Raw genomic sequence first — 56,207 nt, 5'->3', positions numbered from 1 at the left:
ACCCGGGAACGTCACCCGGTCAGATGAACGTCACCCGGTCAGATGGGTGAGTACGGCGAGCACCCCGCCGCTGGCTGTGCAACCGGCTCGCGGCGTACGTCGCCTACATCGCGATCTTCGCCTACTCGTTCACCTTCCAGACGCTCTACCTGATGCGGGCCTGGGTCGGCGGCGACCACACCGCGTTCAATGCCGATCCGGAGAAGCTTCCGCTCGACTACCTCGCCGTCACCGGCTCCACCTACATCGTCGGCTTCCTGCTCATCACCTTGGGCCACCGCCTCGGCGCGAAACGCCGCAGCCGCACCAACGCTGTCAACCTCGACGCGGCCCGTTGATCAGGCGAGCTCCAAGGACGGACGAGCCGGGACCTCGCCGTACGTCGTGGTGCGCTGGCGGGCCGGGCGGCCGGCGGCGGTGGCCATCGCGGTCAGCTCCTCGATGGACTTGCGCGAGCCGTGCTTGGACCCGGCCATCCGGCTGATCGTCTCCTCCATCAGGGTGCCGCCGATGTCGTTGACGCCGCCGTTCAGGACCGCGACGCAGCCGTCGACGCCGAGCTTGACCCACGAGCACTGGATGTTGTCGATCCGCCCGTGCAGCATGATCCGCGCCATCGCGTGCACCGCGCGGTTCTCGTCGTACGTCGGTCCCGGGCGGGCGACGCCGGCCAGGTAGATCGGCGAGTTCTGGTGGATGAACGGCAGCAGGACGAACTCGGTGAACCCGCCCGTCCGATCCTGGACGGCGGCGATCGTACGCAGATGCTGCACCCAGTGGTGCGGTGCGTCCACGTGGCCGTACATCATCGTCGAACTGGATGGCAGGCCGACCTTGTGCGCGGTGCTGATCACCTCGATCCAGCTTGCCGTGGGCAACTTTCCCTTGGTGAGGATCCAGCGCACGTCGTCGTCGAGGATCTCCGCCGCGGTGCCGGGGATGCTGTCCAGGCCGGCCTCCTTCACCGAGATCAGGAAGTCCTCGATCGACAGCCCGGTGCGGACCGAGCCGTTGACGATCTCCATCGGCGAGTACGCGTGCACGTGCATGTCCGGGACTCGGTCCTTGACCGCGCGGACGAGATCGGCGTACGCCGTACCCGGCAGGTCGGGGTGGATACCGCCTTGCATGCACACCTCGGTCGCGCCGATCACCCAGGCTTCCTCGGCGCGCTGGCCTACCTCGTCCATCGACAGCGAGTAGGCGTCGGCGTCGGTCCGCCGCTGCGCGAACGCGCAGAACCGGCAGCCGGTGTAGCAGACGTTGGTGAAGTTGATGTTGCGGTTGACCACGTACGTGACGTCGTCCCCAACCGTTGCCTTGCGCAACCCATCCGCAAGCGCAGCCAATGCGTCCAGCGCCGGACCCGTTGCCGTCATCAACGTCAGGGCCTGCGCATCCGACAGCCCGGCGGGATCCCGTTCAGCAGCTGCCAGCGCCGCCTTCACATCACCTTCGACACGCTCTGGTGCGGACCGATGAGCGACGTCTTCGCGGAGGACGTCCCAGTCGCCGTACGCCGCGTCGAAGTCCGAGCGGGTCTCGGTACGCCGTCCCTCGGTGTCGATCGCGGTGTGCAGGTCGGTGCGGCCGACGCTGTCCCACCCACCATCCGGCTCCTGCCACGGCAAACCAACCGGCAGCGCGGACTCATTAGCCAGCCCACTCACGGGGTCGACCAGCGCCTCGACGTGCGAGATCAGCCGCGGGTCGAGCCACGGCTCCCGCAGGTACTCCGGATGCGCGGTCAGCCGCTCCCGCAGCACAAAGCCCGCGTCCGCCGTGATCTTCGCCAGGTCGTCGATCTGCGGCCATGGGCGTTCCGGGTTCACGTGGTCGGGCGTCAATGGCGACACCCCGCCGAAGTCGTCCACGCCCGCGTCGAGCAGAGCCCGGCACTCGGCCAGGTCGACCAGGTTCGGCGGCGCCTGCACCCGGACGCGCGGCCCGAGCACGACGCGGGTGACGGCGATCGCGGCCAGCCATTCGTCCAGCGGTACGTCGGCGTCGTTACGCATCGCCGTGTCCGGCTTCACCCGGAACCCCTGGATGATCACTTCCTGGATCCCGTTGTACTGCCGGGCGATCTTGCGCAACGCGAAGATCGAGTCCGCCCGCTCCTCCAACGACTCACCGATCCCGATCAGCAGACCGGTCGTGAACGGTACGTTCGACCGCCCGGCGTCCTCGAGCACCCGCAGCCGGATCGCCGGGTCCTTGTCGGGCGAGCCGAAGTGCGGCTGGCCCTTCTCCTCGAACAGCCGCCGGGGCGTGGTCTCCAGCATCATCCCCATGCTCGGCGCGACCGGCTTCAAGCGCTGCAGATCCTGCCACGACATCACCCCGGGGTTGAGGTGCGGCAGCAGCCCGGTCTCCTCCAGGACCCGGATCGCCATCGCCCGCACGTAGTCGAGCGTGCTGTCGTACCCGGCCTCCTCCAGCCACTGCCGCGCCGCCTCCCAGCGGTCCTCGGGAGCGTCGCCGAGGGTGAACAGCGCCTCCTTGCAGCCGAGTGCGGCGCCCTGCCGCGCGATCTCCAGCACCTCGTCCGGCGAGAGGTACGGCGAGTGCACCCGCCCCGGCGTGGTCGCGAACGTGCAGTAGTGACAGCGGTCCCGGCACAACCGGGTCAGTGGGATGAAGACCTTCTTCGAGTACGTCACGATGCCGGGGCGGCCGGCGTCGGCCAGGCCCTGGTCGCGGACGCGGGCCGCGGTCGCCATCAAGGTGGTCAGCGCGTCGCCGCTCGCGCCGAGCAGCACCTCCACCTCCGCCGGGTCGAGGGTCTTGCCGTCGTCCGCACGCTTCAGGGCGCGGCGCATCGCCGTACTGATGTCGTTGGTTGTCACGTCATCCGAGCCTAGGCGCCGGAAACCGTCCGTTCCCGCGATTCCCGGGACCAAAAACAATCCGTACAGACGTCCTGATAGTTTGCTGTTCGTGCAGGTCAGGAGGGCTGTGGACGGTCGCCGGATGCGCGGTGAGCAGCGGCGGAGCGAACTGCTGCGGGCGACGCTGACCGTGATCGAGCGCGACGGGGTCGCAGGTGTGAGCCATCGCGCGGTGGCCGCGACGGCGGATGTGTCGGTCGCGTCGATCACGTATCACTTCGCGACGCTCGACGAGCTGCTGGTCGCGGCGCTGGGGTGGGCGGCCGAGGATCTCGCCGCCGAGCTGCACGGCTGGGGGAGTGAGCTGGGGGCGCGGCCGGCGGACGAGCTGGCGCGGTTGATCGAGCACAGCGTCGTACGGCGGCGCGGCCGGACGCTCGCGTTGTACGAGCTCTATCTGTACGCCGCTCGCCGTCCGGAGCTCCGCGACGTCGCCCAGGCCTGGTTGGAGCCGTTGACGGAGATCGCCCGGGCCTTCACCGCCGATCCGCAGAAGGCGCGGCTCCTGGTTGCGGCGCTGGACGGTCTGCTGATGCAGGCACTGATCGGTAGCCGACAGGTGGACCGTGCGGACCTCGCCGCTTTATTGGAGGTGCTGAGGTAGGCGGTGCCGGGTAGGGTCGCGAAGGAACTCGCCATCGGGAGGTCCGGGTGTCTGACCCCGCAGTTCAGCCACTGTTCGCGTCCGCTGTCCGCGCCGTACGAAAACTGCAAGATCTCGGCGATCCACTGCCCGCCGATGTGGTCACCCAACTGTCCAAGCTGGAAAGCAGCTCGCTGAGCGAGGCGGAGCGGCGCAGCCAGCTCGAGACCCTGCTGCGGCCGTACGTCTTGGTGGACGTGTCGATCGACGAGCAGGGGATCGCTGTGTGCGCACCGGGCGCCGCGCCGCCGCGACTGGTCCAGCACGGCTGGCGCAGTTTCCTCGTGCGGGTGGCGAACCCGCACCGGATCGCCGCCACCTTGAGCGCGTCGCCTGGCGGTGTGTACGGCGTGATCGACTACCAGAGCCACTCCGCGCGGATCGCGTTGCACGACACGCTGACCGTCGTTCCACGGATCAAGGACGCCTGGCTGGACGCGGCCATCGCCGCACCGAAAGAGCTGTCCGGCCTCGAGGTCGAGTACAAGGTCATCAGTCTGTACAGCCGCGAAGGCGGCGTCCAGTCGGGTGGCGTGTCGCTCTTCGCCGCGGACGAGCACAACCACCACAGCCTGAGCCGGTCGCCACTGGGGTTCGCCGGCTTCCGGACGAACTTCGAGTTGCGCGAGTACGCCGCGTCGTTCGATTTCGACTGTGCACCGGCGCGCGACATCCAGCTGGACATCCGTGAGCCCGACGGCCGGAGCTGCATGGCCGCGATCACGGTTCGCGACGCGCAGGGACGCTCGTACCCGTCCAAGGCGATGCGGCTGGCGCCGGACATGTTCTTCCACGAGCACGTCTACCGCGCGACCGGCGAAATGATCAGGCTGCCCGAGGGGCGGTACGAGGTCTCGGCGATCCGCGGGCCCGAGTATCGACAGGTATTGCTCGAGGCCGACGTCGACGCGGGAACCGAGACGGTCCCGATCACCCTCGACCGCTGGGTCGATCCGGCCGGCCACGGCTACTACTCGGGCGACCCGCACATTCACGCCGGCGGCTGCTCGCACTACAACGTCCCGAGCGAGGGCGTCACGCCCGAAACGATGATCCGGCATGTCCGCGGGGAAGGCCTGTGGCTCGGAAGCGTGCTCACCTGGGCGCCGTGCTACTACCACCAGAAACAGTTCTTCAGCGGTGAGTCGATCAGTCCGCCGGCTGAGCTGGAATATCCGGCGATGCAAGCCGCACAGGGCATGACGTGGACTCCACAGCCGACGGACCGCGATGCCGAGAGCGCGTTGCGGTACGACGTCGAGGTGTCCGGGTTCCCGTCCAGCCATTCCGGTCACTTGATCCTGCTCGGGCTCACCGACCAGGACTACCCGGGGACCAGTCTGATCGAGGACTGGCCGTCGTGGAACCTGCCGGTCCTGCGCTGGGCCAAGGAGCAGAACGCACTGGTCGGGTACGCGCATTGTGGAGTCGGTCTGTCGGTTGGCACCGAGGAACTGCCCAACTACATCGTGCCGTCGTTCCAGGGCATCGGATCCAACGAGATCATCGTCGACGTACCCCTCGGGGCCGCCGACTTCCAGTGCGGCGGCCAGTTCGCGCCCGCGGCGGAGCTGAACATCTGGTATCACCTCCTCAGCGTCGGCTACCGCACCCTCATGCTGGGCGAGACCGACTATCCATGCATGTACGACGAGGGCCCGGGAGTCGGGCGTACATACGTCCGACTGGCCGAACCGCCGGCCGGTCCGCAGGCGATCGAGGCATGGATCACCGGTCTGCGTGAGAGTGCGTCGTACTTCGGTGACGGTCGCAGCCATGTGTTCGACCTGGCCGTCGACGGTGACGTCAGCCGCGAGCAGTCGCTCGACGCGCCCGGCCCGGCGCGGGTCAGCGCGACGGTCGCCGCCTGGCTGCCCGAGCAGCCGCCTCCACCGCCGGCGGGGCGTCCCGTCTACAGCGCTCCAGTCGGCTGGCATCTCGAGCGGTCCCGGATCGGCGAGTCCCGAACTGTTGTCCTCGAGGTCGTGCTGAACGGTGTCGTGGTCGGGTCGCAGGAACTGGTTGCCGATGGCACCGAGCAGGAGGTCGCGTTCGACGTGACCGTGGAGCGTTCGTCCTGGCTGGCGCTGCGGATCCTGCGCAGCGTCCACACCCAGCCGATCTTCCTCGAGGTCGACGGCCGGCCGATCCGGGCCTCACGCCGCAGCGCTCAGTGGCTGCACGACTCCGTCGACCAACTGTGGAAGGTGAAGTCGGGGTTCATCCGGGAGAGCGAGCGGGATGCGGCGCGTCAGGCGTACGACGAGGCGCAGGCCAGCTACCTGTCGAGGCGAGAAGAATGCGAGGCCGACTGATGCACCACGCACCTGCAATCGGCTGTTGCGGGCCGGTCGAGACCGACGCGCCGCTGGCGGTGACCATCAACCCGGAGGCGCGGGTCAACGTCGCCCGCAGCGGCGCGCCGATCGGCACCTTGACGCCAGGTGAATGGCACACGCTCGCCGTGACGGTCGTCAACGACGGCTTCGTCACCGGCCCGTTGGCCATCGAAGCGGAGCCGGTCAGCGGGCTCCACCTCGAGCTGCCGGCTCACGAACTGACCGGTGAGCATCGCCAGGAGACGGCCTTCCGGGTCCGGCTCGACGCGCCCACCGTTGTGGACGTGACCCTGACCTTCCGTGCTCTCGGCGCGCTTGGTGGTCTCGCCAACCACAGCACCGTCAATCTGCTGCTGTCGGCCCGCGCATGAGGTAGCGCGGAAGCTACCCGCGCTGGGGTGCCTGAGCCAGGGCGACTAGGAGCTTCTACCTGTTGGGTAGGAGGATGCTGAGGTTGTCTGTGGGAGCGATGCGGACGAGATGGCACCTGTTCGCGGGCGCGGTGGTTGCGGTCGCGCTCGGAGTGGGTCTGGTGCAGTCGGGCCTGCAGATGCTGGCGGCCACCGATCGACCAGCGCTGCCTGCCGGACTGTCGGCGTACGACCGCGCCCGGGTGCGTGAAGGGTACGTCGGAGCCGCGACGCTGCTGGGGATGTCGGTGATGCTCGCGGTGTTCCTGACAGTCTTCATCGTCAGTACGACATTCGGCTTCACGGTCGTGCAGCGGCGGCGGGAGCTTGGGTTGTTGCGGCTGGTCGGGGCACAGCGTGGCTACCTGTGTCTGATGCTGGTGACGGAGGCCGGACTGCTAGGCCTGATCGGGACGGTGGTCGGTGTACCGCTCGGACTGCTGGGGACCTGGGCGCAGTCGTCGCTGTTGATCAAGCTTGGGATGCTGCCGTCCTGGTTCGATGCGCCGTGGGATCAGGGGGCGGTGTGGGCGGCGATGATCGTCGGCGTGAGCACGGCGCTGGCCGGCGTACTCGCGGCAGCCTGGCGGGCGTCTCGGATCAGCGCGCTCGAAGCGCTCACCGAGAGCCGTGCCGCGCAGCGGGTGATGACCGGCTGGCGATGGTTCTGGGGGCTGTCGGCCGCGTTCTGCACGGTGGTGCTGGTGATCGCCGCGCAGGCCGCGCGAGATCTGGTCGCCGGGCTGATGATCGGTCTGGTCGTGATGATCACTGGATCGGTCGCCCTCAGTCAGCTCAGCCCGATCGTCGTACCGCTGGCCGGCCGCCTGCCCGCGGCCGTCCTGCGCGGCAACCTGATCGCCGACCTCGCCCGGGCCGGAGTGCTTCATGCGGTACGCCGAAGCGCGGCAACGGCGGCGCCGTTGATCGTGCTGGTCGGACTCGTGGTCGGGTTGTGGGGGACGTTCGGATCGTTGGCGAAGGCGGTCGGGGTGGAGCAGGAGCGACTGATCACCGCGGACCTGGTCGTCGATCACGCGATACAACGCGGGCCGGACATCGCGGTCGCGTCGCAACAGACCGCCGTACCCATCACCGTCAGCCGCGGCGGGACGACGGTGTACTCGGAGGGGATCGGGATCGATCCGGCGGCGTACCTGCAAACTCACAAGCTGCGACCGCGTACGGGCTCGCTGGATCGGCTGACCGGCCGGACGATTGCCATCGGCCCCGGAATGGCTGCCGAGGGCTACAAACTCGGATCGACGCTCAAGATTGCCTTAGGCAATAGAACTGTCCTCGCCAAAGTTGTCGCCATCATGCCGGAGACGCTCGACGTCAGCGAGAACTTCTTCATCCCGAGGGCCCTGCTGCCCGCAGGCGGCCGGACCGAGACGTTGGTGAAGGTTGCACCGGGCATCGAACCGAGCCGGGTGGCGGCCGGGCTCGGCGGCAAGGTGCAGACGGTCGGAGAGTGGGCCGAAGATCGTGGCGCGGCGCAGCAGCGGAGCAACTCCGGTCTGTTCGCCGCGCTGATGGGGCTGGCCGGGATCTTCGCGGCTGTTGCCGTGGTCAACGCGGTGGTGATGTCGACGGCCGACCGGCGACGGGAGTTCGCGCTGGCCCGGATGGCCGGGCTGACTCGCGCACAGGTCGTCACGGTTGCTCTCATCGAGTCTGCAACCGTCGTGATCGTCGGCGTACTCCTCGGATCTCTGGTCGCCGCAGCCGCGCTGGCCGGCATCGCCGCCGGTCCGTACGGCCTTGCAGCGTTGGCGATTCCTTGGCGCTTGCTCGGCCTGATCTTCAGCGCGGCGCTCATCGTCGTCGGTGCGGCCGCGGCGTTCACCGCGCAGCAGGCGACGAGGCCGCAGCCGGTGTCGTTGCTAGCGGCCCGCGAATGACGTCTCGCCGGCCCGGCACATGCTGAGCAGGACCAGGTGGTGGAACGGGCGGATCAGGTTGTAGTAGAAGCGCCCGACCGGTCGCAGGTACTTGACCAGCGTGACGACCCTGAACTCCGCTGGCTGCCCGTTGTCTGTGATGATCGCCAGCCAGGCGACCAGATGGTTGTCGGAGACCTTGAGCAACAAGTAGTGATCCTCCTCGCCGCGCACGACGGTGAAGAACGAGGCGGGATCACCCGGGGTGAAGCTCACCGTCTCCGGCCGCAGCCGAAACGAGTCGGGGACGGCGGTCTCCAGCCGGAGCGCCCAGGCCAGCAGTATCCGGACACCGAACAATGCCTTGATCCACAGCGGTCCATGGCCGAGTGCGCCGGCGGTGAACTCGCGCAGTGACACGGCACCGCGAGCGGTCTTCACATCGATCACGTCGACGATGGGCACAAGGTCATCCAGCTCAGGCAAGTCGGTGCGGGTCGGCATGGCGACTCCTCTAGTCGATGGACGCGAGACGCAGGGTCAGTGCGTAGATGTCGCGCAGGTCGTCCTTGGCGATGGGCGGCAGCACTTGCTCGGCGCCGATCAGGATCAGGTAGAGCAGTTGCGCGAACCGGTCCGGATCCAGGTCGGCCTTCAGTCCGTGGCACAGCTCCTTCAGGTACGTCGTCCGCGCCCGGTCCACCCGCTCCTGCGCAGCCCGTACTTCGGGATCCTGGAGGGCCCACGCCCGTACGGCGATCTCCAGCCCGGCACTGTCCGGGTCGGACGTCACGAGGCGCAGGAGGTGCTGCAGCTTCGCCGCCGGCTCCGCGTCGGGCTGACGCTCGACCGCGTCGATCAGCCGGGTGGTGAACTGTGCCTCGAAGTACTCCAGGAGCGCCGTCCGGTAGCCGGCGGCGCCCTTGAAGTGGTGGTAGTACGAGCCCTTGGTGACACCGAGCTTCCCGGTCAGCCGCTCGATCGTCACCGCCGGCGCACCTTCGTCCGCCAGCAGCTCGAGGCCGGCGTCCAGCCATTCCGTCCGGGTCACCATGCCGGAAACATACCATACCGTTTGGTATGGTCAATCCTGAGTGACCTTCTCGCCGAAGAGTTCGACCGAGGTGAGGTACAGGTCGCCTTCGCGGACGTGGAGCGTTCGCTCGACCGTGTCGAAGGTGCCGAACGCGTCGCCCGTCGACCAGAAGATCCGTCGTACGCCGGGAGTCCGCGGCGCGAACCGCATCACCCCGGTCCGTCCGTCGTAGTCGAAGCCGGTCAGCGCGATCACCGCACCCCAGCTCGCCATCGCCCGCGCGTAGTGGTGACCGCACTCCGCCTCGTCGAACGGGTTGCGCCGCTCCCCGTCGTACCGGGCCCGGATGTCGGCGATCACTGTCAGCCCCTCGTCGACCAGGCCTTCCGCGATCAGGCCGACCGAGAGGATGTGCTCGAACCCGGTCATCACCTCGCTGAAGTACGGGAACGGCCGCTCGGGCCGGTTGCCGCGCGGATAGCTGCACATCAGGACGGCGGACTCGTCGCCCAGCACGTAACTGCGCATGTGGTTGAAGTGCCCGGAGAACCCGGAAAGCCCGTTGTGCTTGAGGATGCTGCGCAACGTCGTCACGACCCGGTCCGGATCGAGCAGGGTGCCGAGTTGGGTCAGCCGAGCGAGGTGCTGCCCGACCAGTTGATCGACGAGGCAGCCGTCACCCAGTTGCAGCACGGGATGGGTCGGATCCGCGGCGCCCATCCGTTCGCGGAGGCCGGGTGCGATGTCGTCCGCGGACGCCGGCGGGCGGATCTCGTGCCGGTAGTACTCGCCGTTGAACAGGTGCTCGTCCATCCACGCACTGCCGTTGTCGAAGAGCTTGCGGCACTCCGTCGCAAGGTCGTCGACGCCGAGGTAGCCGGCCATTTCCTCGCCCGCGCGCAGGGCCGCCAGGTACCAGGACTGCATCTGCGGGTTGGGTCCGTAGTACTCGACGTCCATCGTGTTGTGCTGGCAGCCCTCCATCACGCCGTCACGGTCGGCGTCCCACCCGCCGGGGATCCAGCAGAACTCGAGCCCCCGCCGGGCCGCGGGCCACAGCGAACGCAGCAGCTCGTCATCGCCGCTGAGCCGCCAGTCGCGATACAGCTTGACCAGGCACCCGAGCTGACCATCGGCGGCGGCGACTCGCCAGTCGGTCGCGCTGGTCTCGAGGGGGAGGCCGACCCGGAAGCTCATCAGCCCTTGATCGTCGGTCGCGTGGGCGAACTCGACCTCACGCATCGAGCGCGCGATCTGGCCGAACAGGAAGGGTGTGGCCTGCTCGTAGTTCCACACATGCGTGCAACTGCCGAAGCAGCTGCCTTCGTGGTCGGAGCATCCTTCCCAGCCGAAGAACCGTCCGTCCGGTGTCCGGAAGACTGTCTGGGTCCGCAGCGTACTCAGGTTGAACAGCGCCGCCTCGTGAACCTGCGCGTGAAGGTCGCTGCCGAGGAAGTCCGTGAGGAAGGCGACGGTACGACGTTCCAGCTCGTCGAGCTGCGCTGCGAAGCGGCAGAGCATGGTCCAGACGTCGTCGATCAGCGTCGTGTAGTAGTTGCCGACGATGGCGGGCTTCTCCCAGGCGCGCCGGTTCGGGAAGTGCCAGCCCAGGAGGAAGGTGAAGCGCTCGGTCGCGCCCGCGGCGACGGTACGGCGGTCGGCCACCGACGCGATCGGGGTCGCGGACTCGCTCGTACGCTCGTCGAGCCGGCCATCAGCGCTGAAGTCGTCCCAGAAGTCGAGCAGGCTGTCGCCCCATGTGCGATCCGCCCAGCCGGTACGGCGGCTCACGTCCTGGCCGTCCAGCACTGCCAGCGCGATCGAGCCGTACTGCTCCGCGCCGGGATCGACCTCGCGGCTGCGCAGCAGCACACCGTCCGCGCGGACGTCCGGTCCGCCGGTGGCGGTGGTGTTGTAGTTGCCCGCAGCAACGTCTGTGGTGCCGTCCCGGCCGATGAAGTTCTGCAACGATCCGGCCAGCGACACGGTCAGCGGCTCGGTTCCGCGGTTCGTCACGACGAAGCGCAGTACGGCGACCGGCCAGGAGCTCGCCTCGACGTCGGTGGGGACGAGCGGGTTGAACGCCTCCAGGTCCACCTCGACCGGTACGTCGTCGTCGCGGAGTTCGAGCCGGCCGAACGGGTACGCCGTCCTGAAGGTGGCCTCGCGGAAGCGGGGGAGGCCGTGGTTCTGGGCGGCGCTGCCGTGGGCGCCTTCGTACTCACTCAGGTCGAGTGGGCCTTCGACGGCGCGGGTGGTCACGCCGCCGTCACCGGATTCGGTGCGGATCGCGAAGAACGCCGTACCGGGGTGGAAGCCCTTGGCCGGGCGGTTCACGATCTCCCAGTCGCGGAGGTTGCCGCGGCCGCCGAGAGAGACCGTCCCGGTGCCGATACCGCCGAGCGGAAGGGCGATCCGGCGCAACTGGCGGCCGGTGTACGTACGAAGCTGGGGCCAGGTCGTCATGTGACCCGACCCTAATCGCCGCGCCCGCCGGAGAAATCGATCTCCGGCGGGTCGGGTCAACCGATCGGTCAGGCGTCGGCGGTGGTGAGTGCCTGCGCCTCGACCGCGGAGTGGTTCGCCGGGATGCGCAGGTGGGACAGCGGCTTCCAGCCGGTGGCCAGGACGCCGACCGCGAGCAGGACGGCGAACGCGCCGACGTAGAACGGGATCTGGACGTTGATCTCCTCGCCGAGCTTGCCGGCCAGCCACGGAGCGATCGCACCGCCGGAGAAGCGGACGAAGGAGTACGCCGCGGACGCCGTACCGCGCTCGACCGGGGCAGCGCCCATCACGGCCTCGGTGATCAGCGTGTTGTTGATGCCGAGGAACAGTCCGGCCACGATCACGCCGGCCGCGAGAACCCCCTTGTGGTGCGCGTAGACACCCCACATCACTGTCGAGATTCCTGCCGAGGCTGGTCTGGCGGGCGCGGGCGGCTTCGATGTCGGCGACGTGTTCCTCGGCCCAGAGCCGTACGGCGCGGAGCGGTACGAGGAGCGAGTGACCCAGTGGCGTCAGGTCGTACTGGACGTGCGGTGGGTTCTCGTCGTACTCATGCCGGCTGATCAATCCGTCGGCTTCTAGGGAACGGAGGGTCTCGGTCAGGACCTTCGGAGTGATGCCCTGGATGTGCGACCTCAGCTCTGTGAAGCGGCGCGGCCCGTCGGCGAGGGCGTTGACCACGAACACTGTCCACCGGGCGCCGATGCGGTGGAGCACTGTGCGACTCGGACAGGTCGCCGCCATCACGTTGTACGCCTTGCCCGTGGGGACCCCAGTTCCGTTGAAGATACCGGTATCAAATCCATACCGTTTCACCTGATCCTACGAGAGGGAGTGACACACATGGAGCGGATCCTGGTCATCGGCGGCGCACGGGCGCTCGGGGCGGCCGTGGCGCGGCGGGCGGCGGAGAACGGGTACGAGGTGGTGATCGGGGCGCGTGATCTGGCCGCGGCGCAGCTGCTCGCGGGCGAGATCGGCGCGACCGCGATCCACATCGATCTGCAGGACGAGACGACGATCGCGGCTGCGGCCGATCGGCTGGCCGACGGAATCGACCACATCGTGACGACCGGTTCGGCGCCGCACGATGTTCGTGCGGTCGAACTGGATCGCGACAAGCTGGTGGGAGCGGTCACGGCGAAGGTGATCGGACCGATGCTGGTCGCGAAGCACTTCGCGAAGGTACTGCGGCCCACCGGGTCGATCGTGCTGTTCTCCGGCGTCGTCGGGTGGCGGCCGGGGCCGGGCTCGCTCGTCAAGGGCGTGACGAACGGCGCGGTCGAGTACCTCGCTCGCCACCTCGCCGCGGACCTCGCTCCGGTGCGGGTCAACGCGATCTCGCCCGGGGTCGTGGACTCCGGCGCATGGGATCGCCTTGGTGACAACAAGGCCGGCCTGCTGAGCAAGAGCGCCGCCGGGACTCTGGTGGGACGGCACGGCGAGACCGAGGATGTCGTCGACACGGTGATGTGGCTCCTCCGCGCCGGCTTCATCTCCGGCGAAACGATCCACCTCGAAGGCGGCGCTCGCCACAAGACCGCCTGACGGCCCCACCACATTCCCGGGCCTCAGAGCTCCTGGGCGATGGTCGCGGCGGCTTCGGCCGGGCCGTTCGCGGCGGCGTACAGCTTCTGGATTTGTTCGGCGGCCTCGGCGTGGGTGGGGTTGTCGAGCATCTGGGTCGTCAGGGGGGCCAGCGTGCCGGGGCGGGCGCGGCGGGCGGCGCCCAGGCGTTCGACCAAGGCGACGTTGAGGTCCTGTTCGATGTGGAGGGGGATGCCGAGGAGTGGGGTGCCGCCGGCCATGGCAGTTTGGACGCTGCCCTGGCCGCCGGTGGTGATCGCCAGGTCGACCTGTGGCATCACCAGATGACTGGGCAGGACTGCCTCGATCAGGACTCGGTCGGTGGCCAGGTCGCCGAGGTCGTGGATGGTGCCGGCGACCAGGACTCGTACGTCGAGCCGGCTCAGCTCGGCGATCGCCGTACGGACCTGCGCCGGAGGGGTCGAGGTCATGGCGAGGTAGATCGTTGGGCCGGGCAGGTCGAGGAACTTCTGCACCCTAGCTGGGATCGGGAGGTCCAGTTGTGCGAACAGCGGGCCGACCGCCGCGAGACGCGCGCCGGCTCGGTAGCCCTTGCCGGGTGTCCAGGCGGCCAGTTCGGCGGCGGAGATTCCGAGCACTTCGGGGATCTCGGGGACCAAGGACAGGTCGCCGAGCAGGAGAGCGGCCAGGCTCGGGACTCCTTCTACGCCGAGCTCCGCGGCGACCCGGTTGAAGCCGCCGCAGTACGCCGTGATGCGGTTGGGGGTCCGATTGACGAGGAAGCGGGCCAGCCAATCGGGTGCATGCTTCAACCGTGGATCCACCGGCCGGGTCGGCGCCGGCAGCAGGCGATGCTCGAAGACCGGCGGTACGAAGCTGCCCGCGTGTTCCGTGATCACCCGTACGCCGGCCAATCGCGACGAGAGCAACGTGGTCAGGGTGAATCCGGTGACGGCGACCGTGATCCCGTGGGTCCGGAAGTACTCGGCCTCCGCCGCGACATACATCCGGATCTCGGCGTCGTCGTACATGCTCTGCCGGGGATCGCCGAGGCCGACGGCCGAGCTGACGAAGGCGGCCGCGCGGGCAGCGGAGAGTCCCGGTCCGAGAACGTCGTACCCGATGCCGGCCTCGGCCAGCAGGCGTTCGTGGGGGCCGCCGTGGGTGGCGACGCGGACCTCGATGCCGAGCTGGGTGAGGGCGCGGTGGAGCTCGAGCATGCGGGAGGTCTCGGACAGGTAGGCGCAATGCGGCAGTAGGCAGATCACGGTTGCCCCCTTGGAGAGTGATAGGTAATATATTGCCTATGTCGTCAGGGGACAAGGGCCGGAAGCTCTTCGGGATCGGCGCAGGCTCGGAGCTGGCGCCGTCGGTGCGGGCGTTCCGGACCGCCCTGATGCTTGCGCAGAAACTGCGCTACGAGATGGACGAGCGACTGCGCGCGGACGGGCTCACCACGCAGCAGGCCGCGCTGATCACCGCCGTCAAGGCGATGGGGAAGCCGTCGCTCGCGGAGGCCGCGACCGCGCTCGGGAGCACCCATCAGAACGTCGCCCAGATCGTCGCGGCCCTGCAGCGCAAGGAGTTGCTGCAGGTCGAGCCGGATCCGGCGGACCGGCGTCGCAAGTTGCTATCAGCAACTAACAACAGTGCCACGTACTGGCGGGAGCGGGACGCGGGGGACATCGCCGCGATCGACGACTGGTTCGCGGACCTGAGCCCGGCCGAGCTCGAAACGTTCTGCGACCTCGCCGACCGCGTGATCGCCAGAGTCAACCATGCTTAAGGCAGTGCTGGGCAGCACCGCGTTCTTCTTCGCGGCGCCGTGCGTGGTGGGCGGCGTCGTGCCGTGGTGGGTGAGTGGGTGGGCGGCGCCGCGGTTCTGGCCGGGCTTTGTGGTGGTGGCGGCCGGTGCGTTCGTCGTACTGCGGGCGTTCGTGCGGTTCGTCCGGGAAGGGCGTGGCACGCCGGCGCCGGTGGCTCCGACGGAGGAGTTGGTCGTGGGCGGCGACTATCGCTTCGTCCGCAACCCCATGTACGTGGGTGTGGTGACCGCGATCCTCGGGCAGGCGCTGGTCTTTCTCGACCCGTGGGTGCTGGCGTACGGCGTACTCGCGTGGGTCGTGATGGCGTCGTTCGTGCACCTCTACGAGGAGCCCGTACTGCGGGAGCGGTACGGCCGGCAGTACGAGGAGTACTGCCGGACGGTGCCCGCGTGGGTGCCCAGGTTCGGAAGAGGCTGAGCGGGATCGGGCCGGGCAGAACTCCGGAGGCTTTCCCTCATTTATCGGGTGAATGGTGCGTCGACGGCGTTGTAGGTTGACGCAATGGACAAGCGCTTTCTCGGTCGGACCGGGCTGGAAGTCAGTGAGCTGTGCCTTGGCACGATGACCTTCGGCAGCGAGACCGACCAGTCGACCGCCCACAAGATCCTGGATGATTTCGTCGCCGCCGGCGGCACCATGATCGACACCGCGGACACGTACTCCGCCGGTGTCTCCGAGGAGATCATCGGCAGCTGGCTGAAGACCAGGAACCGCGACGACCTGGTGATCGCGACCAAGGTGTACGGCGAGGCCGGCCCCGGACTCCCGGTCCGCGGGGCCGGACGCAAGCACATCCTCGCCGGCGTGGAAGCGAGCCTGCGGCGGCTCCAGACGGACTTCATCGACCTGTACCAGATCCACGTCTTCGATGACGCGACTCCGCTGGAAGAGACGCTGACCACGCTCGACACCCTGGTCACCAGCGGGAAGGTCCGCTTCATCGGTGCCAGCAATCTGACCGGGTGGCAACTGCAGAAGGCGATCGACCTCTCCCGTCACCACGGCCTGGAGCCGTACGTCTGCCTGCAGCCGCTCTACAACCTGCTCGACCGCGACGCCGAGCTCGACCTGATCCCGGTGTGTCAGAACGAGGGCGCCGGCGTGATTGCCTGGAGCCCACTGGCCGGCGGCTGGCTGTCCGGCAAGTACACCAAGGACGCGGGTGGCCCGCCGGCCGGCAGTCGCAGCAGCCAGGCTGACTGGGACAGCCACGACAACGATCGGACCTGGCGGGTGCTCGACGCCCTCCGCGCGGTCGCGGCCGAGGTCGATCGGACGCCCGCCCAGGTCGCCCTGCGGTGGGTGATGCAACGCCCGGGACTGACCGCGCCGATCATCGGGGCGCGGACCCCGGACCAGCTCGCCGACAACCTGGGTGCGACGGGATGGAGCCTCGACGACGAGCAGCTGCGCCGGCTGACCGAGGCGGGCGACGGTCCGCTGCCGTATCCGCACAACATCCTGCGCCTCCCGCAGTTCGTCCGCCGCCCCAGCTGACCGGAGCACTCGGCCTCAGGGCGCAGCACTCCGGGTGCTGCACCCTCTTCTTGCCCCGAATGTGCAGTTCTGCAAAGTTTCAGCGCTAATAGTTTGCAGTGAGTGCAAGAATCCGCCTAGCCTGGATGCGTGATGCAGGCAGAGGGTGGGTTGCGGGAGCGGAAGAAGCGGGAGACGCGGGCGGCGCTGGCCGACGCGGCGCTGCGGCTGGCGCTGGAGAAGGGGCCGGACCACGTCACGGTCGAGGAGATCGCCGAGGCGGCGGACGTCTCGGTGCGGACCTTCTTCAACTACTTCCCGCACAAGGAGCACGCGATCCTCGGGCGCAACCCCGAGCACCTCGAGCGTGCCCTGGAGCGGATGCGGACCGCGCCCGCCGAAGAGTCGCCGCTGACCACGATGTGGTTCGTTGTCCGCGACGTACTGCGTGATCTCGAGAGCGACGGCGAGTTGTCGCGGCGCGGTGAGCTGATCATGCAGTCGCCGAACCTGGTCTATCAGCTGATGATGTCCAGCTTCGACGACGAGCGGCAGCTGACCGCCGCCCTGGCCGACCGGATGGGCGAACCGGATGGTTCGGTCCGGGTGGCGCTGATCGTCGGCGCCGCCGGCGCGGCCTGCCGGGTGGCGATGGAACTGCACAAGAACGCCCCGGACCGGTCCGTCCGTGAGCTCGTCGACGAGGCCTTCCACTTACTTGCTCAAGGCATCGATCCTGCCTTCGGGCCGGATCACCGCAACCAGAAAGGTCACTCATGACAACGACCTCTTCGCCCACGCCCGAGTCGGTGCCGGGTGAGGTCACTGCCACTGACCCGGCCGCCGTCCTGACTCCGCGGCAGACCGTACAGGCCATCTCCGGCCTGATGATGGGCATGTTCGTGGCGATCCTGGCCGGCACCGTGGTGTCGACTGCGCTGCCGCGGATCATTCACGACCTGGGGCGAGTCAGTCCTCCTACACCTGGGTCGTCACCCTCGAACTGCTCACGATGACGGCCACGGTGCCGTTGTGGGGCAAGCTTGCCGACCTCTACAACAACAAGCTGCTGGTCCAGCTGTCGCTCGGTTTCTTCGTGATCGGCTCGCTGGTCGCGGGCTTCGCTCCGAACATCGAAGTACTCCTGGGCAGCCGGGTTCTGCAGGGCCTCGGCGCCGGCGGACTGACCGCACTGGTGCAGATCGTGATGGCGGCGATCATCCCGCCGCGCGAGCTCGGCCGGTACTCCGGGATCTTCGGCGCGATCTTCGCCTCGGCGACGATCGGGGGACCGTTGCTCGGCGGGTTCCTGGTCGACTCGCCGCTCGGCTGGCGGGCCTGCTTCCTGGTCGGCGTGCCGTTCGTGCTCGCGGCGATCGTGCTGCTGCAGCGCACGCTGAAGCTGCCGACCGTGCGCCGGGAGGTGAAGATCGACTGGTGGGGCGCGTTCCTGATCACTGCCGGGGTGAGCACGCTGCTGGTCTGGTCGTCGTTCGCCGGTAACAAGTTCGAATGGGTGTCCGGCTGGAGCTTCCTGCTGGTCGCGGTGGCGCTCGTGGCGCTGGTGGCCGCCGTACTGGTCGAGCGCCGGCACCCCGAGCCGATCATCCCGATGGACCTGTTCCGCAACCGCACGGTGACGCTGGCCATCGTCGCCAGCGCGCTGGTCGGCGTGGCGATGTTCGGTGGCTCGGTGTTCCTGGCGCAGTACTTCCAGATCGCGCAGGGCTATACCCCGACCAAGGCCGGGCTGATGAGCCTGCCGATGATCCTGGGCATGATGGTCGCGTCCACGATCGCCGGTGGGCTGATCACGAAGTACGGCAAATGGAAGGTCTACCTGGTCGTCGGCAGCGTGCTACTACCGATCGGGCTGGCGCTGTTCGGCACGATCGACGCGCACACCTCGAAGTACATGCTGTGGGCGTTCATGATCGTCCTCGGTGTCGGCATCGGCCTGGTGATGCAGAACCTGGTGCTCGCCGCGCAGAACGACGTACCGGCGCGAGAGCTGGGCGCGGCCACCTCGGCGGTGAGCTTCTTCCGCAGTATGGGCGGCACCATCGGCGTCAGTGTGCTCGGTGCGATCCTGGCGAGCAAGGTCACCGAGACGCTGAACCCGGGCGGCGCCTCCTCCGGCGGCAGCGGCGCGGTGCCGAACGTCGCCGAACTACCGGAGCAGGCCCGAGCCGTTGTCGAGAACGCGTACGGCGCGGCGACCGCGGACCTGTTCACGATGTCGGTGCCGTTCGCGGTGCTGGCGCTGATCGCGGTCCTGTTCATCAAGGAGAAGGCACTGCTGACCACCAGCGGAGCCGAGCGCCGCGCTCAGGAGGAACCTGACATCCTGGATGCATGATCGTTGCATTCAGCATCAGCCCTTCCGGCGGCGACGAGACCGGAGGTGTGAGCCAGGTGGTGGCCGAGGCCGTTCGCGTGGTCCGCGCCTCCGGCCTGCCGAACGAGACCAACGCGATGTTCACCAACATCGAGGGTGAGTGGGACGAGGTGATGGCCGTGGTCAAGCAGGCCGTCGACGCCGTCGCCGCCGCCTCGCCACGAGTGAGCCTCGTGCTCAAGGCGGACATCCGCCCCGGCTACACCGGCCAGCTCACCGCCAAGGTCGAACGTATCGAGCAGGAACTAGCCGACTGAGTTCAGCAGGCCGATCATCTGGTCGTACCGGTTCTCACGTTCCGCGTCACGCAGGATCCGGACCCGGTCGACCAGGATCTCGTCGGCGTCCGGGTTCTTCTGGAGCAGTTCCATTGTCTCGTCGAGGTACTCGTCCAGCGGCATCGCCCGCTCGTCGTCCTCCTGGTTCAGCAACGCGGTCCGGACGGCGGGCGGGACCACCTCGATCACCTGAAGCGGAGTGTTCGCGAGTTGCGCGCGCAAGCTCTGCGTGTAGCTGTGCACCGCGGCCTTGGTCGCGCTGTAGGTCGGCGTCATCGCCAGCGGTACGAACGCCAGCCCGGACGAGACCGTGAGGATCGCGGGGTCCGCCTGCTTCAGCAGGTACGGCGTGAACGCGGTGATGGTGCGGATCGTGCCGAGCAGATTGATGCCGATCGTCTCCTCACTGGTCGCGAGGTGAGCCGGGTCGTGCAGATCCTCGACCTGCATGATGCCGGCCATCGTGATCAGCACGTTGACGTCGTGGGCGCTGGTCACCTGCTCGAAGGCCCGGGCGATCGAGTCCGGGTCGGCGACGTCGAGCGCGACCCCCTCGATGCCGTCCTCGGCGGCGATCCGGTCCAGCAGGTCCTGACGCCGGCCGCTGATGATCACGGTGTTGCCGAGATCGCGGAACCGGCGGGCCAGACCGAGGCCGAGTCCCGACGTACCGCCGGTGAAGAAGATCGTGTTGCCAGTCGTTTTCATGTCTCCAGGCTGCGATCGGATGCCGACGGCAACCAGGGCCGGCCCAGCCTCTGCTCGGCAAGCAGTGGATAACAGCCGCCCGTTCGCGACACTGGATGCATGGAGTACGCCGAACTGTCCGATTTCCTCCGCAAACGCCGCGAGGCCCTGCAGCCCGAGGATGTCGGGTTGCCGCGCGGCCGGCGCCGTCGTACGCCGGGACTCCGGCGCGAGGAGATCGCCGTACTCGCGTCGATGTCGACGGACTACTACAGCCGGCTGGAAGGCGGCCGGGGACCGCAGCCGTCGGTGGAGATGCTGACGTCGATCGCCCGCGCGCTGCGGCTGACGCTGGAGGAGCGGGATCACCTGTTCGTGCTCGCCGGGCACGGTACGCCGCCGCGCACGACGCGGGCGTGTCACGTCGACCCCGGGATGCTGCGGATCCTCGACCGGCTGCAGGACACGCCCGCGATGCTGCTCAACCGGTGCGGCGAGACGCTCGCGCAGACGCCGGCGCACGTCGCGTTCGCGGGGGAGCTGACCAACCTCGAGGGGCTGGAGCGCAGCGAGGTCTACCGCTGGTTCGCGCATCCGGAGTCGCGGGTGCTCTATCTCGAGCCCGAGCTGTCCACCCACAGCCGGATGCTGGTCTCGATGCTGCGCTCGGTCGCCACCGTCGACGGGCCGAAGTCGTACGCCGCGACGATCGTCCGCGCGCTGCAGAAGCTGAGTCCGGAGTTCGCCGAGATCTGGGACGCGCACGAGATCGGTGTCGCACACAGCCGGACCAAGCACTTCCGGCATCCGGTGGTCGGCGAGCTCGACCTGTACTGCGAGGTGATCGACAACCGGGACCAGCAGCAGACGCTCGTGGTCTTCACCGCGGAACCCGGCAGCGAGAGCGCCGACAAACTGCGGCTGCTCGGTGTCTTGGGCAGTCAGTCGATGAGCTCTGGACAGGACTTTGATCCGGAGTTAATTTAAGTTCTGAAATTTCATAATGTTCCGCACCGGAAAGGGCCGCCCCCCATGCTTTCCGATCGCTTCCGCCTGCCTGCGTTCCTGCTCGCCTTCGTGCTGCTGGTCAGCACCCTCTCCATCACGCCCGCGACTGCTCAGGTCCAGGCGAACTTCAACGTGCTCGCGTTCTACAGCGGCACCTGGGACGCCGCCCACATCGACTTCGAGAAAGAGGCGAACCAGCGGTTCCCGCAGTTCGGGGCGCAGAACGGGTTCACCTACACCGCCACGAACAACTGGGACCAGCTCAACAACCTGACCGCTTCGCAGTACCAAGTGGTGATGTTCCTCGACGACTCGCCGCACACCGACGCGCAGCGGACCGGGTTCCAGCGCTACATGGACAACGGTGGCGCGTTCTTCGGCTTCCACGTGTCGGCGTACAACGACGCGAGTGGTGGCTGGCCGTGGTTCAACAACACGCTGCTCGGGACCGGGCGATTCCAGTCGAACACCTGGGGACCGACCGCGGTCACGCTGAAGGCGGAGAACCGATCGCACCCGGCGCTGGTGAACACCGGCGCGACGTTCCAGTCGTCGGTGAGTGAGTGGTACAGCTGGCAGAACGACCTGCGGAACAACCCCGACATCCAGATCCTGGCGTCGATCGACCCGTCCAGCTTCCCGGTCGGCACCGATCCGAACCAGACCTGGTACAGCGGCTACTACCCGATCATCTGGACCAACAAGAACTACAAGATGATCTACGCGAACTTCGGCCACAACGCGATGAACTACGAGACCAACACCCGGCTCTCGTCGACCTTCGACAGCCCGGCCCAGAACCAGTTCATGATGGACGCGCTCAAGTGGCTGGGTGGCGCCGGTACGACGCCGCCGGCGGACCAGCCGTCGCCGACCGCTTGGTACACGATCGCCAACAAGGCCAACGGAAAGTGCGTCGACGCCCGCGCGGCCGCGACCGCCAACGGGACCGTGATCCAGCAGTACAGCTGCAACTCCACGCAGGCACAGCATTTCCAGTTCCAGCCCACGTCCGCCGGCTTCACCCGGGTGAACAACCGCAACGACGCGACCAAGGTCATCGACGTGACCGGAGTGTCCGCCGCCGACAACGCCGGCCTGCAATTGTGGACCTACGGCAACGGCAACAACCAGCAGTGGCAGGCCGTCTCCGAAGGCAGCGGCTACTTCCACTTCGTCAGCCGCCTCAGCGCCAAGTGCCTGACCGTCCCCAACGGCTCCACCGCCGACAGCACCCAACTCGTCCAACTCACCTGCAAGGGCACCGCCGCACAGTCTTTCCAGCTGACGATTGCCTGACCATGGACTAGGTTCACGCGCATGAGAATCCTGCGTGTGGCCGCTGTGGCGGCAGGAGGTCTGCTGTTGATGTCCCAGCTCGTCCCCGCCCAGGCAAGCGGCGGGCCGTCGTACCAGTGGAAGCAGACGCCGACCGGGAGTACGGCGCAGTTCCGCGGGTTGTCGGCGGTCAGCAAGGACGTCGCCTGGGTGGGCGGGACCGAAGGGCAGGTGCTGCGGACCGTCGACGGCGGGAGGCACTGGCAGAACGTCAGCCCGCCCGGCGCCGGCGCACTGCAGTTCCGCGATGTCGAGGCGTTCGACGCGCAGCGGGCGCTGGTCCTGTCGATCGGCACCGGCGAGGACTCGCGGATCTACCGGACCGTGAACGGCGGCAAGTCGTGGACGGAGACGTTCCGGAACACGGATGCGAACGCCTTCTACGACTGCTTCGCCTTCAACGACCACAAGCACGGGCTGGCGTTGAGCGACCCGGTGGACGGGAAGTTCCGGATCGCGGCGACCTCGGACGGCGGCAAGTCGTGGAAGGTCCAGTCGAACGCCGGCATGCCGGCCGCGCTGACGGGTGAGTTCGCGTTCGCGGCGAGCGGGACCTGCCTGGTCGCCGGACCCGGCCGGACGGCGTGGTTCGCGTCCGGCGGCGGCGACCGGCCGCGGGTGTTCCGGACCGTTGACGGAGGCAAGCACTGGACCGTCGCCGACTCGCCCATGGCCAGTGGTGAGGCGGCCGGGATCTTCAGCCTCGCCTTCCGCGGGCCACTGTTCGGGGTCGCGGTCGGTGGCGACTTCCTCAAGCCGACCGAGGCCGTGAAGGCCGCGTCGGTCACGTACGACGGCGGCCGCACCTGGAAGCTGGTCCCGGCGGACAAGGCGCCGAAGGGCTACCGCAGCGGGTCGCACTTCGTGCCCTGGTCGCCGTCGACCGTGGTCGCGGTCGGACCATCGGGGAGTGACGTGAGCTTTGACGGCGGGCGCAGCTGGAACCAGTTCTACGACGGCAGCTTCGACAGCGTCGAATGCGCCGGCCACGGATCCCAAGCGGGCTGCTGGGCCTCGGGTGCCAAGGGCGCCGTCGCGCGACTCGTGCGCTGACGTTCAGGCCGGCGACACTCGGTGGTAGTGCGGGTGTCGCCGGTTTTCCGGAAAGATGAACGCATGCGTAAATTGCTAACGGTCCTCGTGGGGTTCTTGATCGTGATTCCAACCGTTGCCGCGGCTCGGCCCGACGCTGGGCGTCCGGCGCGGCCGCTGACCGTGATGACCTACAACATCCACCACGGCGCCGGGATCGACGGCGTCCTCGACCTCGAGCGGATCGCCGCACTGATCGAGAAGTCCGGTGCGGATGTGGTCGGGCTGCAGGAGGTCGACCGGCACTGGGACGTCCGGAGCAACTGGGTCGACCAGCCGGCCTGGTTCGCCGAGCGGCTCAAGATGCACTACGCGTACGCCGCCAACCTCGACCTCCCGCCGGTGAACCCGGGCGAGCCGCGGCGCCAGTACGGTACGGCGATCCTGTCGAAGTACCCGATCAAGGACTTCACCAACACCCTCCTGCCGCGCTACCCGACCGGGGAGCAGCGTGGGCTCGCGGTGGCGAGCATCAAGGTCCGCGGCGCCGATCTGCGGTTCGCGAACACGCACCTGACGAGCAACAACAACGCCGAGCGGCTGGAGCAGGCGCAGAAGGTGGTCGAGCTCCTCGGTACGTCGAAGGTCCCGACGCTGCTCGTGGGTGACCTGAACGCGACGCCGGAAAAGCCGGAGATCAAGACCCTGACCGCGGTCCTCGACGACACCTGGACCGAGGTCGGTGTCGGCCCGGGCTACACCATCGAGGCCGAGAACCCGACCAAACGGATCGACTTCCAGTTGCACAGCGCTGGGCTGAGCCCGGTCAACGCCGAGGTCCCGGTGACGCCGGCCTCCGACCACCTACCCGTCGTCGCCACGTTCACCCTGCACTGACAGCACACTTCGCGGCGCCCATCCGGCCTCCGGATGGGCGCCGTTGTCATGCCGTCGCGAATTACAAGCTTGTAGTTTGTCAAGCCGACACGCAGGTGCAACAAAGATACTTGTGTGAATGGTGTTCCCAATGGGGCTGCGGGCAACTAGTGTCACGTATGTGGTCCATGAGGACCAAAAGTTCACGAACCCTGGGGAAGGGGTTCGTGACCGGCGGAAGGAACGATTCCGATGCGGACGCCCTCGAGGGCCACGTCCGGCGGGCGGGTCGGGAGCACTGGGAAGACCGGTAGGGCGCTGCTCTCCGGGGTGCTCGCGATCTGCCTGGCCGGCTCGATGGCCATCCAAACGGTCCCGGCCGAGGCCGCCAAGCCGAAGCCGCCGGTCATTCCGTCCAAGGCCGCGGTCGAGCGGGCCAAGCAGGCCGCCGCCTCGAAGGCCGGCCAGGTGGCCGCGATCGAGCGGCAGCTGGCCGCGGCGAACGCGCGGCTCGAGCAACTCGGCATCCAGTCCGGGATCGCGGACGAGGCGTACAACGGCGCGGTGTACAAACTGCAGCAGGCCAAGGCCGAGGCGGCCGCCGCGGCGGCCCGGGCGGCGAAGGCGCAGCAGACCCTGGCCATCCAGCGGCAGCAGATCGGCCGGTTCGCGGCGGCGTCGTACCAGGGTGGTGGCGACGTGGCGAAGATCGCGCCGCTGTTCACCGCCGACGGTCCGCAGCAGCTGCTCGACTCGGCCGGCGCGGCGCGCTCGGTGTCGACCGCGATGCAGGGGTCCTACCTGCGGTACACGGCGACCCAGGTGGTCACGAACCTGTTCAAGGTGCAGGCCGACCAGGCTGTCGTCAAGGTGAAGCAGGCGACCGACGAGGCCGCCAAGGCGAAGCAGGCGGCCGAGGACGCGGAGGCCGCCCAGGCCGCCGCGGTGACCGCCATGGGCGTGCAGCGGACGCAGTCGATCGCGCAGCTCGCCGTACTGCAGAACACGTCGGTCCGGGTGGCCGCCCAGCGGCAGCGGGGGCTCGAGGAGCTTGCGCGGCAACGCGCCGCCGCACTCGCCGCGCGGAAGGCCGCCGAGCTGAAGCGGCGGATCGCCGCCCGGGAGGCCGCCGAGCGGGCCCGGGAGAAGGCCGAGCAGGCGCGCGAGAAGGCCGAGCAGGCGCGGGAGGAGAAGGAGGCCCGCGAGCAGGCGAAGCGGAACCACGGCAAGAAGCCGCCGAAGCAGCACACGCCGGACCGGTCCAGCAGCGACAACGGCAACGACAACGGCAACAGCCACAGCACGCGCCGGGGAGCGCAGGCGGCGATCGACTTCGCGATGTCCCAGCTCGGCGACATGTATCTGTGGGGCGGGACCGGCCCGTCCCGCTGGGACTGCTCCGGTCTGATGATGGGCGCGTGGGAGCGGGCCGGTATCCAGCTGCCGCACTACAGCGTGGCGCAGTACGAGCAGGTCCGGCACATCGACGAGGACCAGCTGCGGCCGGGCGACCTGATCTTCTGGGCGCTGAACCCGGACGACCCGGGGACCATCCACCACGTCGCGATGTACCTCGGCAACGGGCGGATGATCCACGCGCCCCGGACCGGCCAGCCGGTGCAGATCGCCAGCGTCTACTACTGGATCCCACCGAACTTCTTCGGCCGGCCGTGACCGTCAGCCGAGCGGTCCAGCTTCGAAACTCGTCTCCGACGCGGGCCTGATTCTCACTACGCGAGCTCCGGCCCGGGGAAGACGACGATCCGAAGGTCACCGGGTGAAGCCTTCATCGTGATGCCCTCAATCGGTCGGCGTCCGGTGCACCACCGTGTGTGCTCGGTGGGCCCCACTACCAGCACACGTGGCGTGGACCCGCCGTGCGCCGTCGAACGGAGGTCTTTCGGCCCGGGCGGAATCGAGGCCGCCGGTCGCAGGATGGACAGGTGAAGCACGTGTATGAACGGCGGCAGTTGATTCTGTTCGTCGCCTCGACCCTGCTGCTGCTCGGTGGCGGTGTCGCGTGGTTGATCGATCTCCCTTCGGTCGCAGCCCTGTGCTGGGGCGTAGGCACCGTGGCCGGTCTCGTGGCGTCGGTGGCCTGGACGGCCGGTGCGGTTCGGCGTCGTCAGCCCACCGTCGACATCATCGCGGTCTTGGCTCTGGCCGGCGCCCTGGCGATCGACGAACCGTTCGCCGGCGCAATGGTCACGGTGATGCTGGCCTCCGGCCAACTCCTGGAGGAGCGGGCGGCGGCCCGTGCCCAGCGCGAACTCAGCCTGTTGCTGGAACTGGCCCCGCGTACTGCGCACCGCCGGACCGGGAGCGGAGTCGTGGACGTCGCGGTCGACGAGATCACGCGCGGCGACCTGGTGCTCGTCGGCTCGGGCGAGGTTGTCCCTGTGGACGGCCGCCTCGTGACCGAGGCGCTCCTGGACGAGGCGGCGATGACCGGCGAGCCGCTCCCAGTGGAACGCGGGCCCGGCGAGGAGGTGCGCAGTGGCGTGGTGAACGCGGGTGCGCCGTTGGACCTCGTGGCTACCGCGACGTCGGCCGAGTCCACGTATGCAGGACTGGTCCGCCTGGTCGAGCAGGCTCAGGCCCGGTCCGCGCCGTTCGTGCGCACCGCCGACCGGCTCGCGGTGTACTTCGTCCCGCTCACGCTCCTCCTCGCGATCGGGGCGTGGGTGGCGAGCGCCGATCCCGTCCGTGCGGTGGCGGTGCTCGTGGTCGCGACGCCCTGCCCGCTGCTGCTCGCGGCCCCGATCGCGTTCATGTCAGGCTTGTCCCAGGCGGCGCGCCGCGGTGTCGTCGTCAAGGGCGGCGGCGCATTGGAGCGCCTGGCCGTCGGGCGCGTGATGCTGTTCGACAAGACCGGCACCCTCACAGCGGGGAGACCGGCGGTAGCGAACGTCGTGACAGCCAACAGCCAGATCGGTCCCGACGACCTGCTGCGGCTGGCCGCTTCTCTGGACCAGGTGTCCCCGCACGTCCTCGCCACCGCGATCGTGACCGCGGCCGTGAACCGGGGGCTTGGTCTGCGGATGCCCGAGGACGTCGTGGAAGAGCACGGCTACGGTGTGCGGGGACGGGTCGGCACGCACGAAGTCCAGCTGGGCAAGGCATCCTGGATCGTGCCGGGTGAGCCGCCCGCCTGGGTGCGGCAGGTACGCCGGCGCGCGGATCTGGACGGTTCCGTGACCGTGTTCGCCGCTGTGGACGGCGCGCCAGCCGGAGCGTTCCTGCTGGAGGATTCGATCCGGCCCGACGCGCCACGCATGGTCCGGGCCCTGCGTGCGGCCGGTATCTCCCGCATCGTGCTCGTCACCGGTGACCGTGCGGACATCGCGGAGACCGTCGGCCGGATCGTCGGAGTCGACGCCGTGCTGGCCGACCGCGATCCGGCCGAGAAGCTTGCCGCGATCCAGGTCGAGCGCCGGTCCGCCGCCACGATCATGGTCGGCGACGGCGTGAATGACGCACCGGCCCTGGCCGCGGCCGATGTGGGCGTGGCGCTGGCGGCGCGCGGGGCGACGGCATCGTCCGAGGCAGCCGACGTCGTGTTGACGGTGGATCGGATCGACGCGCTCGCCGATGCGATCCTGATCGCGCAACGGTCCAAGCGCATCGCGCTGCAAGCCGTCGTCGTCGGCATGGGGCTCTCACTGGCGGCGATGGCCGCGGCCGCCGCCGGGCAACTGCCACCCGCCGTCGGCGCGGTCCTCCAGGAGGGCATCGACGTCCTGGCCATCGGCATCGCGCTTCGGGCCGTGCTGCCCGGAAAGGTGCACACGGTGACCGTGGACGCGTCCGATCTGGCTCATGCTCGCCGGCTGAAGGTGCAGCACGACGCCACCCTCGCCGTGGTCGAGCAGATCCGTACGGTGGCCGACGGGCTGTCGACGCAAAGCCGCGACCTCGCGCCAACTCGCGCGCTGATGGGACGGCTCGAGGCCGAACTGCTGCCGCACGAGCGTGCCGACGAGGAGGTACTCGTACCGCTCGTCGCCCGAGCTCTCGGTACCACAGCGGCAACCGCGGGCCTGAGCCGCACCCACGCCGAGATCGAGCATCAGATCGGTCGGTTGCGCCGGCTCCTCGGGGACCTGCACGCCGACGTCAGGCCTGAGGACGTCATCGAGCTCCGTCGCCTGCTGTACGGTCTGTACGCCGTGCTCCGGTTGCACAACGCCATGGAGACCGAGGGCGCGTTCAGCCTCATCCCAGCCGCGTCGTTGTCCGGCGAGCCGGACCGCGACCACGAGACGCCAGGCCTGCGGAGGAGTCGCCGGCACCGGACGGCAACCCGAAGGCACAACCGATGACAGATCGACCGGACCGAACTGCCTACCCGCGGGTCACCGTCAACCAGGATCAGAACGTGCACCCGGAAGCAGTCTGTTGCCGGAGGCCCCTTCTAGATCAGCCGGTGTCCGCCGTCGGCGTGCAGGACGGTGCCTGTGATGAAACCATTGCGCAGCAGGGCGATGATCGCGTCCGCAACGTCCTTGGTCCGGCCGATCCGGCCGACCGGGAGGCGCGCGGCCATCGCGGCCAGCGTGTCCGCGGTCGCGTCGCCGGCGACGTGCTGCCAGATCGGTGTGTCCACCCAGCCCGGCGAGACCACGTTGACCCGGAGCGGTGCGAGCTCGATCGCGAGCGCCGCGGCGAGTGACGCGAGTGCGCCGTTGAGTGCCGCGAGCAACGATGCCCGCGGCCCCGGCCGGTACGCCGCGATCCCGGACGTGAACACGATCGAGCCACCGGGTTCGAGCATCGACGCACCGTGCTTGGCGAGCAGCAACGGGCCGAGGAGCTTGGAGTCGACCGCGGATCGTGCCGCGTTCACGTCGTACTCGCTGATCGGCTGGTAAGCGCCGCCGACGTCGGCGGCGGTGGTGACGATGTGACTGACCTTGCCGGTGGTCGCGAACAACCGCTCGATGTCGCGCTCGACCCCGATGTCCATGGCCACGGTCCGCACGCCGAGCTCGCGGCCGACCGTGTCGAGCTTGCCGGCGGAGCGGCCGGCGATCGTCACTTCGCTGCCCTGGGCAACGAGTTCGGCGGCGAGTGCGCGACCCATGCCGGAGCTGCCGCCGACGATCACTACGTGTTCTTGCACTGAGAACTCCCTTTGCTGGTTGACGTTTCGAGCCAACCACCGTGGGACTCAGTCCACCACGTCTTGTTGCCTAACGACGGTTAGGCCTGGGCTAACGGTCATCGCCTGGAGGACCGGGTTGTGCGAGTCGGTGCGCCAGACGGCGGCGTACCTGGCGATCAGCGGGCGTCCCTTCAAGGGGCGCCAGACGATGTCGGGGGTTGCGGCGCGGCGCGAGCCGAGGCTGATCGCGGAGCGGCGGACGAGCAGGGCGGAGCGGAGCTGGGAGTGGCTCATGCTGATGTCGCTGAGCCGGATCCCGTCACCGAGGCGGCCGAGCGCATCGTCGTAGAACTCCGGTGCCGCGGCACGCGGGATCCAGATCAGCTCGTGCCCGGTCAGATCGTCGAGGGTGAGCACGCTGCTCGCCGCCAGTGGATGGGTCGCGGCCAACAGTACGCCGAGCTCCTCGGCGGCCAGGTGCTCCGAAGTGATTGCCGGCAGCAACGTCAGCGGGGTCCGGACCAGGCCGAGGTCGATCTCGCCGGCGGTGAGCATCCGGAGCTGGTCGGTGGTGGTGCCGGCCGCCAGGGTCACGGTGCTGTTCGGGAAGCGTTCGGTGGCGAGCTGTTCGAGGGCGGCGGGCAGCCATCCCGGGATGCCGTTGAGCAGGCCGAGCCGCAGCACCGGTTCGTCCAGGCCGGCCGCCCGGCGCGTGTCCTTCAGCGCCAGGCCGGCCGCCTGGATCGTCTCCCGGGCCCGGGCCAGGAAGACCTGCCCGGCCGGGGTGAGCTCGACGCCACGGCTGTGCCGGATCAGCAGGGTGGTGCCGACCTCGCGTTCGAGTTGTTTGATCTGCTGGCTCAGCGTCGGAGTGGAGATGTACAGCCGCTCGGCGGCCCGGCCGAAATGCAGCTCTTCCGCGACACCCACGAAGTACCGCATCTGCCGCAGCTCCACCAGGCGACCTTATCCGCTCTCCTCTCCCTCGCCCTCGACCTTGTGCACCGATCAACCATCGAGAGCGCCCGCCGACGGTTGATCCGTGCACAAGGTTGCCCGGTCAGGGGTGGTGGGTGGGTTAGGTGGTGGCGATGAGGCGTCCGAGGTTGGTGCGGGCGTCGAGGGTTTCGTGGATGCGGACGACGTCGGTCAACGGATACGTGGCGTGGACGACCGGGCGCAGGTCGCCGGACTGCCAGCGGCGGGTGACCTCGGCGATGTCGGCGCGGGCCTCGTCCGGGCGGGCCTGGCGCCAGCCCATCATCGAGACACCCGTGACGGATCGGCCGAAGAGGCCGAGGCCGGGGATCATCGGGAGCTCGGTCGTGATGGCGCCGTACGTGACCATCGTGCCGAGTGGCTTGACGAGGTCGAAGCCCTGGTCGAACACGGTGCCGCCGACCGCGTCGAGGGCTGTGTCGACGCCGTCGGGTGCGATCTCGCGGACCTTGGCCGGCCAGTCCGGGTCGGTCAGGTCGACGGCCTCGGCACCGAGTTCCCGGATGAAGTCGAGCCGCTTGGCCGACGACGCCGTACCGATGATCGTCTTCGGGTCGAAGAATCGGGCCAGTTGGACGGCCAGGTGGCCGACGGTGCCGGCCGCGGACTGGATCAGCACGGTGCCGCCGGCGGGGATCCGGCCGGCCTCGAGGAGGCGGAGGGCGAGCGGCGCGGTCATCGACATCATCGTGGCCTCGCCCGCGTCGGCATCGGCGGGGATCGGGGCGAGGAAGGCTCCGTCGGCGACGGCGAAGTCGGCGAAGGCGTCCTCGGACAGGGCGGCGACCCGTTGGCCGACCGCGACGCCGGGTGGCGTGTCTGGGCCGAGCTTGGCGATCCGGCCGACCACGTCGCCGGTGAGGGTGCCCGGCAGCGGGCGGTCCCAGGGGGAGCCGCCGGCCCGGAGAACGGTGTCGATGGCGTTGGCGCCGATCGCCTCGACCTCGATCAGGACCTGGCCGGCCGCGGGTTCGGGGACGGCGACCTCGTCGACCTGCAGGACGTCGGGGCTGCCGTGCCGGTGGAAGCGCACTGCGCGCATGGGCTGCTCCAAATCGTGGGAGTTGTAAATAATGGGAGATTCCCACGATAACGCCAAGGGAGGGCCGGTGCCAATAGAGTGGCTGGGTGAAGAAGGCGCCGACGCATCGTCTGGCCGACCGGGTGCTGTGGGCGCTGGGGCGGGCGAGTCAGCAGTCGCAGCGGCTGGTCCGGCAGCACATGACGGACGCCGGTGTGCGGACGCTGCACTACCACGTACTGGCGAGCCTGGCCGACGACGGCGAAGCCGTCCAGGCGACGCTGGCCGACCGGATCGTGCTGGACCGCAGCGACCTGGTCACCGTGCTCGACGAGCTGGAGGCGCTGGATTACGTCGTACGCCGGGTGGACCCGGCCGACCGCCGGCGGAAGATCGTCGCGATCACGGCGATGGGGAAGAAGCAGTTGGTCGCGATGGACCAGCTGATCTATGCGGCCGAGGCGGAGTTGCTCGAGCCGCTGAGTGCGAGTGAACGCAAGACTCTGCTGGAGTTGCTGGGCCGGCTGACCGCGGAGTGAATCCGCCGGCGCCGCGAGTGCGGGCCGGCGGCGTGGCTGGTCGGTGGCCTTCGGCTCAGTGGCCTTCGGTCTTCAGGCGGGCGAAGGAGGCGGTGATCTCGGCCTCGGCGTCGGCGCGGCCCACCCAGGTGGCGCCTTCGACGGACTTGCCGGGCTCGAGGTCCTTGTAGACCTCGAAGAAGTGCTGGATCTCGAGCCGGTCGAACTCGGGCACGTGGTGGATGTCGCGCAGGTGCTCCTGGCGCGGGTCGCCGGCCGGGACGCAGAGGACCTTGTCGTCCGGCCCCTTCTCGTCGGTCATCCGGAACATGCCGATGGCGCGGGCCCGGATCAGGCAGCCTGGGAACGTCGGCTCGGGCAGCAGCACCAGCGCGTCCAGCGGGTCGCCGTCCTGGCCCAGGGTGTCCTCGATGAAGCCGTAGTCGGACGGGTACTGAGTGGCCGTGAACAGGGTGCGGTCCAGGCGCAGCCGGTTCGTCTTGTGGTCCAGCTCGTACTTGTTGCGAGTGCCCTTGGGGATCTCGATGAAGACGTCGAACTCCATACGGCAGATACTGTCACGGTTCCGACCGACCGACTGACAGGAGCAGCCCGGTGGCTCGTCCTCCCCGTGCGGTGTTCGTCACGCTGCTCGCCACGGCCCTTTGTGTGGGCCTGGTGAGCGGTGCACGCGCCGTACCCGGATCAGTGCAGTCCGCCCAGCAGGCTCCCGTCGTACTGGAGCCGGCCAAGGGCGAGGGCGTCGCACCGACGGCGGCCGGCGTCCAGAAGGCGCTCGCCGCGATCCTCAAGGACCCGTCGCTCGGCAAGCACCGGGGCATCTACGTGTACGACGCCTCACGCGGCCAAGCGGTGTTCTCCGCCGGTACGGCGACTCCGTTCACCCCGGCGTCCACGCTGAAGCTGCTGACGACGGTCTCGGCGCTGGAGACCCTCGGAGCCGATCACACGTTCACCACGAAGGTGGTAAGCGCGGCCAACGGCTCGATCGTCCTGGTCGGCGGTGGTGACCCGTTGCTCGCCACGAAGCCCGCTGCGAGCTCCGACTTCCCGGCCCGTGCCACCCTGCAGACGCTGGCCGCGAGTACGGCCAAGGCACTGAAGGCGCAAGGCGTCACGCGCGTCACTCTCGGCTATGACGCCTCGCTCTTCACCGGTCCGGCCGCCAACGCGAACTGGGAGCCGAACTACCTGCCTGAAGGCATCGCGGCCCGCACCTCGGCGCTGTGGGTGAACGAGGGCCGGCTCTCTCCGGGCATGGCCAAGCGGTCGGACGCTCCGGCACAGGCGGCCGCAGCCGCGTTCGCGAGGCTCCTGACCGGTTACGGGATCACCGTGGCGCCGGCTGTCCGCGCCGCGGTCGCTCCGGCCGCGGCGAACCCCATCGTGCAGGTGGCGTCGCCGACGCTGGGCCAGATCGTCGAGTACATCAACCTGCACAGCGACAACGACGGCGCCGAGGTGCTGCTGCGCCAGGTCGGCCTGGCGACCAAGAACGGCGGTTCGTACGTCGGCGGCGTCAAGGGAGTCCGGGAGACGCTCACCAAGCTCGGGCTGGACGTCAGCAAGGCGCAGATCTACGACGGCAGCGGCCTCACGCGGGCCAACAAGGTGCCGCTCGAGCTTCTGGCCGGTGCGGTCCGGGTAGCGGCGTCGGAGGACCACCCGGAGCTGCGGCACCTGCTGACCGGTCTGCCCGTCGCAGGCTTCAGCGGCAGCCTCGAAGACCGCTTCGTCGCGCCCGGTACGAGCACCGGCACCGGACTGGTCCATGCGAAGACCGGCACCCTCACCAACGTGCACAGCCTGGCCGGGCTGGCCCGTGACCGCACGGGCACGCTTCTGGTGTTCGCGATCGCCACGGACAGCGTCGCGGTCCCGCAGACCCTCAACGCCCGCGCCGCCCTCGACCGGGCCGCCGCAGCCCTCGCCAACTGCGGCTGCGCTGTCTGATCGGAAGCGCGTCTTGGGACATACGACTAGGGTCGGAACATGAGTACGGCGGAAGGCGGGACCACGGCCGAGATGGTCGACTGGCAGCTGGCGACCGGAGTGGCGCGCAAGCTGCTGCGCCCCGGACCGGCGGTCAGCCGCGCGGAGGCGGACCAGGTAGTGGCCGAGTTGCGTCAGTTCGCGGCCGACTCCGAGCACCACGTCCGGGAGTTCACGGGGCTGCAGGCGACGTCGGCCACGGCGCCGGTCGTGATCGTGGACCGGCCCGGCTGGGTGCAGGCGAACGCGGACGGCTTCCGGACCGTGCTGCAACCGCTGGCCGACAAGCTGCGGGAGAAGGCGGAGCGGACCGGCGGACTGTCCTCGGCGGTCGGCTCCCGGGTGACGGCCATCGAGGCCGGCGCACTGCTCGCCTTCCTCTCTTCTAGGGTGCTTGGCCAGTTCGACCCGTTCTTCCCGGCCGAGCCGGACCCGGAGCGACCCGATCTGACCGGCCGGCTCCTGCTGGTGGCGCCGAACGTGATGCACGTGGAGTCCGAGCTGGGCGTCGTACCGCGGGACTTCCGGCTGTGGGTCTGCCTGCACGAGGAGACGCACCGGGTGCAGTTCACCGCGGTCCCGTGGCTGCGGGATCACCTGCGGTCCGAGATCGCTCTGTTCCTGGACCAGGCCGAGCTGGACGCATCGGCGTACGCGGCGATGTTCCGGGAGGCTGTGCAGCGGCTGGGCCGGTCGATGCGGGGTGAGACCGAGCTGAGCCTGGTGGATCTGATGCAGTCGCCGGAGCAGCGGGCGGTGCTGGACCGGCTGACCGCGGTGATGTCGCTGCTCGAGGGCCACGCGGACTTCGTGATGGACGGGGTCGGGCCGTCGGTGATCCCGACCGTGGAGACCATCCGGTCCAAGTTCACGTCGCGCCGCCAGAGTGGCAACCCGGTGGACCAGCTGCTGAAGCGGCTGCTCGGACTGGACGCCAAGCTGCGGCAGTACAAGGACGGCGCCGCGTTCGTCCGCCGAGTGGTCGACCAGGTCGGCATGGACGGGTTCAACCGGGTGTGGACCGGTCCCAACACGCTGCCGACCAAGAACGAGATCGCGAACCCCGATGCCTGGGTCGCCCGGCTCCACGGCTGAGCCGCCGGGCCGGTCCACGGCCGAGGAGCTCGTCGAGCACCGGAGAGGGAAGCTGCACCCCGCGGTGGCGCGGACCCGGGAGGCGGTCCGGACCATGCTGTCCGAGCTGCCGCACAGTACGACGGTGCTGGTGGCGTGCTCGGGTGGCACGGACTCGCTCGCCCTGGCCGCGGCGACCGCCTTCGAGGCGCCCAAGCTCAAGCTCCGCGCCGGTGCAGTCATCGTCGACCACGGTCTCCAGGCGAACTCCGCCCGTGTCGCAGAGACGGCCGCCGAGCAGTGCCGGGGGCTCGGACTCGACCCGGTCCTGGTGCGCCCGGTAGAGGTGGGCAGCGAGGGTGGTCCGGAGGCGGCGGCCCGGTCGGCCCGGTACGACGCCCTCCGCGACGCGGCCGACGAGTTCGGGGCGGACGTCGTACTGCTGGCGCATACTCGCGACGATCAGGCTGAGACCGTGCTGCTGGGGCTGGCCAGAGGGTCGGGTGCGCGTTCGCTGGCCGGGATGGCTCCGGTGGCCGGACTGCTCCGGCGGCCGTTCCTCGAGCTCCCACGCGCCACCACGGCGGCCGCGTGCATCGCGTCCGGGCTCCGGCCGTGGCACGACCCACACAACGACGATCCCCAGTACACCCGGGTCAGAGTCCGCCACGAGGTGCTTCCGGTGCTGGAAGAGGCGCTCGGGCCTGGAGTGGTCGAGGCTCTGGCCCGTACGGCGGGACTCCTTCGGGCGGATGCGGATGCACTCGACATGCTCGCCGCGGACCTGGCGGAGACGGCGGTCCGGCGTACTGACGATGAAGTGCAGTGCGACGTCGGAATGCTCGCGGACGAGCCCGCCGCGCTGCGGACCAGGGCGCTGCGGCAGGCGGCCCTCGAAGCCGGTTGCCGGGCCACCGACCTCACCGCCGGGCACATCGCGGCCGTCGACGCACTCGTGACGGACTGGCGCGGACAGCGATGGATCGATCTGCCCCAGGGGGTCCGCGCAATCCGCCGGGGCGGGTTCATCGTCCTGGGTCCGGGTGTGACAGGCTGATCGTGTGGATGCGGCGGACATCGAGAAGGACCTGACCAAGATCCATTACACCGAGGACCAGATCCTGGCGAAGCTGCGGGAGCTGGCGGGGCGGATCGAGCAGGACTACGAGGGCAAGGACCTCCTGATGGTCGGCGTCCTGCGGGGCGCGGTGATGGTGATGGCCGACCTGGCCCGGTCGTTCAGCCGGCACGTGGAGATGGACTGGATGGCCATCTCGTCGTACGGCTCCGGGACGAAGTCGTCCGGTGTGGTCCGGATCCAGAAGGACCTGGACACCGACATCACCAACCGGCACGTGCTGATCGTCGAGGACATCATCGACACCGGGCTGACGCTGAGCTGGCTGGTCAGCAACCTGGAGTCACGGAAGCCGGCCTCGCTGGAGCTGTGCACCGCGTTCGTGAAGCCGGGCGCGGCCAAGATGCGGGTCCCGGTCAAGTACGTCGGGCTGGAGCTGCCGGACGAGTTCGTGGTCGGGTACGGGCTCGACTACGCGGAGAAATACCGGAACCTGCGCAGCGTGGCGACGCTCGCGCCGCACGTCTATTCCTGACGACGCCGGGGCGGTGGGGCGGGGAAAGTCCTAAACTGGTCCCTCGGGGCGGACTTGGTGACGGCCTGTACAACAGGTCGTACCGTCTTTGGTGACCCTCGTGGTGTGTTGTCTTGTGCGACACGAGACACTTGGACTGGTGTTACCGTCTCAAGCCCGCATACCCGGGCCTGCCGAGCTAGGAGGGACGGGGCGTAGGCCTCGATCATGGACGTGAAGCGCATCTTCCGCGGACCCCTGTTCTGGATCGTCGTCGCCTTCCTGGGCGTACTGGTGATCGGACAGCTCCTGACCGGCTCGACCGGGTACAAGTCCGAGCCGACCGGCCAGGTCGTGCAGCTGATCCAGCAGGCCAAGTCGTCGAGCGACAAGACGATCAAGTCGGTGACGCTGATCGACCCCGACCAGGAGATCCGGGTCGAGAAGACCGACGGCACCAAGATCAAGGCGAACTGGGTCGACGGTCAGGCCGACACCCTCGGGGCCGACCTGCAGTCACTGTTCCAGAGCGGCAAGATCGAGCGGTACAACGTCGAGAACCCGAAGCCGAGCTTCATCGGCCAGGTGTTCTCCACGCTGATCCCGTTCCTGCTGATCGCGGTCGTCTTCATCTTCTTGATGAACTCCATGCAGGGCGGCGGATCGCGGGTGATGAGCTTCGCCAAGTCCAAGGCCAAGCTGATCACCAAGGACACTCCGAAGACCACGTTCGCGGACGTGGCCGGCTGTGACGAGGCGATCGAGGAACTCGGCGAGATCAAGGAGTTCCTGCAGGAACCGGGGAAGTTCCAGGCGGTCGGGGCGAAGATCCCGAAGGGCGTCCTGCTCTACGGCCAGCCCGGTACCGGTAAGACGCTGCTGGCCCGCGCGGTCGCCGGTGAGGCGGGCGTGCCGTTCTACTCGATCTCCGGTTCGGACTTCGTCGAGATGTTCGTCGGTGTCGGTGCCTCCCGGGTCCGCGACCTGTTCGAGCAGGCCAAGACGAACGCGCCGGCGATCGTGTTCATCGACGAGATCGACGCCGTCGGCCGGCACCGTGGTGCGGGCCTCGGCGGTGGTCACGATGAGCGCGAGCAGACGCTGAACCAGCTGCTGGTCGAGATGGACGGCTTCGACATCCGCGGCGGTGTGATCCTGATCGCGGCCACCAACCGGCCCGACGTGCTCGACCCGGCGCTGCTGCGGCCCGGCCGGTTCGACCGGCAGATCGCCGTCGACGCGCCGGACCTGCCCGGTCGCGAGCAGATCCTCAAGGTGCACGCGCGGGGCAAGCCGATGGCGCCGGACGTGGACCTGCGGGCGGTCGCCCGTCGTACGCCGGGCTTCACCGGTGCCGACCTGGCCAACGTGCTGAACGAGGCAGCGCTGCTCACCGCACGGAACAACCTGCAGGTGATCGACAACCGCGGGCTGGACGAGGCGATCGACCGGGTCATCGCCGGTCCGCAGCGCCGCAGCCGGCTGATGTCGGACAAGGAGAAGGTGCTGACGGCGTACCACGAGGGCGGCCACGCTCTGGTGGCGGCCGCGCTGCCGCACTCCGACCCGGTGCAGAAGGTGACGATCCTGCCGCGGGGCCGGGCGCTCGGCTACACGATGGTGATGCCGGACGAGGACAAGTACTCGACCACCCGGTCCGAGATGCTGGACAAGCTGGCCTACATGCTCGGTGGCCGTGCGGCCGAGGAGATGGTCTTCCACGACCCGACCACCGGCGCCAGCAACGACATCGAGAAGGCGAGCGCGCTGGCCCGGGCGATGGTCACGCAGTACGGCATGACCGAGCGGCTCGGCGCGATCAAGTTCGGCTCGGACGGCAGTGAGCCGTTCCTGGGCCGCGACTTCGGCAGTCAGCGCAACTACTCCGAGGAGATCGCGGCCGCGGTCGACGAGGAGGTCGGCAAGCTGATCCTGAACGCGCACCAGGAGGCCTTCGACATCCTGGTCGAGAACCGCGCGGTCCTGGACCACCTGGTCGAGGAACTGCTGGAGAAGGAGACCCTGGACAAGAACGAGATCGCCCGGGTCTTCGCGCCGGTGGTCAAGCGGGAGCGGCGGCCGGCCTGGACCGGTTCGTCCACCCGGGTGCCGTCGGACCAGCCGCCGGTGATGCCGATGCCGACCCGCGCCGAGCAGAACGGCTCGCTGTCGGATGTCCTGCCGGGCGGTTCGGTCGGCCCGGACGAGGCCGTCCGCCCGCCGACCTACGGCAGCGGCCCGACCCCGCCGTCACCCAACGACTGAGCTGACACACAGCGCCGCCACCCGGATCGGGTGGCGGCGTTGTTCTGTCTACAGTGGCGAGATGACGTCGCCGAAGTTCGACCATGCACGGGCGGAGCGGGCCGTCCGCGAACTGCTGATCGCGATCGGGGAGGATCCGGATCGCGAGGGCTTACTGGACACGCCGGCTCGAGTGGCCCGCTCGTACGCCGAGATGACCGGCGGGCTGGGTCAGCGGGCCGAGGACGTGCTGACGACGACGTTCGACATCGGCCACGACGAGATGGTGCTGGTGAAGGACATCGAGGTCTGGAGCCTGTGCGAGCACCACCTGGTCCCGTTCACCGGGGTCGCCCACGTCGGCTACATCCCCAGCCGGGACGGCCGGATCACCGGGCTGTCGAAGCTCGCCCGGCTGGTCGACCTGTACGCGAAACGACCGCAGGTCCAGGAACGGCTGACCACTCAGGTCGCCGAGTCCCTGGTCGAGCTCCTCGAGCCGCGCGGGGTGATCGTGGTGATCGAGTGCGAACACCTCTGCATGACCATGCGCGGCGTCCGCAAACCCGGCGCCAAGACCATCACCTCCGCCGTCCGCGGTCAGCTCCGCAACCCCGTCACCCGCGCCGAGGCGATGAGCCTGATCGTCGGCTGAAACACCCTCCGTAGCCTCGGGCGGCCTTGATTCGTTGGAGTTTGGAAGCCGATACTTGTAGACATTCTGTCGCTGAGCGTTTACTTTCCGTAGTGGCACTTGGCCAACGGGGACCAGGTGCCGGTGTGAGGAGGACAGGATGTCGGGGCGTTTCCGGGTCGGCGCCGCACTTGCCGGGGTCGTCGTACTGACGGCCGGTGGGCTGGTCGCGGCGAACTGGGCCACCGCCGAGACGCGGACCAAGCCGACCGGGCAGAAGTCCGATCCGGTCGGGCCGGTGACCGAGCGGTCGCCGGCGGTCGCGGAGGCGCTCGAGGAGCACCTCGAGCCGGACTCGGGCGTGGTCGGCAGCTACTACGACGACGCCGGTGACCTGGTCATCGCGGTGTCCGACCTGACCGCCGCCGAGCTGGTTCGCGAGGCCGGCGCCATCCCGCGGCTGGTCCGCTTCACGATCGGCCAGTTGACCGCCGTGCAGCGCGAGCTGGACCAGCTCGCCACCGGCTCCAGCGCGGGCAAGGTCCGGTCCTGGTACGTCGATCCCGTCTCGGGCACCGTGGTCGTCACCGTGCCGACGGGCGCGCACGACCAGCTCACCGAGCGGTTCCTGTCCCACGCCGAAGCGAACGGCGACCGGGTCACGGTCCGCACCGTCGCCGGCACGGTGACCACGACCGCCGACGACTTCAGCCTGCGCGGCGGGCTCCAGGTGGACAAGAACACCGGGTATGTCTGCTCCCTCGGCTTCAACGCCCGGACCACCAAGGGCACCCGGATCTTCCTGACCGCCGGGCACTGCACGGCCGGCAAGCCGTCGTTCTCGCGGAACGGCTACATCCTCGGCAACACCCGGACGTCGAGTTTCCCGGGCAACGACTTCGGCACGGTCGGCGTCATCGAGGGCTGGGACCAGCAGGGGTACATCGAGGGCTGGGGAGCCGGCAACGTCGCGGTCCGCGGGATCGCGAACGCGACCGTCGGATCCACGCTCTGCAAGTCGGGCAAGAGCACCGGCTGGACCTGCGGCCGGATCGTCGCCCGGAACGTGACCGTCAACTACGGCAGCAACAAGGTCGTCCGCGGGCTCTTCCAGCACACCGCGTGCGTCGAGGCCGGCGACTCCGGCGGCGCGAACATGACCGGCAACTACGCCCAGGGCATCACCAGTGGGGCCGCGCTGATCGACGGGCGGTGCCTGGAGAAGTACGGCCAGACCAACGAGTCCTACGCACAGCCGATCGCAGAAGCGCTTCAAGCCACCAAGTCACGGTTGGTCCTCAGTAACTGATCCCACCTGGTGGGGTTGGGGGTGGGGGCCACTACGGTGGTCGGGTGAGCGATGGGTCGTGGGGTCAGGTCGACGGGCTGCCGGTGCTGGACCGGTGTCTCGTCATGGGCGTCGTCAACGTGACACCGGACTCGTTCTCCGACGGCGGTGAGTGGTTCGAGCCGGCCGCCGCGATCAAGCACGGCCGGGAGTTGCTGGCCGACGGGGCCGATCTGCTCGACGTCGGCGGGGAGTCGACCCGGCCGGGCGCCGAGCGGCCCGCGCCCGAGGAAGAGATCCGCCGGGTGCTCCCGGTGATCGAGACGCTCGCCGCCGAGGGCGCGCTGATCTCGGTCGACACCATGCGGGCCGGCGTCGCCGCGCTCGCCCTCGACGCGGGTGCGGTGATGATCAACGACGTGTCCGGCGGCCAGGCCGACCCGGACATGCTTGCGCTGGTGGCAGAGCGCCGTACGCCGTATGTCTGTATGCACTGGCGTGGCCACTCGATCGACATGCAGAACAAGGCGGAGTACGTCGATGTGGTCGCCGAGGTGATTGCGGAACTCGCCGAGCGGATCGACGCGATCCGTGCGGCCGGCGTCGATCTCGGCCGGGTCGCGCTCGACCCCGGACTCGGTTTCGCGAAGAACGCGGACCACAACTGGGAGATCCTGCGGAGGTTGCGGGAATTCGCCGTACTGGATCGGCCGTTGTTGATCGGTGCGTCCCGGAAGGCGTTCCTCGGTAGGCTGCTCGCCGACGAGCAGACCGGTGAACCCAGACCGGCCGTACGACGAGACGATGCGAGCGCGGCTGTATCCGCCCTGGCCGCCGCAGCGGGAGCCTGGTGTGTCCGGGCGCACGCGGTGGCGCCGAGCGCGGACGCTGTCCGGGTGGCGAAGAGATGGGGAGCGGTATGACGGACGGACCGGCCAGTCCGCGCCGGAGCGCAGGAGGCGAAGGCGCGCGCGGTGCCTCGGTGGAGGACGTCGTGCTGACCGCCAACACCGCGTTCTACAACGCGTTCGAGGCCGGCGACCTGGACCTGATGGCGGCGGTCTGGCTGCCGGAGCCCGACCCGGTCTGTATCCACCCCGGGAACGCGGCCATCTCCGGATACGCCGAGATGATGCGCGCCTGGGCGATGATCTTCGCGAACACGCCGTACATCCAGTTCTTCCTCACCGATGTTCAGGTGCGCGTGGATGAAGACGTGGCATACGTCACGTGTACGGAGAATGTCCTGTCCTCGGGTGAAGGTGCTCCCGAGGAGGGGTTCGCGGGCGGCAAGGCGCTCGCCACGAACGTTTTCCGTCGAACTTCTACCGGCTGGCGGTTGTGGATCCACCATGCCTCACCGGTACTGTCATCTGGGGGCCGACAGGAGGAGGCGGAATGAGCGGTCCCGTTTTAACTCCTGACGTGATCGAGATCCGTGGTATCCGTGGGTTCGGGCGCCATGGAGTGTTCGAGCACGAGCGAGCCGACGGGCAGGAGTTCGTCGTGGATGTCCGGCTGGAGCTGGACACCCGGCCCGCCGCGGCCTCTGACAACCTGGCCGACACCGTGAACTACGGGGCGGTGGCCGAGCAGGTGCACCAGGCGATCGAGAACGACCCGGTGGATCTGATCGAGACCCTCGCCCAGCGCATCGCCGACCTGTGTCTCGCCGACCGGCGGGTGACAGCGACCGCGGTGACCATCCACAAACCCTCGGCGCCGATCACGGTGCCGTTCGACGACGTTGTCCTGACCGTGCAGCGCAGAGCCGGAGAATCCTCGTGACTGAGACCCCTAGTCCCCACGTCATCGACGCGGACACCCTGAGCGGTGGCCTGAAGCCGATCCGCCAGGTCATCCTGTCGCTCGGCAGCAATCTCGGCGATCGTGAGGCGAACCTGCAGGGCGCGGTCGATGCGCTGCGGGACACCCCGGACGTCGTGGTGGTCGAGGTCTCACCGCTCTACGAGACCCAGCCTGTCGGCGGCCCGGACGAGTCCGGCCCGTACCTGAACGTCGTTCTGCTGGCCGACTCGACGCTGTCGGTCGACCTGCTGCTGGACCGCGCGCACGCGATCGAGCAGGCGTTCGGCCGGGAGCGCAGCGTGCCGGGCGCGCCGCGAACCCTCGACGTCGACCTGATCACGTACGGCCAGAAGACGATCGAGTCCGAGGAACTGACCGTGCCGCACCCGCGGGCGCACGAGCGTGCGTTCGTCCTGGCGCCCTGGCTCGACATCGAGCCGGACGCGGTGCTGCCGGGTCATGGCCCGGTCACCGAACTGCTCGCCAAGGTCGGCACCGAGGGCGTGACCAAGCTCGACATCGAGCTGCAGTAGTGGTGTCCGGCGGTCCCGAGCCAGGCCAGGCGCCCAGTAACGAGCCCGGCAAGGAACCGCCGCGTCCGGGCTCGGTCCGGCCGACCTCACGCCGGTTGCTGATCGCGATCGCAGTCCTCGGGGCGGCGATCGGCGTGACCATCGTGCAGGCGATCGAGTCCAGCGGCGGTGTCGCGCCGGCCGTCTCCTGGCTGACCCTGATCGCCTGGAGCTTCCTGGCCGCGCTGCTGTTCGCCGCGGCCCGCAACACCCATCAGCGGATCCAGATCCGGCGGGAGCGGATGGAACCGTCCCGCGCGGTGTTCCTGTTGCTGATCGGGAAGGCGAGCGCGTTCGTCGGCGCGTTGTGCGCCGGGGTTTACGCAGGGTTCGCGTTATCCTTCCTGGAGGCGATGGGCTCCTCCGGGCCTCGTAACCGTGTGATCATGGCCGGTGCCGCGGCAGTGATCTCAGTGCTGGTCGTCACGGCCGGATTGTTGCTCGAACGCGCGTGTCGTATTCCCGAGGACCCCGACGAGACCCCCTAACATGTCGGTCCATGGGGTCAAGGGGTAGCCGCCGTCGAACCAGGACCACAGTTCTCACCGTCGCCAACGGTCTGCTGATCTTTGTCTGCCTGGGCGTGAGTGCCGCGCTCTTCTCGCAGAACGCCTGGATTCTCCGGGCTGCCGCGGTAGCCGCCGTTGTGATCGCGATCGCCGCCTCGGTGCTGTTCCGCCACCAGTTACTGGTCGAACGCCTGGCCCATTCCGACGAGCGGGCCCAGGTGGCCCAGGAGTACTCGCGGATCACCAGCGCCCGCGTGGTCGAGAACGCGGAGTTCGTCGACCTGATGCAACGCCGGCTGGACAAGATCGACGCCCGCCTGGACAAGATCGACCAGGAGGTCGCCACGGTCGTTGCCGCCGGCGACAAACACTCCCAGGCCGAGGCCCCCACCGTCGTCGACCTCAAACTCCGGGGCCTGGCCGCTTCCTGAGTACGCCGTCCCGCCCCATACTGCGAGGTGGGGAGGGGATCAGCATGGGGCTGGACGCGAACTACCCGGCCGTGACGATGAACGACCCGAACGGGCACGTCACGGTCTACAACCAGGACCACCTGCCGATCGGGCAGCTGGGTCCGACACCCTTCGAGTCGCCGTCGGTGAACGTGACGTGCAAGCGGAAGGCGTGGGAAGACGCCGACTGGTACCGCCTGCTGAATCCGGAGGGCTGGCCGTTCCCGGCGGACGAGGCGTATGTGTCGGCCGACGAGACCCACGAGCTGAATCCGGGGCAGCCGTATCCGATCCCGCAGTGCGCATCCGGCTGCCCGATCAAGATCGGCCAGGCCGCCGCCGCGGGCGTACTGGCGATCGGTACGGTGGCCGCGGCGGCCGCCTGGCGTCGCAAGCGCAGGACGCTCGACACGGCCTGAGGCGTGGTCGCGTAGGTTTTGGGGGTGGATCTCGCCAAGCTGCTGAAGGTTGCCGAAGCCGCCGTCGATCACGGGCGGGTGATCACCGACTCCCGGGGACCGGGCGCGCTGACCTCCAAGGGTGACCGGGACATGGCGTCCGAGGTCGACTTCGCGGTGGAACGGGAGGTGCGGGCGTTCCTCGAACGCGAGACGCCGGAGATCGGCGTACTCGGGGAGGAAGAAGGCGGCGCGACCGACGGGACGCGGTGGGTGCTCGATCCGGTCGACGGGACGGTCAACTTCATCCACGGGGGTCCGTTGTGGGCGATCTCGCTCGGGCTGATCCACGAGGGCCGTGCGGTGGCGGGCGTGATCGACCACCCGGCGCTCGGGACCAGGTACGCCGCTGCCGAAGGGCTCGGCGCCACATGCAACGACAAGCCGATCCGGGGCAGCGAGTGCAGTGACCTCACCGACGCCTTGGTTGCCGTGGGCGACTATGCCGTCGGCCCCGACGCGGAAGCCCAGAACGCCGAGCGCTTCGCCCTGACCCAGCGGCTCTACCCGCGCGCTCAGCGCCTCCGCATGATCGGTACGGCGGCCACCGCGCTGACCTGGACCGCGAACGGGTACTTCGACGCCACGATCATGTTCTCCAACAAGCCCTGGGACACCATGGCCGGCGTCAGCATCTGCCGAGAGGCGGGCTTGCTGGTGCTCGACCTCGACGGCTCCGAGCACACGCCAGACTCCCGCGGAACTTTCGCGGTCGCTGCCGGCATCGCGGACGCACTCCTCGAACTGGTTCGGCAAGCCTCGACTCCCGCCTGACGAGGAGTTGTCCACAGCCTCGCCGACGCCGGTCGCGGAGATCCGTCACCCTGGTTCGGGTGGACTGGTGGTGGCGGCAACAACTCGCGGGCGAAGGCCTCCAGGTCCTGATCCATGCCCAGCACCAGATCGTGTCGCGCACCCAGGCGCTGGCCGCGGGCTTGGCCGACACCGACATCCGCCGACGACTGCGCGGCCGGCGGTGGCGGACGGTTCATCCAGGGGTCTACGCGACGCACACCGGTCCGATCGGGTACGACGAACGGCTCGTCGCCGCCCTGCTCTACGCCGGGCCGGAGGCGGCCTGGAGTCACTACACCGCTGCGGAGCAGCTCGGCCTGATCAAGTGCGATGACCGGCGTCCGGTGTACGTGACCATCCCCTGGCGGCGGCGGGTTCGCGCTCGCCCCGGTCTCGTGATCACCCGGGACAGGCAATGGGAGGATCGACTGGCGGCAGTCGTCCCACCGCGACGCCGGCCCGCGGACGCGGTGCTGGACATCGTCGGCATCTCCGCCGGTCTGGACGACGCGGCAGCGGTGATCGCCGAGGCCTGTCAGAGTGCCCGTGTGACGCCTGACCAGATTCTGCGCGCACTCGCCGACAGGCCGCAGCTTCGTCATCGGGCCGCACTGGGATCAATCCTCGCGGATGTCGCCGAGGGCACACATTCCCTGCTCGAGCTCCACTACCTGCACAAGGTCGAGCGCGCCCACGGGTTGCCGTCGGGGCAGCGGCAGCGCGCGGTGGACGGCGAGTTCACCGACGTCGCCTACCTGCCGTTCGATCTGGTGGTCGAACTCGACGGCCGCTTCCATTTCGCCCCGCGACAGCGGTGGCGGGATCTCGCGCGTGACAACCGCGCGGCCCTGCGCTCGGAGGTCTCCCTGCGCTATGGCTGGCTCGACGTCACCAGCCGCCCGTGCGACGCCGCCGTACAGGTCCTGCACGTCCTGCGCCGTAAGGATCCACACCTCCCGGCCCACCCGTGCAGCCCGACCTGCCCGGTCCGCTGAGTGGCAGGGGCCGGGTAGAGGGGACGGCGGGGAAAGAATTCGTCGCCAGATGCAGATTACTTTCCCCACCGCTGTGAGGGACGGGGTCGGGGACGGTCAGGTACGGCGGCGGGGCGGGTCGGTGGGGAAGGAATTCGTCGCCAGATGCAAGCTTCTTTCCCCACCGACCCGACCGCCCTGCCGGCGCCCCGCCGCCCCGACCCGCCCTGCCGCCTGCCCGCCGACCCGGCCCGCTGTGCCGCCGCCCCGCCGACGCGCCCTGCCGACCCGCCCTGCCGACCCGCCCTGCCGACCCGCCCTGCCGACCCGCCCCGCCGACGCGCGTCGCCGCTGCGCTTCGGGGTGCGGCTACTTGTCGATGTCGCCGACGACGAAGAACATGCTGCCGAGGATGGCGATCATGTCGGGGATCATCGTGCCGGGCAGCAGCGCGGGCAGGGCCGAGATGTTGTTGAAGCTGGCGGAGCGGAGCTTGAGGCGCCACGGGGTCTTGTCGCCGCGGGAGACCAGGTAGTAGCCGTTGATGCCGAGCGGGCTCTCGGTCCAGGCGTAGGTCTGGCCCTCGGGGACCTTGAGGATCTTCGGCAGCCGGACGTTGATCGGCCCGGCCGGCAGCGCCGACAGCTTGTCCAGGCAGGCGTCGACCAGGTCGAGCGACACCTTCACCTGCTCCAGCAGCACTGAGAAGCGGGAGAAGCAGTCGCCGTCGGTCCGGGTAACCACCCGGAGTACGCCGTCGCGCAGCAACTCGTCGTACCCGAGGTAGGGCTCGTCGCGGCGGAGGTCGGCGTCGACGCCGGAGGCGCGGGCGATCGGGCCGGAGACGCCGTACTGCGAGACGAGCTCGGGGGAGAGTCTGCCGACGCCGACGGTGCGGGCGCGGAAGATCTCGTTGCCCAGCACGATGTCCTCGATGTCGGGCAGCCGCTTGCGGACCGCGGCCGAGGCTCCGGCCGCGCGACCGAGCCAGCCGTACGGCAGGTCCTCCTTCAGCCCGCCGACCCGGTTGAACATGTAGTGCATCCGGCCGCCGGAGAGCTCCTCCATCACGGCCTGGATCGTCTCCCGCTCGCGGAAGGCGTAGAAGACCGGCGTGATCGCGCCGAGCTCCAGCGGGTACGAGCCGAGGAACATCAGGTGGTTCAGGATCCGGTTCAGCTCGGCCAGCAGCGTGCGCAGCCAGACCGCACGGACCGGCACCTCCAGGCCCATCATCCGCTCGACCGCGATGACGACGCCGAGCTCGTTGGCGAAAGCGGACAGCCAGTCGTGCCGGTTCGCCAGCACGATGATCTGCCGGTAGTCGCGGACCTCGAACAGCTTCTCCGCGCCCCGGTGCATGTAGCCGATGATCGGCTCGCACCCGACGATCCGCTCGCCGTCCAGGGTCAGCCGCAGCCGCAGTACGCCGTGCGTCGCCGGGTGCTGCGGACCGATGTTGAGCACCATGTCGGTGGTCGCCAGTTCCGAGCCGATCCCGGTCCCGCCGCGCTCGTACGCAGGGTCGAATCCAGCCGCTCCCGCGCCGATTCCCACCACTCTTTCGGTGCTCATGCCCCCTATCGTGACAGGCTTGGAGTGTGGATGACCTCTTCGCACCCTCGGATGTCAGCTGGACGCCGGTCTCGCCGAAGCTGGCGGCGGTCCGCCGGCTGAACGCGGCGATCATGGCCGGCGTGCTCGGGCTGGCGGCGTTGTTCGGGCTGGGACTGACCCTGGGCTGGGTGTACGGCGGCCTGGCGCTGCTCGTGGCGGTGGCCGCCTTCGGCTGGTCGTGGGTCCTGATCGGCCGGAACCAGAGGTCCTGGAAGTACGCCGAACGCGACGACGAGCTGCTGGTCAGCCACGGGATCATGTTCCGCGAGCTGGTCGTCGTGCCGTACGGGCGGATGCAGTTCGTCGACGTGACCGCGGGGCCGCTGGAGCGCGCGTACGGGATCGCGACCGTGGAGCTGCACACCGCGACACCGGCGACCGACGCCAAGATCCCGGGCCTGCACCCGGACGAGGCCGGCCGGCTGCGTGACCGTCTCTCCGCCCTCGGTCAGGCCCAGGCGTGGGGCCTGTGACCGAGCATCCGCCCGGGCAGACCGCGGTCGTGGAGCAGACCGGGGCGCGGCTGCATCCGCTGACCCCGTTCGTGAAGGGCTGGGGCTACTTCGTCGTCGCGGCTGTCGCACTGGTCAACAACGAGGGTCTGCGCAGCAATCTGACGTTCGCCGGCATCGGTCTGGCCGCCGTACTCGTCGGCGGCAGCCTGCTCGGCGCCCTGTCCTGGTATTTCACCAGGTGGCAGCTGACCGACGATGCGATCCGGGTGGACAGCGGGTTCCTGTTCCGGCGGACCCGGATCATCCGGTTCGACCGGATCCAGGCGATCGACGTGGCCCAGCCGTTCGTCGCCCGCCTGTTCGGGATGGCCGAGCTGCGGATGGACGTGGCCGGCGGTGGCAAGAGCGACGGCAAGCTGAGCTATTTCCGGTACGACGAGGCCGTCCAGCTCCGGACGATCCTGCTGGTCCGGGCCAAGGGCGAGCGCGTCGCCGAGCAGCAGGAACAGCAGGTGGAGTCGGCACCGCTTCTGGTCGTCCCGACGACTCGCCTGCTCGGTGCGACCCTGCTGTCGTCCACAGTCGTCGCTAGTGCGGGGGCCGTGATCTGGTTGATCGTCGCGACGGAGTGGCTCGACTTCCACATCGGTCTGTTCGCTGCTCTGCCGCTGCTGTTCGGTGTGGTGCAGCCGATCTGGAAACAGGTCGTCGGCAACCACGGCTTCACCCTGTCGGAGAGCGGCCATGGTCTGCGGACCAAGCGCGGCCTGTTCGACGTGCAGCGGCAGACCATCCCGCCCGGCCGCGTGCAGGGCCTGCTGATCACCGAGCCGCTGATCTGGCGCCTGCTCAGCTGGTCCCGGGTCGAGCTGGACATCGCCGGTGTGGCCGGCAACAAGGAGGACGGCGACGACGAGCGCCAGGGCGCCCAGCTCCTGCCGGTCGGCGACCGTGGCGAGGTCGCGGGCGTGCTGGCCCGCATCCTCCCGGGACTCGACCTCGCGAGCATCCAGATGCACGTCGCCCCGGAGCGGGCCAAGTGGCTGCGCCCCGTCGGCTGGCGCTATCTCGCGTACGGCGCTGACGACCAGGTGCTGGTCACAGTGCGCGGCTGGGTGAGCCGCCGTACGTCGATCGTGCTGCACCACAAGACTCAGTCCGTGCGGCTGGAGCAGGGCCCGCTCCAACGGCGGCTAGGCCTGGCTAACGTCCACGTGGACACTCCACTCGGCCCGACGGACGCCATCGCGCTTCACCGCGACCAACTCGAGGCCGCGCAACTGGTCCAGGCTCAGGCAGAGAGAGCCCGCGAAGCACGCCGGGTGGCGTCCGCTCCGACCGCGGTCCACACCCAGCCGAACCCGCCGAGCCCAGAGGGGTCCAGTAGTTCGGCGGCCTCACCGGCCGACGACAGTTCGGCCACATAGCGCAGCGGCTCCTTCTGAGCCAGCTCCAGGCTCGGACGGGCCGCACTGACCCCCAGGGCACGCAGAGCGTCCCGCTGGAGCACGAGAGACCCACCCAGCGAGTCCCAAGCCACATGCGCGGTCACATCGCACGAGCCGTCCAGGACCGGCTCGCACTCCCGCCCGGCCCGGAAGCCGTTCACAGTCCCGTACGGCGGCCGGTCGGTGCGGAGATGTCCGTAGTCGATGGCGATCGCGACCGCACCGTCCGCCAACCGGTCGACCACGGATGCCCAGGCCTCGTCGCGGGTCCGGCCGATCTCGGCGCGGTCGCCGGGCTCGCCGGGCCACCAGCGCCGCAACCAGTCCAGATCGTTGCCGTCGACAACATCTCCCACCGTCAGGTCGGCCGACAGATAGCGCGGTACGCCGTCCTCGTCCCACTCGACCAACTCACACGGGATGTTGTCGAGCCACTCGTTCGCGATCACCAGACCGGTCAGAACAGTCGGCAGGTCGTCGTCCAGCTCGATCTCCACCACCGGCAAACCCTCGTCGCGCAACACCTTGCCCAGTTCGCCGGATCCCGCGCCGATGTCCACGACCTGATCAGCACCGACCGCACGCGCCAGCCGGGCGATGGCCTGACCGAACAGCGCCGACGCGTGCACCGACGTACGGAAGTGGGCAGCTGGGCGTTCCCGCCGGTAGAACCCGCCGGGGCCGTAGAGCGCCGTTTGCCAGGCCGCCCGGAACGTGGTCACCGCGCACCCAGCGGTACGGCGTCGAACTGGCGCCACACACCGTCCTCGCCTTCCCGCCACAGCCCGAGCTCGGTGAGCTGAATTCGTGGCGCGGGCGCGGCGGCGAGAGCCTCACGGGCCTCAGCGACGACCGCCGGGCCACCCTGCTCGGACGACGAGATGGTCAGGTGTGGCTGCGGGTCCGGGAACTCACCGCCGTACGGCGGACACTCAGGGAAGGCCTGGAAGACCGAGTACAGCAACGAGACGACGGCGTCGTACGGTTCGGGCTTCAGCCACGCCGTGCCGTTCGGGAACTGACCCGCGGTCGGGAAGCTGAGCTCGAACGGCTCGAACGACGCCACCGCATCCGCCAGTCGCCGGACGTCGGCCTCCGTGGGCTCCGCGACCCACGGGACCAGCACAGTGACGTGTGGCGGGATCAGCTCGGTCAGTGGGACGTGTGATCGCGCGGTCGACCGCGACACCGAGCGCCAGCGCTCGGTGTACGCCGCAAGTTCGGGGACTGTGATCAGAATCGCGGTCAATCCACTCCGCGCGGCCCAGGCATCGCTCACCAAGGCATGCTCTCATCACCTACGCTGGCAGGGAGATCGTCTGGTACCCCGCGCGGGACTGGAACGAAGAGAGTTGAGTGATGGAACGGATCGGCTTGATCGGAGCCGGCCGGGCCGGAACCGCCGTGGGAGCAGCCTTGGCGGCAGCCGGACATCCCCTGGTCGGTGCCACCGCACGGTCGGGCGCGTCACGCGAACGCGCCGCCCGTCTTCTTCCGCATGTGCCCGTGCTGCCCGCCGATGAGGTCACCACTCGTGCCGACGTCGTCCTGGTCGCCGTACCGGACGACCTGATCCACGACGTCGCCCACACGTTGCCGCTGACCAGTGCGCAATACGTCGTCCACCTGTCCGGCGCCCACGGACTCGGACCGCTGGCCGGGCTGGCCGCGATGCCGGTGGCACTGCACCCGTCGATGACGTTTCCCGGGGGCGCGGTGCGTCTGGACGGCATCATGTTCACGGCGACCGCACCGGATGAGGCACGGCCGATGGTGGAGCGCCTGGTGAAGGCTCTCGGGGCTCAGCTGCAGTGGGTGGCCGACGAGCAGCGGGCGCGGTACCACGCCGGTCTTACACATGGCGCGAACCACCTGACAACGTTGCTCACCCAAGCGGTCGGCGTACTGCGGGAAGCAGGCGTGGCGGATCCGGCTGCGACACTCCGTCCGCTGCTGGCCGCAACCCTCGACAACACGCTGCGATCCGGTCATCATGCGCTCACCGGGCCGATCGCCCGGGGCGATGTCGACACGGTGGCAGCACATCTGTCCGTACTGCGGGACCGGACGGCGAGCACGTACGCCGAACTGGCCCGCGCGACGGTGGAACTGGCGGCGGCCGACGGACGACTGGACCCGGACACGGTGGCACGGTTCGACGAGGTGCTCGAGCGGGATCGAACAGGGGAGGCACCGCGATGAGACTCACCCAGACGAAGGCCGAACTGCGAGCGGCCGCGGCGATCCGGCCGCGGGCGGTCGTGATGACGATGGGCGCCCTGCACGACGGCCATGCCGCGCTCCTGGCCGAGGCCCGCGAGCGGGTCGGACCGGACGGCAGTGTGGTGCTGACGATCTTCGTGAACCCGTTGCAGTTCGGGCCCTCCGAGGACTTCGACCGCTATCCGCGCACGCTGGCCAGTGACCTGGCGATCGCCAAGAACGAGGGCGTCGACCTGGTCTTCAACCCGTCCCGCGACGAGCTCTACCCGAACGAGCCGTCCATCACCGTGCATCCCGGGCCACTGGCCGACGAGCTCGAGGGGATGGTCCGGCCGGGCCACTTCGCCGGCGTGCTGACGGTGGTGGCGAAGATGCTGCACCTGACCGCGCCCGACCTGGCCCTGTTCGGCGAGAAGGACTACCAGCAGCTCACGCTGATCCGCGAGATGATCTGTGACCTCGACTGGGACGTCGACATCGTGCCGGTGCCGACCGTGCGGGAGCCTGACGGACTCGCGTTGTCCTCACGCAATCGCTACCTCGACGAGACCGAGCGTGACGAGGCGCTGGTGCTCTACCGCGCACTGACCGCCGGAGCCAAGGCCGGGATGAACGGCCCGGACGCCGTGATGGCCGCCGCCCACGCCGAGCTCGAGGCGGTCCCATCGGTCCGGATCGACTATCTCGCCCTGCGCGCACCGGACCTCGGCCCGGTGATCGGCCCCGGCGAGGCCCGCATGCTGATCGCCGCCCGCGTGGGAGCCACCCGTCTCATTGACAACATTTCCATCACGCTGCGATGAATTCGATTGATACCGTCGCGGGATGACCGTGTTGAATGCCGCGCCTCCGGCGCGGGGGTCACGGGGCTTTGACTCCCGGCCTTCCCTCGTCGCTCCAGTCGCTGCGCTCCCTCCGCTCCTCGGTCCAGGCCGGGAGGCCCCGTGACCGGACCTGCAGTCCCGCAACGGCTGGCCGCGCCGGAACCCGGCTGGACCGATACCGTCGATGTGGTGGTGATCGGGTCCGGGATCGCCGGGCTGACCGCCGCCCTGAAGGCTCGTGAGCTGGGATCCGTGCTCGTGGTGACGAAGGATGTCGTCGCCTCCGGCTCGACCCAGTGGGCCCAGGGCGGGATCGCGGCCGCCCTCGATCCGGAGGACTCGCCCGAAGAGCACCTCCAGGACACCCTCGTCGCCGGCGCCGGGCTGAGCGATCCGGAGGCCGTCCGCGTCCTGGTCACCGAGGGACCGGACGCCGTCCGGGACCTGATCGAGTTGGGTGCGCGGTTCGACACCGTCGACGGCGACCTCTCGCTGGGCCGGGAAGGCGGGCATCACCGCAATCGCATCGCGCACGCCGGTGGCGACGCGACCGGCGCGGAGATCGAGCGGGCCCTCGTCGCCGCGGTCAAGCGGGCCGACGACATCCGGCTGATCGAGCACGCCCTCGTCATCGATCTGTTGACCGCCGAGGACGGCGCCATCGCCGGCGTCACCCTGCACGTGATGGGCGAGGGGCAGCTCGACGGTGTCGGCGCGGTCCGCAGCCGGGTGGTGATCCTCGCCTCCGGCGGCATCGGTCAGTTGTACGCCGCCACCACGAACCCGAGCGTGTCGACGGGTGACGGCATGGCGCTGGCGTTGCGGGCCGGCGCGAAGGTGCGTGACCTGGAGTTCGTGCAGTTCCACCCGACCGTGCTCTGGCTGGGCAAGAGCGCGAAGGGCCAGCAGCCGCTGGTGTCCGAGGCGGTTCGGGGCGAAGGCGCGTTCCTGGTCGACCACGAAGGCAATCGCTTCATGCAGGGTCAGCACGAGCTGGCCGATCTCGCCCCGCGCGACATCGTGGCGAAGGCGATCATGCGGCGGATGCTTGCCACCGGCAAGGATCACGTCTACCTGGACGCACGGCACTTCGGCGACGAGAAATGGCGGGTCCGGTTCCCGACCATCCTGGCGGCCTGCCGGTCGCACGGTATCGACCCGGTGCGGGAACTGATCCCGGTCGCGCCGGCCTGCCACTACTCGTCCGGCGGGGTCTGGACCGACCTGCACGGACAGACCTCGGTGCCCGGTTTGTACGCGTGCGGCGAGGTCGCGTGCACCGGCGTACACGGTGCCAACCGCCTGGCCTCGAACTCGCTGCTCGAAGGGCTCGTCTTCGCCCGACGCATCGCCGCCCAGCTGGCCAACGGTCTTCCTGAGCTGCGCGAGCCGGCCGTGGACACCCGTGTCCCCGGTCTGGTCGACGCGGACGTAGTACCCGAGCTGCAGCGGGCGATGACGGTCGGCGCCGGAGTGATCCGGAGTGCGAGCGGACTGTCGGAGGCCGGCGCGGCGCTCGGCAAGCTGATCGAGCAGCCCGCCGGCGAGCCGGGTACGCCGGGATGGGAGGTGACCAACCTGGTCACAGTGGCGTCCGCGCTGATCGAGGCCGCCACCGCGCGCGAGGAGAGCCGCGGCTCACACTGGCGTGAGGACTACCCGGATCGCGACGACCGGCACTGGTCGGGCAATCTTGACCTGACCCTCCCGTCCGAGGGTCAGTCGGCGCGGCCGGTCAGCACGTTCGTGCCGCACGGATCCGAGGAGAGACAACATGGATGAGACGGTCGACAGGCAGTGGGTCGCCGACCTCGTGCGGGCCACCATCGAGGAGGACCTGGCCGGGGGCGTCGACGTCACCACGACGGCCACGGTCGATCCGGACCAGATCTCGGTCGCCGAGCTGGTCGCCCGGGCCGACGGCGTGGTCGCCGGCCTGGAGATCGCCGAACTGGTGATCCGGCAGGTCGCCGCGCCGGACGAGGTCGAGCTCGAGTACTCGGTCCGCGACGGTGCCTCGGTGCGCAAGGGCGACATCCTGATGACGATCCGCGGCAAGACCCGGCAGTTGCTGACCGCCGAGCGCACGACGCTCAACCTGCTCTGCCACCTCTCCGGCGTGGCAACGCTGACCCGGCGCTGGGTGGACGCGGTCGACGGCACCGGCGTGGTCATCCGCGACACCCGCAAGACGATGCCGCTCCTTCGGTCGCTGGAGAAGTACGCCGTCCGGTGTGGTGGCGGGAAGAACCACCGGATGGGCCTGTCCGACGCGGCGCTGATCAAGGACAACCACGTGATCGCGGCCGGTGGGGTGGCCGAGGCGTTCCGGCTGGTCCGGAAGGCGTATCCGGACATCGCGGTCGAGGTCGAGGTGGACACGGTCGGCGACGCGCTGATCGCGCTGGAGTCCGGCGCCGACCTGATCCTGCTGGACAACATGGACATTCCGTCGCTGCGCGAGGCGGTCGAGAACGTGGCGGGCCGGGCGCGGCTGGAGGCCTCCGGCGGCCTGACCCTCGATCAGGCCCGGGCGGTCGCCGAGACCGGCGTGGACTACTTCGCGGTCGGGGCGCTCACCCACTCCGCGCCGGTGCTCGACATCGCCCTGGACCTGCGAACTGAGTTGAATTTCAAGGACGTCTGATGCTGCTCGCCGTCGCCGTCGAGAACACCCGGACCCTGGTCGGCCTGGTCTTCGAGGGGACGGTCAAGCGGCATTGGTGGGTCGGCACCGACCCTCGCCGGACGGCGGACGAGTGGGCGGTCCTGTTGCAGGGGCTGCTCACCGGCGAGTCCCCGGTGTCCGGGGTCGCGGTGTGTTCCGCCGTACCGCATGTGCTGCACGAGTTGCGGGAGGTAGTCGCGCGGTACTACCCGGACGTGCCGAGCGTTGTGGTCGAGCCGGGAGTGAAGACCGGGCTGCCGGTGCTGGTGGACAACCCGCGCGAGGTCGGCACCGACCGGATCGCGAACGCCCTCGCGGCGGTCCAGCGGTACGGCGCTCCGTGCCTGGTCGTCGACGTGGGGACGGCGATCACCATCGATGTGGTCAGCCCGGCCGGCGCGTTCATCGGCGGAGTGATTGCCCCAGGCATCGAAACCGCGACCGACGCGCTGGGCACCGCGGCCGCCCAGCTGCGCCGGGTCGAATTGGTGCGGCCGCGCTCCGTAGTCGCCAAGAACACGGTCGAAGCCCTGCAATCCGGAGCGATCCACGGTTTTGCGGCCCTCGTCGACGGCCTGGTCGACCGGATCCGCGTGGAGCAGTCGCTTGATCCCGCGACTCCGGTGGTGCTGACCGGCGCCCTCGCTCCGTTGCTCGCCGGCGAGCTGGCGACCCCGATCCGTCACGAGCCGTTGCTCACTTTGCACGGTCTGCAGCAGGCGTTCGCCCGCAACCACCA

The 56,207-nt window shown here is 69.1% G+C and carries 56 protein-coding genes and 2 pseudogenes (1 of these 58 only partly in view); 43 read left to right on the top strand and 15 right to left on the bottom strand.

Features of this window, described 5'->3' with window-relative positions; translation table 11 throughout:
* Positions 1 to 152: 152 nt before the first annotated feature.
* Complete coding sequence (locus tag OG558_RS07850) at positions 153 to 338, top strand: hypothetical protein (protein ID WP_405069608.1); 186 nt, start codon at positions 153 to 155, stop codon at positions 336 to 338.
* Here OG558_RS07850 and OG558_RS07845 read toward each other — a convergent pair whose 3' ends face one another.
* Positions 339 to 2,849, bottom strand: a complete 2,511-nt coding sequence (locus tag OG558_RS07845) for a bifunctional FO biosynthesis protein CofGH (protein WP_405069607.1) — start codon at positions 2,847 to 2,849, stop codon at positions 339 to 341. It lies immediately after the preceding gene.
* Positions 2,850 to 2,940: 91 nt separating this feature from the next.
* On the opposite strand from OG558_RS07845, the gene OG558_RS07840 reads away from it, so the two are divergent.
* The 4 genes from OG558_RS07840 (at position 2,941) to OG558_RS07825 (ending at position 8,187) form a co-directional block, all read left to right on the top strand.
* On the top strand, positions 2,941 to 3,495 hold the full coding sequence (locus OG558_RS07840) for a TetR family transcriptional regulator (RefSeq protein ID WP_329482491.1): 555 nt from the start codon (positions 2,941 to 2,943) through the stop codon (positions 3,493 to 3,495).
* 47 nt (positions 3,496 to 3,542) lie between these two features.
* Positions 3,543 to 5,849, top strand: coding sequence for a CehA/McbA family metallohydrolase (locus tag OG558_RS07835; protein WP_405069606.1), 2,307 nt, complete (start codon positions 3,543 to 3,545; stop codon positions 5,847 to 5,849).
* On the top strand, positions 5,849 to 6,244 hold the full coding sequence (locus tag OG558_RS07830; protein ID WP_405069605.1) for a hypothetical protein: 396 nt from the start codon (positions 5,849 to 5,851) through the stop codon (positions 6,242 to 6,244). The genes OG558_RS07835 and OG558_RS07830 overlap by 1 nt, the downstream gene beginning before the upstream one ends.
* A gap of 98 nt (positions 6,245 to 6,342) precedes the next feature.
* Positions 6,343 to 8,187 (top strand): FtsX-like permease family protein, encoded by a 1,845-nt coding sequence (locus OG558_RS07825; RefSeq protein ID WP_405069604.1) that lies wholly within the window; start codon positions 6,343 to 6,345, stop codon positions 8,185 to 8,187.
* On the opposite strand, the gene OG558_RS07820 is transcribed toward OG558_RS07825, so the two are convergent.
* The 5 genes and pseudogenes from OG558_RS07820 to OG558_RS07800 form a co-directional block, all read right to left on the bottom strand.
* Positions 8,170 to 8,670, bottom strand: a complete 501-nt coding sequence (locus OG558_RS07820; RefSeq protein WP_405069603.1) for a DUF2867 domain-containing protein — start codon at positions 8,668 to 8,670, stop codon at positions 8,170 to 8,172. The genes OG558_RS07825 and OG558_RS07820 overlap by 18 nt on opposite strands.
* A 10-nt stretch (positions 8,671 to 8,680) precedes the next feature.
* Positions 8,681 to 9,220 carry a TetR/AcrR family transcriptional regulator gene (locus OG558_RS07815; protein WP_405069602.1) on the bottom strand — a complete coding sequence of 180 codons (540 nt, stop codon included), beginning with the start codon at positions 9,218 to 9,220 and terminating at the stop codon, positions 8,681 to 8,683.
* A 30-nt stretch (positions 9,221 to 9,250) separates the two neighbouring features.
* The gene (locus tag OG558_RS07810) at positions 9,251 to 11,668 is read right to left on the bottom strand and encodes a GH116 family glycosyl-hydrolase (RefSeq protein ID WP_405072128.1); all 2,418 of its coding nucleotides are present in this window, start codon (positions 11,666 to 11,668) and stop codon (positions 9,251 to 9,253) included.
* Between the two features lie 68 nt (positions 11,669 to 11,736).
* Positions 11,737 to 12,099: a hypothetical protein gene (locus OG558_RS07805; RefSeq protein ID WP_405072303.1), complete on the bottom strand. Its 363-nt coding sequence runs from the start codon at positions 12,097 to 12,099 to the stop codon at positions 11,737 to 11,739.
* A gap of 115 nt (positions 12,100 to 12,214) precedes the next feature.
* Positions 12,215 to 12,454 (bottom strand): annotated as a pseudogene (locus OG558_RS07800) (winged helix-turn-helix transcriptional regulator); the annotation flags it as partial.
* Positions 12,455 to 12,553: 99 nt separating this feature from the next.
* On the opposite strand from OG558_RS07800, the gene OG558_RS07795 reads away from it, so the two are divergent.
* Positions 12,554 to 13,258 (top strand): SDR family NAD(P)-dependent oxidoreductase, encoded by a 705-nt coding sequence (locus OG558_RS07795; RefSeq protein WP_405069601.1) that lies wholly within the window; start codon positions 12,554 to 12,556, stop codon positions 13,256 to 13,258.
* A gap of 23 nt (positions 13,259 to 13,281) precedes the next feature.
* Here the strand turns inward: OG558_RS07795 and OG558_RS07790 are convergent, their stop codons facing one another.
* Entirely contained in the window at positions 13,282 to 14,526 is a 1,245-nt protein-coding gene (locus OG558_RS07790; protein ID WP_405069600.1) for a glycosyltransferase, read from the bottom strand.
* Positions 14,527 to 14,564: 38 nt separating this feature from the next.
* On the opposite strand from OG558_RS07790, the gene OG558_RS07785 reads away from it, so the two are divergent.
* From OG558_RS07785 to OG558_RS07755, 7 genes are all read left to right on the top strand, one after another.
* Positions 14,565 to 15,044, top strand: coding sequence for a MarR family winged helix-turn-helix transcriptional regulator (locus tag OG558_RS07785; RefSeq protein ID WP_405069599.1), 480 nt, complete (start codon positions 14,565 to 14,567; stop codon positions 15,042 to 15,044).
* Positions 15,037 to 15,501 carry a methyltransferase family protein gene (locus OG558_RS07780; protein ID WP_405069598.1) on the top strand — a complete coding sequence of 155 codons (465 nt, stop codon included), beginning with the start codon at positions 15,037 to 15,039 and terminating at the stop codon, positions 15,499 to 15,501. The genes OG558_RS07785 and OG558_RS07780 overlap by 8 nt, the downstream gene beginning before the upstream one ends.
* Before the next feature lie 84 nt (positions 15,502 to 15,585).
* A complete protein-coding gene (locus tag OG558_RS07775; RefSeq protein WP_405069597.1) occupies positions 15,586 to 16,581 on the top strand; it encodes an aldo/keto reductase in 996 nt (331 codons plus the stop codon).
* Between the two features lie 132 nt (positions 16,582 to 16,713).
* A complete protein-coding gene (locus OG558_RS07770; protein ID WP_405072126.1) occupies positions 16,714 to 17,340 on the top strand; it encodes a TetR family transcriptional regulator in 627 nt (208 codons plus the stop codon).
* Positions 17,337 to 17,576 carry a hypothetical protein gene (locus OG558_RS07765; protein WP_405069596.1) on the top strand — a complete coding sequence of 80 codons (240 nt, stop codon included), beginning with the start codon at positions 17,337 to 17,339 and terminating at the stop codon, positions 17,574 to 17,576. Before OG558_RS07770 ends, OG558_RS07765 begins: the two co-directional genes overlap by 4 nt.
* Positions 17,564 to 18,919, top strand: a complete 1,356-nt coding sequence (locus OG558_RS07760) for an MFS transporter (RefSeq protein WP_405072125.1) — start codon at positions 17,564 to 17,566, stop codon at positions 18,917 to 18,919. The genes OG558_RS07765 and OG558_RS07760 overlap by 13 nt, the downstream gene beginning before the upstream one ends.
* Entirely contained in the window at positions 18,916 to 19,215 is a 300-nt protein-coding gene (locus OG558_RS07755) for an MTH1187 family thiamine-binding protein (RefSeq protein WP_405069595.1), read from the top strand. The genes OG558_RS07760 and OG558_RS07755 overlap by 4 nt, the downstream gene beginning before the upstream one ends.
* Here OG558_RS07755 and OG558_RS07750 read toward each other — a convergent pair.
* The gene (locus OG558_RS07750; RefSeq protein WP_405069594.1) at positions 19,204 to 19,944 is read right to left on the bottom strand and encodes an SDR family oxidoreductase; all 741 of its coding nucleotides are present in this window, start codon (positions 19,942 to 19,944) and stop codon (positions 19,204 to 19,206) included. The two genes, OG558_RS07755 and OG558_RS07750, sit on opposite strands and share 12 nt — an antisense overlap.
* A 99-nt stretch (positions 19,945 to 20,043) precedes the next feature.
* Here OG558_RS07750 and OG558_RS07745 point away from each other — a divergent pair, with 99 nt between their 5' ends.
* The 6 genes from OG558_RS07745 to OG558_RS07720 all read left to right on the top strand — a co-directional run bounded on the left by OG558_RS07745 (position 20,044) and on the right by OG558_RS07720 (position 28,499).
* Positions 20,044 to 20,910, top strand: a complete 867-nt coding sequence (locus OG558_RS07745; RefSeq protein ID WP_405069593.1) for a helix-turn-helix transcriptional regulator — start codon at positions 20,044 to 20,046, stop codon at positions 20,908 to 20,910.
* 45 nt (positions 20,911 to 20,955) lie between these two features.
* Positions 20,956 to 22,230, top strand: coding sequence for a ThuA domain-containing protein (locus OG558_RS07740; protein ID WP_405069592.1), 1,275 nt, complete (start codon positions 20,956 to 20,958; stop codon positions 22,228 to 22,230).
* A 21-nt stretch (positions 22,231 to 22,251) separates the two neighbouring features.
* Positions 22,252 to 23,322: a WD40/YVTN/BNR-like repeat-containing protein gene (locus tag OG558_RS07735; RefSeq protein WP_405069591.1), complete on the top strand. Its 1,071-nt coding sequence runs from the start codon at positions 22,252 to 22,254 to the stop codon at positions 23,320 to 23,322.
* 63 nt (positions 23,323 to 23,385) lie between these two features.
* Positions 23,386 to 24,198 carry an endonuclease/exonuclease/phosphatase family protein gene (locus OG558_RS07730; RefSeq protein ID WP_405069590.1) on the top strand — a complete coding sequence of 271 codons (813 nt, stop codon included), beginning with the start codon at positions 23,386 to 23,388 and terminating at the stop codon, positions 24,196 to 24,198.
* Positions 24,199 to 24,429: 231 nt separating this feature from the next.
* A complete protein-coding gene (locus tag OG558_RS07725) occupies positions 24,430 to 25,851 on the top strand; it encodes an NlpC/P60 family protein (RefSeq protein WP_405069589.1) in 1,422 nt (473 codons plus the stop codon).
* A gap of 269 nt (positions 25,852 to 26,120) precedes the next feature.
* Positions 26,121 to 28,499 carry a heavy metal translocating P-type ATPase gene (locus tag OG558_RS07720; protein WP_405069588.1) on the top strand — a complete coding sequence of 793 codons (2,379 nt, stop codon included), beginning with the start codon at positions 26,121 to 26,123 and terminating at the stop codon, positions 28,497 to 28,499.
* 92 nt (positions 28,500 to 28,591) lie between these two features.
* Here OG558_RS07720 and OG558_RS07715 read toward each other — a convergent pair whose 3' ends face one another.
* The 3 genes from OG558_RS07715 to OG558_RS07705 all read right to left on the bottom strand — a co-directional run bounded on the left by OG558_RS07715 (position 28,592) and on the right by OG558_RS07705 (position 31,322).
* Positions 28,592 to 29,299, bottom strand: a complete 708-nt coding sequence (locus OG558_RS07715; protein ID WP_405069587.1) for an SDR family oxidoreductase — start codon at positions 29,297 to 29,299, stop codon at positions 28,592 to 28,594.
* Positions 29,300 to 29,347: 48 nt separating this feature from the next.
* On the bottom strand, positions 29,348 to 30,238 hold the full coding sequence (locus OG558_RS07710) for a LysR family transcriptional regulator (protein ID WP_405069586.1): 891 nt from the start codon (positions 30,236 to 30,238) through the stop codon (positions 29,348 to 29,350).
* Between the two features lie 121 nt (positions 30,239 to 30,359).
* Complete coding sequence (locus tag OG558_RS07705; protein ID WP_329482462.1) at positions 30,360 to 31,322, bottom strand: zinc-binding dehydrogenase; 963 nt, start codon at positions 31,320 to 31,322, stop codon at positions 30,360 to 30,362.
* Between the two features lie 86 nt (positions 31,323 to 31,408).
* Here OG558_RS07705 and OG558_RS07700 point away from each other — a divergent pair, with 86 nt between their 5' ends.
* Positions 31,409 to 31,840, top strand: coding sequence for a MarR family winged helix-turn-helix transcriptional regulator (locus tag OG558_RS07700; protein WP_405069584.1), 432 nt, complete (start codon positions 31,409 to 31,411; stop codon positions 31,838 to 31,840).
* A 55-nt stretch (positions 31,841 to 31,895) separates the two neighbouring features.
* Here OG558_RS07700 and OG558_RS07695 read toward each other — a convergent pair whose 3' ends face one another.
* The gene (locus OG558_RS07695; protein WP_328525793.1) at positions 31,896 to 32,384 is read right to left on the bottom strand and encodes an inorganic diphosphatase; all 489 of its coding nucleotides are present in this window, start codon (positions 32,382 to 32,384) and stop codon (positions 31,896 to 31,898) included.
* Positions 32,385 to 32,434: 50 nt separating this feature from the next.
* Here OG558_RS07695 and dacB point away from each other — a divergent pair, with 50 nt between their 5' ends.
* The 16 genes from dacB (at position 32,435) to OG558_RS07615 (ending at position 46,254) form a co-directional block, all read left to right on the top strand.
* Positions 32,435 to 33,793 carry a D-alanyl-D-alanine carboxypeptidase/D-alanyl-D-alanine-endopeptidase gene (gene dacB, locus OG558_RS07690; protein WP_405069583.1) on the top strand — a complete coding sequence of 453 codons (1,359 nt, stop codon included), beginning with the start codon at positions 32,435 to 32,437 and terminating at the stop codon, positions 33,791 to 33,793.
* A 39-nt stretch (positions 33,794 to 33,832) separates the two neighbouring features.
* The gene (locus tag OG558_RS07685; RefSeq protein ID WP_328525795.1) at positions 33,833 to 34,927 is read left to right on the top strand and encodes a zinc-dependent metalloprotease; all 1,095 of its coding nucleotides are present in this window, start codon (positions 33,833 to 33,835) and stop codon (positions 34,925 to 34,927) included.
* On the top strand, positions 34,899 to 35,963 hold the full coding sequence (gene tilS / locus OG558_RS07680; protein WP_405069581.1) for a tRNA lysidine(34) synthetase TilS: 1,065 nt from the start codon (positions 34,899 to 34,901) through the stop codon (positions 35,961 to 35,963). The genes OG558_RS07685 and tilS overlap by 29 nt, the downstream gene beginning before the upstream one ends.
* Positions 35,964 to 35,967: 4 nt before the next feature.
* Positions 35,968 to 36,519 (top strand): hypoxanthine phosphoribosyltransferase, encoded by a 552-nt coding sequence (gene hpt / locus OG558_RS07675; protein ID WP_328525797.1) that lies wholly within the window; start codon positions 35,968 to 35,970, stop codon positions 36,517 to 36,519.
* Positions 36,520 to 36,726: 207 nt separating this feature from the next.
* A complete protein-coding gene (gene ftsH / locus OG558_RS07670) occupies positions 36,727 to 38,763 on the top strand; it encodes an ATP-dependent zinc metalloprotease FtsH (protein ID WP_405069580.1) in 2,037 nt (678 codons plus the stop codon).
* Positions 38,764 to 38,824: 61 nt separating this feature from the next.
* Positions 38,825 to 39,397 carry a GTP cyclohydrolase I FolE gene (folE, locus tag OG558_RS07665; protein WP_328525799.1) on the top strand — a complete coding sequence of 191 codons (573 nt, stop codon included), beginning with the start codon at positions 38,825 to 38,827 and terminating at the stop codon, positions 39,395 to 39,397.
* 139 nt (positions 39,398 to 39,536) lie between these two features.
* Positions 39,537 to 40,685 (top strand): S1 family peptidase, encoded by a 1,149-nt coding sequence (locus OG558_RS07660; RefSeq protein WP_405069579.1) that lies wholly within the window; start codon positions 39,537 to 39,539, stop codon positions 40,683 to 40,685.
* Between the two features lie 104 nt (positions 40,686 to 40,789).
* A complete protein-coding gene (gene folP / locus OG558_RS07655; RefSeq protein WP_329484791.1) occupies positions 40,790 to 41,587 on the top strand; it encodes a dihydropteroate synthase in 798 nt (265 codons plus the stop codon).
* On the top strand, positions 41,584 to 42,066 hold the full coding sequence (locus OG558_RS07650) for a nuclear transport factor 2 family protein (protein ID WP_405069578.1): 483 nt from the start codon (positions 41,584 to 41,586) through the stop codon (positions 42,064 to 42,066). Before folP ends, OG558_RS07650 begins: the two co-directional genes overlap by 4 nt.
* On the top strand, positions 42,063 to 42,452 hold the full coding sequence (gene folB, locus OG558_RS07645) for a dihydroneopterin aldolase (protein ID WP_405069577.1): 390 nt from the start codon (positions 42,063 to 42,065) through the stop codon (positions 42,450 to 42,452). The genes OG558_RS07650 and folB overlap by 4 nt, the downstream gene beginning before the upstream one ends.
* Positions 42,449 to 43,006: a 2-amino-4-hydroxy-6-hydroxymethyldihydropteridine diphosphokinase gene (gene folK, locus OG558_RS07640; protein ID WP_328525803.1), complete on the top strand. Its 558-nt coding sequence runs from the start codon at positions 42,449 to 42,451 to the stop codon at positions 43,004 to 43,006. The genes folB and folK overlap by 4 nt, the downstream gene beginning before the upstream one ends.
* A gap of 2 nt (positions 43,007 to 43,008) precedes the next feature.
* Positions 43,009 to 43,533 (top strand): DUF3180 domain-containing protein, encoded by a 525-nt coding sequence (locus tag OG558_RS07635; RefSeq protein WP_405069575.1) that lies wholly within the window; start codon positions 43,009 to 43,011, stop codon positions 43,531 to 43,533.
* An 11-nt stretch (positions 43,534 to 43,544) separates the two neighbouring features.
* Positions 43,545 to 43,985 carry a hypothetical protein gene (locus tag OG558_RS07630; RefSeq protein ID WP_329482454.1) on the top strand — a complete coding sequence of 147 codons (441 nt, stop codon included), beginning with the start codon at positions 43,545 to 43,547 and terminating at the stop codon, positions 43,983 to 43,985.
* 44 nt (positions 43,986 to 44,029) lie between these two features.
* Positions 44,030 to 44,425 (top strand): hypothetical protein, encoded by a 396-nt coding sequence (locus OG558_RS07625; protein ID WP_405069574.1) that lies wholly within the window; start codon positions 44,030 to 44,032, stop codon positions 44,423 to 44,425.
* A 24-nt stretch (positions 44,426 to 44,449) separates the two neighbouring features.
* Positions 44,450 to 45,238: an inositol monophosphatase family protein gene (locus OG558_RS07620; protein WP_405069573.1), complete on the top strand. Its 789-nt coding sequence runs from the start codon at positions 44,450 to 44,452 to the stop codon at positions 45,236 to 45,238.
* Positions 45,239 to 45,297: 59 nt separating this feature from the next.
* Positions 45,298 to 46,254 (top strand): hypothetical protein, encoded by a 957-nt coding sequence (locus tag OG558_RS07615; RefSeq protein ID WP_405069572.1) that lies wholly within the window; start codon positions 45,298 to 45,300, stop codon positions 46,252 to 46,254.
* A 348-nt stretch (positions 46,255 to 46,602) separates the two neighbouring features.
* Here the strand turns inward: OG558_RS07615 and OG558_RS07610 are convergent, their stop codons facing one another.
* A complete protein-coding gene (locus tag OG558_RS07610; protein WP_405069571.1) occupies positions 46,603 to 47,808 on the bottom strand; it encodes an NADH-quinone oxidoreductase subunit D in 1,206 nt (401 codons plus the stop codon).
* 26 nt (positions 47,809 to 47,834) lie between these two features.
* On the opposite strand from OG558_RS07610, the gene OG558_RS07605 reads away from it, so the two are divergent.
* The gene (locus OG558_RS07605; protein WP_405069570.1) at positions 47,835 to 48,323 is read left to right on the top strand and encodes a PH domain-containing protein; all 489 of its coding nucleotides are present in this window, start codon (positions 47,835 to 47,837) and stop codon (positions 48,321 to 48,323) included.
* Positions 48,320 to 49,732 (top strand): PH domain-containing protein, encoded by a 1,413-nt coding sequence (locus OG558_RS07600; protein ID WP_405069569.1) that lies wholly within the window; start codon positions 48,320 to 48,322, stop codon positions 49,730 to 49,732. Before OG558_RS07605 ends, OG558_RS07600 begins: the two co-directional genes overlap by 4 nt.
* Positions 49,733 to 49,839: 107 nt before the next feature.
* On the opposite strand, the pseudogene OG558_RS07595 reads toward OG558_RS07600, so the two are convergent.
* Positions 49,840 to 50,250 (bottom strand): annotated as a pseudogene (locus OG558_RS07595) (SAM-dependent methyltransferase); the annotation flags it as partial.
* A gap of 221 nt (positions 50,251 to 50,471) precedes the next feature.
* Complete coding sequence (locus OG558_RS07590) at positions 50,472 to 51,032, bottom strand: 2'-5' RNA ligase family protein (RefSeq protein ID WP_405069568.1); 561 nt, start codon at positions 51,030 to 51,032, stop codon at positions 50,472 to 50,474.
* 80 nt (positions 51,033 to 51,112) lie between these two features.
* On the opposite strand from OG558_RS07590, the gene OG558_RS07585 reads away from it, so the two are divergent.
* The 5 genes from OG558_RS07585 to OG558_RS07565 all read left to right on the top strand — a co-directional run.
* Positions 51,113 to 51,955 (top strand): Rossmann-like and DUF2520 domain-containing protein, encoded by an 843-nt coding sequence (locus tag OG558_RS07585; RefSeq protein ID WP_405069567.1) that lies wholly within the window; start codon positions 51,113 to 51,115, stop codon positions 51,953 to 51,955.
* Positions 51,952 to 52,779: a pantoate--beta-alanine ligase gene (panC, locus tag OG558_RS07580; protein WP_328525813.1), complete on the top strand. Its 828-nt coding sequence runs from the start codon at positions 51,952 to 51,954 to the stop codon at positions 52,777 to 52,779. The genes OG558_RS07585 and panC overlap by 4 nt, the downstream gene beginning before the upstream one ends.
* Positions 52,780 to 52,920: 141 nt before the next feature.
* Positions 52,921 to 54,582, top strand: a complete 1,662-nt coding sequence (locus tag OG558_RS07575) for an L-aspartate oxidase (protein WP_405069566.1) — start codon at positions 52,921 to 52,923, stop codon at positions 54,580 to 54,582.
* The gene (gene nadC / locus OG558_RS07570) at positions 54,575 to 55,447 is read left to right on the top strand and encodes a carboxylating nicotinate-nucleotide diphosphorylase (protein WP_405069564.1); all 873 of its coding nucleotides are present in this window, start codon (positions 54,575 to 54,577) and stop codon (positions 55,445 to 55,447) included. Before OG558_RS07575 ends, nadC begins: the two co-directional genes overlap by 8 nt.
* Positions 55,447 to 56,207: the 5' portion of a type III pantothenate kinase gene (locus tag OG558_RS07565; protein ID WP_329482443.1), read on the top strand. It continues 4 nt past the right edge of the window; only the first 761 of its 765 coding nucleotides appear in the window; it begins with the start codon at positions 55,447 to 55,449; the stop codon falls past the right edge of the window. The genes nadC and OG558_RS07565 overlap by 1 nt, the downstream gene beginning before the upstream one ends.

The sequence above is a fragment of the Kribbella sp. NBC_01510 genome (assembly GCF_045040325.1).
Taxonomy (GTDB): domain Bacteria; phylum Actinomycetota; class Actinomycetes; order Propionibacteriales; family Kribbellaceae; genus Kribbella.
The sequence above is the reverse complement of the archived record's forward strand: the minus strand, read 5'-3'. Positions and strand labels throughout refer to the sequence as shown.

Coding starts and splice junctions, on each gene's coding strand:
- OG558_RS07660 (WP_405069579.1), top strand. CDS start 39,537: ATGTCGGGGCGTTTCCGGGTCGGCGCCGCACTTGCCGGGGTCGTCGTA.
- OG558_RS07745 (WP_405069593.1), top strand. CDS start 20,044: ATGGAGTACGCCGAACTGTCCGATTTCCTCCGCAAACGCCGCGAGGCC.
- OG558_RS07725 (WP_405069589.1), top strand. CDS start 24,430: ATGCGGACGCCCTCGAGGGCCACGTCCGGCGGGCGGGTCGGGAGCACT.
- OG558_RS07780 (WP_405069598.1), top strand. CDS start 15,037: ATGCTTAAGGCAGTGCTGGGCAGCACCGCGTTCTTCTTCGCGGCGCCG.
- OG558_RS07850 (WP_405069608.1), top strand. CDS start 153: ATGCGGGCCTGGGTCGGCGGCGACCACACCGCGTTCAATGCCGATCCG.
- panC (WP_328525813.1), top strand. CDS start 51,952: ATGAGACTCACCCAGACGAAGGCCGAACTGCGAGCGGCCGCGGCGATC.
- OG558_RS07750 (WP_405069594.1), bottom strand. CDS start 19,944: ATGAAAACGACTGGCAACACGATCTTCTTCACCGGCGGTACGTCGGGA.
- OG558_RS07585 (WP_405069567.1), top strand. CDS start 51,113: ATGGAACGGATCGGCTTGATCGGAGCCGGCCGGGCCGGAACCGCCGTG.
- OG558_RS07630 (WP_329482454.1), top strand. CDS start 43,545: ATGGGGTCAAGGGGTAGCCGCCGTCGAACCAGGACCACAGTTCTCACC.
- OG558_RS07770 (WP_405072126.1), top strand. CDS start 16,714: ATGCAGGCAGAGGGTGGGTTGCGGGAGCGGAAGAAGCGGGAGACGCGG.
- nadC (WP_405069564.1), top strand. CDS start 54,575: ATGGATGAGACGGTCGACAGGCAGTGGGTCGCCGACCTCGTGCGGGCC.
- OG558_RS07820 (WP_405069603.1), bottom strand. CDS start 8,670: ATGCCGACCCGCACCGACTTGCCTGAGCTGGATGACCTTGTGCCCATC.
- OG558_RS07765 (WP_405069596.1), top strand. CDS start 17,337: ATGACAACGACCTCTTCGCCCACGCCCGAGTCGGTGCCGGGTGAGGTC.
- folB (WP_405069577.1), top strand. CDS start 42,063: ATGAGCGGTCCCGTTTTAACTCCTGACGTGATCGAGATCCGTGGTATC.
- tilS (WP_405069581.1), top strand. CDS start 34,899: ATGCCTGGGTCGCCCGGCTCCACGGCTGAGCCGCCGGGCCGGTCCACG.
- OG558_RS07735 (WP_405069591.1), top strand. CDS start 22,252: ATGAGAATCCTGCGTGTGGCCGCTGTGGCGGCAGGAGGTCTGCTGTTG.
- OG558_RS07775 (WP_405069597.1), top strand. CDS start 15,586: ATGGACAAGCGCTTTCTCGGTCGGACCGGGCTGGAAGTCAGTGAGCTG.
- folE (WP_328525799.1), top strand. CDS start 38,825: ATGACGTCGCCGAAGTTCGACCATGCACGGGCGGAGCGGGCCGTCCGC.
- ftsH (WP_405069580.1), top strand. CDS start 36,727: ATGGACGTGAAGCGCATCTTCCGCGGACCCCTGTTCTGGATCGTCGTC.
- OG558_RS07695 (WP_328525793.1), bottom strand. CDS start 32,384: ATGGAGTTCGACGTCTTCATCGAGATCCCCAAGGGCACTCGCAACAAG.
- OG558_RS07785 (WP_405069599.1), top strand. CDS start 14,565: ATGTCGTCAGGGGACAAGGGCCGGAAGCTCTTCGGGATCGGCGCAGGC.
- OG558_RS07650 (WP_405069578.1), top strand. CDS start 41,584: ATGACGGACGGACCGGCCAGTCCGCGCCGGAGCGCAGGAGGCGAAGGC.
- OG558_RS07730 (WP_405069590.1), top strand. CDS start 23,386: ATGCGTAAATTGCTAACGGTCCTCGTGGGGTTCTTGATCGTGATTCCA.
- OG558_RS07825 (WP_405069604.1), top strand. CDS start 6,343: ATGCGGACGAGATGGCACCTGTTCGCGGGCGCGGTGGTTGCGGTCGCG.
- OG558_RS07805 (WP_405072303.1), bottom strand. CDS start 12,099: ATGTGGGGTGTCTACGCGCACCACAAGGGGGTTCTCGCGGCCGGCGTG.
- OG558_RS07815 (WP_405069602.1), bottom strand. CDS start 9,220: ATGGTGACCCGGACGGAATGGCTGGACGCCGGCCTCGAGCTGCTGGCG.
- folP (WP_329484791.1), top strand. CDS start 40,790: ATGGGCGTCGTCAACGTGACACCGGACTCGTTCTCCGACGGCGGTGAG.
- OG558_RS07625 (WP_405069574.1), top strand. CDS start 44,030: ATGGGGCTGGACGCGAACTACCCGGCCGTGACGATGAACGACCCGAAC.
- OG558_RS07610 (WP_405069571.1), bottom strand. CDS start 47,808: ATGAGCACCGAAAGAGTGGTGGGAATCGGCGCGGGAGCGGCTGGATTC.
- OG558_RS07755 (WP_405069595.1), top strand. CDS start 18,916: ATGATCGTTGCATTCAGCATCAGCCCTTCCGGCGGCGACGAGACCGGA.
- OG558_RS07795 (WP_405069601.1), top strand. CDS start 12,554: ATGGAGCGGATCCTGGTCATCGGCGGCGCACGGGCGCTCGGGGCGGCC.
- OG558_RS07685 (WP_328525795.1), top strand. CDS start 33,833: ATGAGTACGGCGGAAGGCGGGACCACGGCCGAGATGGTCGACTGGCAG.
- OG558_RS07810 (WP_405072128.1), bottom strand. CDS start 11,668: ATGACGACCTGGCCCCAGCTTCGTACGTACACCGGCCGCCAGTTGCGC.
- OG558_RS07740 (WP_405069592.1), top strand. CDS start 20,956: ATGCTTTCCGATCGCTTCCGCCTGCCTGCGTTCCTGCTCGCCTTCGTG.
- OG558_RS07830 (WP_405069605.1), top strand. CDS start 5,849: ATGCACCACGCACCTGCAATCGGCTGTTGCGGGCCGGTCGAGACCGAC.
- OG558_RS07705 (WP_329482462.1), bottom strand. CDS start 31,322: ATGCGCGCAGTGCGCTTCCACCGGCACGGCAGCCCCGACGTCCTGCAG.